The organism is Streptomyces sp. NPDC059851 (assembly GCF_042732005.1).
Taxonomy (GTDB): domain Bacteria; phylum Actinomycetota; class Actinomycetes; order Streptomycetales; family Streptomycetaceae; genus Streptomyces.
In genome coordinates, this window is record NZ_JBHWJJ010000046.1 from 1 (window position 1) to 54428 (window position 54428).

Below are 54428 nucleotides of genomic sequence, written 5' to 3' on the forward strand. Positions count from 1 at the left end.
CGCCCTCCTTACCCGGGCTTTCGCAACCCCCTGCGAACACGCCTCCGCCTGCCGGGGGGTCCCCGCCAGGCCCCCCGGTGGGCGCCACGCCCCCCGCGGGGGGCGCCCACGGTTCTTCGCGTCCGGAGCCGGACGGCTCAGGACTGGTTGCCGCCGCCGTTGAGCTGCACCCCACCGAGGAGCGGGGAGGCCTTCGTGGCGCCGTTCGCCAGGCCGAGCACCTCGCCGGGGGCGTCGTTCCGGATCTCGTTGACCCGCTGGGCGGTGCCCACGACCTTGTCGACCGTCTGGCCCTGCTCTGCCAGTCCGTTGCCAAGGGTCTGCGGAAGCGACTCGGTGACGGGCGCCAGCGAGTCGAAGGCCTGTGTCGCCCCGCCCGTCAGGCTCATGGGCGGCATCGCGGCCGCGCCGTCGGCGGCGAACGCGGGAGCGGAGGCGCCGAGGGCGGCAACGGAACCGGCGACGACAGCGGCGACCTTCGAAAGCTTCATTGTCGAAATCCTTTTCCAGCGGTGACCGTCGCACCGCTTTTGCCCTGGGTAACGATTCCGTGCCGCAGCGGAAACGCGTAGGACGGGCACGGCGACGGCCGGAGAATCCACCAAAGGATTCTCCGGCCGGTATTTTTCCGACGACGGTTTACGGCCGCGTCAGGCCGTGCGGGCCCTGCGGTACAGGACCGCGCCGCCCAGGACGAGGGCGGAGGCGAGGAGCGCCGCGACGCCGGCCTGGCCCGCGCCGGTCTCGGCGAGGACGGGTGCCGGGGCCTGCGCGTCGGCGGGTGCCGGCACGGGGACGGGAGCCGGCGCGGGGACAGGAGCCGGCGCGGGAACGGGCGCAGGGGCCGGGAGCGGCACGGGCGTGCTGCCGTGCGGTGGCGCGGGGGCCGGGACCTCTTCCACCGGTGCGGGAGCCGGAAGCGGCCGCGGCGCCTCCTCGACCGGGGCCGGAGCCGGAGCCGGGGCGGGCAGCGGCGCGGGGGCTTCGGTCACCGGCCCGGGGGGTGCCTCCTGGACCGGCGGGGCCTCGACCGGGGCGGGAGCGGGCAGCGGGCGCGGGGCCTCCTCCACCGGAGCCGGGGGCTGCGGGTGTTCGGCCGCGGGGGGTGCCGGCGGCGCGGGGTGCGACCGGGGCGGCTTCGGGGCGGGCGGCGCAGGGTGTTCGGCCGGGGCTGGCTGCGGGGCCGGTCGGCCCTGCGGATGGTCGTCGCACTCCTCCTCTGGCCCGCTGTGGCGGCCTTCGGGGCGCACGTCGTGCCGCGGGTCCTCGTGGCGCGGTGCCGCGTGCCGGGGGGCCGCGTGGCGCGGCGAGTGGCGGAGGTGTTCCTCGCCGCGGGGGCTGCCGTGCCCGGCCTCCGGGCCGGGCTGCCCCGGCAGCCCGTGCCGCGCTGCCCCGTGCTCCTGGAGGTAGCGGTCGAAGGCCTCGGCGTGCTCGGGGCTCAGGTGGCGCCCGTACGCCTGCCCGCCGTGGTGGCCCTGCGGATGGCCGTGCTGCTGGCTCTGCTGCTGGTCGTGCTGGTGCGCCGCCGGACCGCTCGGGGTGGCACAGGTGTTGCCGAACGAGGGGTTGAGCGCCGCGCCGCCGTCCACACTGTTGCCGCACACGTTCGGCGAGAGGGTGATCGGTACCGAGACGCTGTTGCCGGACAGCACACCCGGCGAGTGCGAGGCCTCGGCCACCGCCCCAGGGGACGCGACGGCCGCGCCCGTGGCGATCGACAGCAGGCTGGAGGCGGCCGCGGCCGTGAGCACTCCCTTGCCCAGTACCTGTCGGCTCAGTACCTGTCGCATGGGTCCTTCCCTGTCTACCGGCGCGGGGGCCGGTGCTGAATCGAAGGTGGCCCCGGAGTGCACCGCCGTGCACTCCGAGGCCGCCCCGAGGAGGTTCGCCGCGCGGGCGCAGAGGCTTCGTCAGGCGTTGACGCAGGTGTTGCCGAACGCCGGGTTCAGGACGCCGACGAGGACGTTGACGGTGTTGCCGCAGACGTTGACGGGGATGTTGACCGGAACCTGGACGAGGTTGCCGGAGACCACGCCGGGGGAACCCACGGCCGCGCCGTCGGCGGTCGAGTCGGCCATGGCGGGGGAAGCGGCACCGGCGGCCATCAGAGCGCCGGCGGCCAGCACCACTGCCTTCTTGTACGTCATGTGATTTCGATCCTTTCCCGCAGCGGCTTGTCCGCTGCAGAAACAACAACGAGTGGGCGGAGGAAAAGCAACCCGGCTTTCCGGGGCTTCAGGAATTCCTTCGGCGCCCGAACGGCCGGAAATTCGGTGGACATTGCCGAAGCGGTTTCCGGGCGGTCGGGGCCGTACGCGGCGAGGCCGCCGCGACCCTGGGGTGCGACGGCCTCGGTGGCGCGGGGGAGGGTCAGCTGCCGACGGAGGCGTTGCCGGACAGGATCGGGATGTTGTCCAGGATGTGCGAGAGCGGCTCGTCACCCTTGGCCTGGGTGGAGTTCTCGACGCACTGCTGGTTCATCGGGTTGGACAGGATCGGGATGTCCTGGACGCCGACGTTGACCAGGGCGAGGAGCGACTGGGCGTTGACCTTCGCGGGCAGGGCGATGCAGGGCTTGTTGAAGGAGCCCTGGATCAGCGCCATCTGCGGGCTCATGTTCCCGTACGTGGCCTGGTTGCCGTAGATCTGGGACGCGCCGTTGCCGTTGACGGTGTTGATGCCGTTGTCGTTCCCGATGGCCATCGCCTGCGGCGCCGCGGCGGCACCGATGCCCACGACCGAGGCCGCGGCCGCCGCCGTGGCCATCATCTTCTTGATCATTGTGGTCCCTTTTTTGCAGGATTGCCCGGTACTTGAGCACCCGGGTCAACGGGGCGCCGTCGGCTCGGGTTGCGTGGCTTCACCCGGATGCCGCCGTTTCGGGTGGCGCGGTTGACGCTCGGGCGTGCGGTCAGCGGTTGACGCAGACGTTGCCGAACGCCGGGTCCAGGAAACCGACGACGCTGATCGCGTTGCCGCAGACGTCGATCGGGATGGCGCCCGCGGTCGCGTCGTTCGCGGCGGCGGGACCCGCGCCGCCCATCAGAACCGCCGCGCCGGCCGCTGCGACGGTGGTGCCGCGCGCCAGCGTCTTCTTCATCTCCGTTTTTCCTTTCGGTTCGAACAGCGGTGCACCCGCATAACGACTCGCCGCCTGCGAGGGTGCGTGGTATCGCCCAAAAGGCCGTACGTGCGAGTCCGGCGTGATTCCGGGTCGGGTTTCTGACAAAGTGCACTCCTGTTTTGTCCCCCTTGATCGAATATGGAGACAGGGTCATGGGTTCCTCCCCCAGAATCCTCGGCGCGCTCGGCCTGCTGTCCTGCCTCGTACTTTCGGCCGCCGTCCCCGCAGCGGGGGCGGAGGCCCCGCCGGGCCCCAGGGAGGCGCCACGGATTCCGTTCACGCAGCGTTACCAGTCGGTGCACCACGGCGGGCTGGTGCGGGCCTCCAACTCCTCGATCGGCTGCCGCCAGGAGGTGGCCCCCGACGCCGCCCCGTGCCCCGAGGTCAAGAAGGGTGCGGCCGGGATCAACAGCGACTTCGAGATGTTCTACAGCGAGGTCGACAAGGACCCTGACACCTACAACTCCACCCGTGCCGAGCTCAAGGTCCCGCAGGGCGCGAAGGTCTCGTACGCCCGCCTGTACTGGGGCGGGAACCTGCGCGTCGGCGAGCAGAAGCCGCCCGAGGACAACGGGCGGGTGCTCGTCGCCGAGCCGGGCGGCGCGTACAAGGAGGTGCTCGCCGACACGGTGATCGGGCACCGCACCGACGAGGGCAGCGACGCGTACCAGGCCTCGGCCGACGTGACCCCGATGGTCCGCAAGGGCGGCGCCGGCATGTGGACGGTCGCCCAGCTCAACATCGCCATGGGTCAGTCCGAGGTGGGGGCGTGGGGCGGCTGGACGCTGGTCGTCGCCTACGAGCACCCGCAGGAGCCGCTGCGCCGGATCTCGCTGTGGGACGGCTTCCAGGGGCTCGGCGCGGGGGCGGGCGAGGCAGCGGGCGAGGCGATCGACATCGCCGGTCTGGACGCTCCGGCCGGGGCCGCGGGCAAGGCCGGCGTGGTGGCGTACGACGGCGACCGGGGCGCCCTCGGGGACTCACTCACCGTGGTCGCCGACTCCGGCCGTCGGACCGACGTCAGTGACGAAGAAAACCCTTTCAACGACGTCATGAATTCCACCATCACGGAATTCGGACGCCCCTCGTCCGTGCGACAGCCCGAACACTTGAACAATCTCGGATATGACGCGGACGTGTTCGACCTGAGTCCCGTCCTCTCCGGTGGTGCCCGCAGCCTGAGCTTCAGGTTCACGGGCGAAAGCCAGGGCCAATTCCTCGGCGTGCTCTTCGTGCAAACAGACGTGCGTCGCTGAACCCAGGAGACCGCTCCGCGTGCCGACACAGCCTCCCCCAGCCCAGTCCTGCCCCGTGCAGCGTCCGACCGCACCCCCTCTGACCGTCCTGCACCTCGTCCAGCCCGTCGACGGCGGGGTCGCCCGCGTCGTCGTCGACCTCGTACGCGCCCAGACCGCCGCCGGCCTGCGTGCCGTCGTCGGTTGCCCGCGCGGCGGCCGGCTCGCCGAGGAGGCCCGCGCCGCCGGCGCCGACGTGCTCGCCTGGCGGGCCGGGCGCGCCCCCGGACCCGACCTGCCGGCCGAGGTCCTCGGCGCCCGCCGGGTGATCCGCCAGGTCCGCCCCGACGTCCTGCACGCCCACAGCGCCAAGGCCGGGCTGGCCGGCCGGCTCGCGGCCCGCGGGCGGATCCCCACCGTGTTCCAGCCGCACGCCTGGTCGTTCGACGCGGTCGGCGGAGCCACCGGCGCCCTCGCCCGGCGCTGGGAGCGTTTCGGTGTCCGTTGGGCCGACCGGGTGCTCTGCGTCAGCGAGGCGGAGCGCCGGGTCGGCGAGGCGGAGGGGATCGCCGCCCGCTGGTCGGTGATCCGCAACGGGGTCGACCTGGACCACTACCGCCCCGGCGGCCCGGACCGGGCCGCGGACCGCACCGCCGCCCGGGCCGAACTCCCGCTGCCCGCCGCCTTCCTGGGCGACGGGCCGCTCGCCGTCTGCGTGGGCCGGCTCTGCCGGCAGAAGGGCCAGGACGTGCTGCTGCGCGCCTGGAGGGAGGTGCTCGGCAACCTCCCCGAGGCCCGCCTCGCCCTCGTCGGGGACGGCCCCGACACCGAGAAACTGCGCCGTTCGGCCCCGCCCGGAGTGCTCTTCGCGGGCGGTGCCGCCGACATCCGACCGTGGCTTCGGGCCGCCGATCTCGTTGTACTGCCGTCGCGGTGGGAAGGCATGGCGCTCGCCCCACTGGAAGCCATGGCCTGCGGCCGACCGGTCCTGGTCTCCGACGTCAGCGGCGCCCGGGAGAGCCTGCCACCCGGCCAGGGACGGCTCTGCCTGGTGCCGCCGGAGGACCCGACGGCACTGGCCAAGGCCTTGGGACGGCTGCTCGCCGAGCCGCGGCTGCTCGCCGAACTCGGCGACCAGGCCCAGCAGCACGCCCGGACCGAATGCGACGTGCGGCGGACCACGGACGCGGTCACCGGTCTGTACCACGAACTGCTGGGCAGGCCCCGGCCCTCGAACCAGGAGCGCATCAGCCGATGACGATGGACAGCGCACCCCCCCGGCACACCGGGCAGGGCGGCACGGGGCACGCCGGCGGCGCCGCCGCCGGCACGGCCGCCGTCCCACGGACCGTCACCGCCATCCACCCACCACGCCGGCCCGCCGCCGACCCGGCCGGGCCGCTGGTGCGGCAGCGGCGGGCGCGCCGCCGCCACGGGGCCTCCCCGCTGCTGGCCGCCGACGCGCTGGCCGTGGTGCTGACCACGGCCGCCGCGCCCGGGCTGGAACTCCCGGGTGAAGCGGCCGGACCGCTCGCCGTCCTGCTCGCCCTGCTGCACGTACAGGGCGGGCTGTACCGGCCGCGGCTGGCCCCGTCCGCCCTGCTCGAACTGCCCGCCCTGGCCGGGCGGGCCGCCGCCCTGTGGTGCGGGGCCGCCGCCGTCGTCGCCGCCGTCGAACCCCGCCAGGCCCTCGGCTGGTGGGCGCTGCTGGCCGCCGTCTGCCTGCAGACCGCCCTGACCTGCGCGGGCCGCGGGCTCGTCAACCAGCTCCGCCGCCGCTCCGTCCGCCGCCGGCCCGCCTCGGCACTCGTCGTCGGCCCCGGCGACGGAGCGGGCGCGGTCGCCGCCGCCCTGCACGGACACCCCGAGTACGGCCTGCGGCCCGTCGGGCTCGCCGACACCGGCGCCCGCGCCGACGGCGACGGCGCGATGCCCGTCCTCGCCACCCACGAGGACATCCGGCGCGCCGTCATCCAGAACTCCGTCCGGGACGCCGTCTTCACCCGGCCGCCGGAGGCGGACGAGCACACCGCCTCCCTCGTCCGCCTCTTCCACGACCACGGTTGTCGGCTCTGGCTCGCCGACCCCGCCGGAACCGCCAAGGTCACCGGCATGCGGGTCGCCCAGCCCACCGACCAGCTGTGGGGGTACGCCGTCCAGCCGCTACTGCCGCGCCCCGCCCGACAGGTGGAGCGCTGGGTGAAGCGGAGCCTCGACAGCGCCATCGCCCTGAGCGCGCTGATCGCCGCCGCGCCACTGATGGGGGCCTGCGCGCTGGCCGTACGGATCTCGGACGGGCCCGGGGTGATCTTCCGCCAGGAGCGGGTCGGCCTGTACGGGCGCCCCTTCACCCTGCTGAAGTTCCGTACCCTGCGCGCCGACGAGCACGAGTCCGCCACCCGGTGGACCGTCGCCGGCGACAACCGGATGAGCCCCGTCGGCTCCTTCCTGCGCAAGTCCTCCCTGGACGAGCTGCCGCAGCTGTGGAACGTCGTGCGCGGCGACATGAGCCTGGTCGGGCCGCGGCCCGAGCGGCCCTTCTTCGTCGCCAAGTTCAGCAGCGTGCACCCGGGCTACGAGGCCCGGCACCGGATGCCCGTCGGGATCACCGGGCTCGCCCAGATCAACGGGCTGCGCGGGGACACCTCCATCGAGGACCGGGCCCGCTTCGACAACCACTACATCGACACCTGGTCGCTGTGGCAGGACCTGTGGATCCTCGCCCGCACCGCGGCCTCCTTCTTCCGCTTCCGGCTGGGGGGCAGCTGACCATGAGCCTCGCCATGACGACGGTCGGCGGTGCCGGAGCCCGGCCCGACGTCCTGCTGCAGCTGCGGCGGCAGTGGCCGCTGCTGCCGCTCGCCGCGACCGTCCTGATGCTGCTGGTCCCCGTCCCCGCCGGTGACGCGACCGCATCCGGCAAGGTCGGCCCGGCCGACGCGGCCTCGCTGGTGCTGGTGCTGGTGTGCGCGGTGCAGGCGCTGCGAGGCCGGGTGCGGGCGCTGAGCCCGTTCGCGGTGCTGGTGCTCGGGGCGCCCGCCGTGGCGTTGGCCGTGGCGACCGCAACCGCCGGGGACCCGCTCGCGGCCCTGCCGGGGTTCGTCCGCTACCTGCAGGTGTTCGTCCTGGTTCCGGTGGCGGTGGTGCTGCTGGTGCGCGACGCCGGGGAGTTCCGGGTCGCCGCCGGCTGCTTCACGGTGCTGGCCCTGGTGCAGGGGGCCGTCGGGGTCGTGCAGTACGTGACCCACACCGGTGCCTCCTACCAGGGCGAGGACATCCGGGCCGTCGGCACCTTCGGCCCCGGCGACGTGATGGGCATGGCCACCGTCGTGGCCTACGGGCTGGTCGTGGCGACCGCCGCGGCGTTGGCCCCGGGCCTGCCGCAGCCGGTGCGCCGGGTCGCGGGCGGCACGGCGCTGTTGCTGGTGGTGCCGCTGGTGCTGTCGTTCAGCCGGGGCTCGTGGATCGCCACGGCCGGTACGGCGGTGCTCGTCATGCTGCTGGCCGGGATCCGGCGGGCGGTGCGGGTGCTGGTCGCGCTCACCGCGCTCGCGGTGGTGCTGGTGGGCGGCCTCGGGGTCGGATCCGCGATGGTCGCCGAGCGACTGACCTCGATCACGCAGATCTCCAGCGCCCCCGACCAGTCGGTGACCGACCGCTACACGATGTGGGCCGCCGCCGGCTCGATGTGGCAGGAGCGGCCCGCGGTGGGCGTCGGCCTCAAGGGGTTCCCGGCCCACCGGGACGGGCACGCCTCGCTGGGGCTGTCCTCCGGCAGCGACACCGCCGGCGCCGGACAGGGTTACGTCCGTCAGCCGCTGCTCTCCCCGCACAACATGTACCTGCTGGTCCTCAGCGAACAAGGACTGATCGGGCTGGTCGCGCTGGCGGGCGGCTGGGCGGTGCTGCTGGTCGCCGGGATCCGCCGGTACGTCGTCGCGCAGCGGGCGCAGGACCGGTACGCCGGGGCCGGTGCGGGCGGGCCGGACCCCTCGGGCCGCGCGATGCGCGACTGCGGACTGATCGCGATCGGGCTCCTGGTCTGGCAGCTCACCGACTTCCTCTACGCGGACATCGGCGGGCCGTCGACGGTCCTCACGGGAGTGATCATCGGGCTGGCGGCCTGGTGGGCCCTGCCGTCCCCGGTCGGCCCGCGCGCCGCTTCCGGTGCGGCCGGCCGGTGACCGATACGACGCCCTGGAGGCGGCCCGCAGCCGCGGCGACCGAGGTTGCCGCGGCTGCGGGCCGGCCCCCGCGCCCGCCGGAGCCCGCCCCGGCTCACGGCCAGGTCGCGGCCGCGGAGCCGCGGCCGCCCGCCTCCCCGGGTGCCGCCGGTCCCCCGGGACCCGGAGGTCCCGCCGGGGCCGGCTCCGGTCCCGGCCGCGGCGCGCCCGCACCCCTCGGTCGGTTCCTGGCCAAGGCCGCCGCCGTCACCGCCGGGCTCACCGCCGCGGGCTCGGTGCTCGGGCTGGCCCGGGACCAGACCATCGCCCACCTCTTCGGCGCCGGGCACGACAGCGACGCCTTCCTCATCTCCTGGACCGTCCCGGAGATGGCCTCGACCCTGCTGATCGAGGACGCCATGGCGCTGCTGATGGTGCCCGCGTTCAGCCACGCGCTCGCCCGCCGGGCGGCCGACCGGGCCGGGCTGAGCCGGATGGAGGCCCGGGCGCAGGACCCGGTACGGCTGCTGGTGCGGGCCACCCTGCCGCGGCTCGCGGTGTTCCTGGCCGCCGTCGCGTCCCTGCTGGTCGTCATCGCGCCGCTCGTCGTCTCCGTCCTCGCGCCCGGGCTGCCGGACCCCGGCCTCGCCGTCGAGTGCACCCGGCTCACCGCGCTGACCGTGCTGTCCTTCGGGCTCGCCGGGTACTTCAGCGCCGCCCTGCGGGCCCACCGCTCGTTCGTGCCGCCGGCCGCGATCTACGTCTCGTACAACGTCGGGATCATCGGGACGATGCTCGCCCTGCACACCGTGTGGGGGGTGCGGGCCGCGGCCGCCGGGGTCGCGGCCGGCGGGCTGCTGATGATCCTCGTCCAACTGCCCGCGTTCATCCGGAACGTGGGCTTCGGCCAGACCCGGGCCAAGGACGCGCCGCGCAGCCAGCGCGACCGGGACCGGCCCACCCTGATCGCCCTCGCCGTGATCGCCCCCGTCATCTGCTTCGCCGTGTTCCGGCAGTCGCAGGTGCTCGTCGAGCGGTTCCTCGCCGCGTCCCTGCCGCCCGGCGCCATCTCGCACCTGAACTACGCGCAGAAGGTCGCGCAGATGCCGATGGTGCTGTCCCTGATGATCTGCACCGTCACCTTCCCGGTCGTCGCCCAGGCCATGGCCGGCGGCGAACGCGAGAAGGCCCGGCGGCGCGTCGAACAGGACCTGGCGCTGGCCTGCCTCGCCGTCCTCATGGGCACGGCCCTGGTCATCGGCTACGCCCCGCAGATCATCCAGGTCCTCTTCGAGCGGGGCGCCTTCACCCACGAGGACACCCTGGCCACCGCCGCCGTCATGCGGGTGTACGGCCTCGGGCTCCTCGGCCACTGCCTCGTCGGCGCGCTCAGCCGGCCCTTCTTCGCGACCGCCCGGCCCACCTGGTTCCCGGCGCTCGCGATGGGCGCCGGACTCCTCGTCAACGTCGCCGGCGGGGCCGCCGCCGTCCGCTGGTGGGGCATCTACGGCCTCGCGGCCGCCAATGCGGCCGGTATCACCACCACCGCCGTGCTGCTGCTCCTCGGCATCGGCCGGCGGATCGTCGCGATCCAGGTCCGCCGGGTCGCCCTCAGCATCGGCCGGCTCGCCGTGGCCTCGCTCGCATCCTGCGGCACCGGCTGGATCGCCGGGCCGATGATCCCCGACCCGCTGCTCAGCGCCGCACTCGGCTGCCTGCTGGTCCCGGCCATGTTCGCGGCCACCGGCACGGCGATACGGGCGCTCGAAATCACCACCCTGTCCGCCCAGATCGCCCAGACGACCCAGAGGTTCCGCAATGCCCGCTGACACCGACACGGCACCGGCCGCCGCGATGGCTCCCGCCCGCCGGACCGCCGCCTCGCCGTGGGTCCTGATGTACCACTCGGTCACCGAGTTCACCGATCCCGCCGAGGACCCGTACGGCATCACCGTCACCCCCCGCACCCTGGAGGCCCAGCTGCAGTGGCTGCGCTCGCGCGGCCTGCGCGGGGTCTCCGTCGGCGAACTGCTGAGGGCCCGCGCCGCAGGCCGCGCCGCCGGGCTGGTCGGCCTGACCTTCGACGACGGCTACACCGACTACCTGACCGGGGCGCTGCCGCTGCTGCGCCACTACGACTGCACCTCCACCCTGTTCGTGCTGCCCGGGCGGCTCGGGGTGGACAACGTGTGGGACCCGCTGGGGCCGCGCAAACCGCTGCTCACCGCCGAGGGCGTCCGGGAGGTCGCCGCCGCCGGGCAGGAGATCGGCTCCCACGGGCTGCTCCACCAGGACCTCACCGCCGTCCCCGACGACGTGCTCCAGCAGGAGTTGCGGGGCAGCCGGGAGTTGCTGCGCGAGCTGACCGGGACCCTGCCCGAGGGGTTCTGCTACCCGTACGGGTACCTCGACGCGCGGGTCGTCGAGGCGACGCGGGCCGCCGGATACGGGTACGCGTGCGCCATCGAACCGGGGCGGCTGGCCGGCCCGCACGCCCTGCCGCGCACGCACGTCAGCCAAGCCGACGGCAGCGGGCGGCTGCGGATCAAGGAGCTGCGGCACCGGGTGCGGGAGCTGGGCCGGGCGGTGCACCGGTGAAGGCCCTGCCGCCGCTGGAGGACCTGCGGGTGCTGCACGTCATCACCGGGCTCGGCGTCGGCGGTGCCGAGCAGCAGCTGCGGCTGCTGCTGCGGCACCTGCCGATGCGCTGCGACGTGCTGACCCTGACCAACCCGGGGCCGGTCGCCGAGGGGCTGCGGGCCGACGGGGTGCGGGTGGTGCACCTGGGCATGCACGGCAACCGGGACCTGGGGGCGCTGCCCCGGCTGGCGCGGTTCATCCGGCGGGGCCGGTACGACCTCGTGCACACGCACCTGTACCGGGCCTGCGTGTACGGGCGGTTCGCGGCCCGGCTCGCGGGCGCCGGGGCGGCCGTGGCCACCGAGCACTCCCTCGGCGACGCCGAGATCGAGGGCCGGCCGCTCACCGCCGGGGTCCGGGCGCTGTACGTGGCGAGCGAGCGGCTGGGTGCGGCGACGGTGGCGGTGTCCGACACGGTCGCGGCCCGGCTGGCCGGGTGGGGCGTGCCCGCGGCCCGGGTGCACGTCGTACCGAACGGGATCGAAGCCGCCCGGTTCCGTTTCGATGCGGGGGTGCGCCGGGCCACGCGGGCCCGGACCGGGCTGCCGGAGCGGGCGTTCGTCGTCGGCGGGGTAGGCCGGCTGGTGCCGGGCAAGCGGTTCGACGCCCTGGTCCGGGCGGTGGCGGCGTTGCCGGGCGCGCACCTGCTGCTCGCCGGGGAGGGGCCCGAGCGGGCCGCGCTGCGCCGGCTGGCCGCCGAGCTCGGCGTGCAGAACCGGATCCACCTGCTGGGCGAGCGGGACCCGCTGGGAGACGGTCCGGACGGGCGGACGCCGGGGATCCCGGCGCTGCTGTCCGCCATGGACGTGTTCGTGTCCCCGTCGCGGGAGGAGGCGTTCGGGCTGGCCGTCGTGGAGGCGCTGGCGGCCGGGCTGCCGGTGCTGCACGTCACCTGCCCGGCGATCGACGACCTGCCGGCCGCGGAAGCGCCGGGCGCGCGGCGGATCGGCACCGGGGCGGAGGAGTTGGTCGCCGCCCTGCGCGGGCACATGGAGGCCGGGGTGACCCGGCTGCCGCCGCCGCCCGTGGTCCGGCGCTACGACATCGCCCGGAGCGCGGAGCAGCTGCTGGACGTCTACCGGCTGGCCCTCGCCCCCCGTACGCCGCCCGCCCGCGTCCCCCCTCCCTCGCAGGCCTCCGCCGACCCGGCCCCTGCGGTCACGCCCGCCGACCGGGCTCCCGCCCCGGCGGGCACGCCGGGCACCCCGGGCACCCCGGGCAGTGCCCGCGAACCGCGGCGGGCCCCGGGGGCCCGGGACTGAACCGCACGTCCCGGGCCCCGGACGGGCCCGGGAGGAACACCTTTCATCCAGGAAGTGAGCACCCACATGGCCGACACCGTCGAGCAGAAGACGTCCGACCACCGCCGCCGCCGGGTACGGCTGCTGCCCCTGCCCGGCTGGTGGCCGTTGCCCGCCGCCGCCGTCCTGGGGCTGGCCGCGGGCGGTGCGTACGGCGTCCTCAAGGCGCCCGAGTACGCCGCCACGAGCTATGTCGTCGCCGTCCCGGACGACACCACCGAGCCGGCCACCGCCCTCGGCTTCGCCCAGGCCTACGGTCGCATCGCCACCAGCAGCTCCACCCTCGCGTACGCCCAGCCCCGCGCCGGCCTGGACGCCCGCCGGCTGCGCACCCAGGTCCGCGCCGAGACCTCTCCCGACTCCCCGATGATCGCCATCACCGGCACCTCCAAGAGCGCCGCGGAGTCGGCCGACATCGCCAACGCGGTCGCCGACGCCCTGTCGCTGAGCGGCAATCAGGCCGCCAAGAACACCGGCGTGCAGCTGCTGCTGTTCAGCCAGGCCGTGGCGCCGGCCGACCCGGTCTCGCCGTCCGCGCCCGTCTCCGGCGCCGTCGGACTGTGCGCCGGCGGCCTGCTCGGCGGATTGTGGCTCCTCACCCGGCCCGGCCGAGGGCGGCGCGAGGAGCAGCTGCCGCGGCAGGAGCAGTCGTCACGGCAGCAGCGGTCGCGGCAGGACGAGGCCGTCGTCGATGAGTTCACGGCCACGCCCACGCTGCCGGCGCAGGGCGAGCACGTGGAATCCAAGGAGAAGGAGTCCGTGCGATGACGCAGGGCTCCACCGGGGCCCTGTCGGTGACGCTGTGCCGTGACCCCCGGCAGTTCGCCGCACTGGCCGAGCCATGGAACCGGCTGTTCCGGTCCTGTCGCACCGCCACCCCCTTCCAGAGCCACGCCTGGCTGCACTCCTGGTGGCTGTCGTACGGTCGGGACGGGCGGCTGCGGATCGTGCTCGTGCGGCGCGGAGCGGAGTTGGTCGGTGCCGCCCCGCTGATGCTCGTCCACCGGCCGCTGCCGCTGCTGGTGCCGCTCGGCGGCGGTATCACCGACCACTCCGACGTGCTGGTGGCCGACCGGTACGCCGACCGGGTCGTGCCCGCGCTGGCCCGCGGCCTGCACCGGGCTGCCCGGGGAGCCGTCGTCGACCTGCGCGAGGTGCGGCCCGGGGCGGCCGCCGAGGCGCTGTACGAGCAGTGGCCGGGCGTGCGCAGCAAGCTCGCCGACTCCACCTGCATGGAACTGCCCGCGCTGCCGTTCGACGAGCTGGTCAAGCGGATGCCGTCCTCCGGCGCCCAGCGGGTGAGGGCCAAGCTCCGCAAGACCGACGCGGCCGGCATCGAGGAGCACGAGGTCACCGAGCAGGAGGTGCCCGGTGCCGTACGGACCCTGCTGCGGCTCCACGAGAAGCAGTGGCGCGGTCGCGGGGTGACGCCCGAGCACCTCAAACCCCGCTTCGCCGAGCACCTGACCCGTGCCACCCGCCGGATGGTGCGGGTGGGCGAGGGTCGCCTGACCGAGTTCCGGCTCGACGGGAAGGTGGTGGCGGCCAACGTCACGCTGCTGTCGGGGGCGCTCAGCGGTGGGTACCTGTACGGGGCCGACCCGGACCTGCGGGCGCGGAAGGTGGACGTGGCGACGCTGCTGCTGCGCTACGAGGCCGGCCGCGCCCTCGCGGAGGGCCGCCCGGTGGTGAGCTTCCTGCGCGGCAGCGAGCCGTACAAGAACCACTGGCGGCCCGACACGGTCGTCAACCAGCGGTTCCTGATGGCCCGGACGGCGCTCGCGCCCCTGCTGCGGCTGCACGAGTCGCAGGTGACGGGGCGCGAGCGGGCGGTGGACGTCCTGCGCGAGGCGCTGCCGGCCGCCCGGGACTGGCGGGCCCGGCTCAACGAACTGCGGGTGCGATGACGGGTCTACCAGGGCCAGAAACCGGAGTCCCCGTCCCAGTCGAGGGTGATGCAGACCGACTGCTTGCCGACCAGGTTGGAGAGCCAGTCGCCGAGGTTGAGCGGCACGCACCACTGCGTGCTGTTCACGGGGGTCGGACGGGGCGGCACCGGGCTCGGGGGGACCGGGTCGGGGGCCGCGGGGCTCGGCCCGGTCGGGCTCGGGGCGGCCGGGCTCGGGGCGGCCGGGCTCGGGGCGACGGTCGGCGCCGGGCTCTCGGACGCCGGGCTCTCGGGTGCCGGGTCCACCGGCGCCTCGGGGCTGCTCTCGACCGGCGTCGGGGTCACGACGGGCGCCTCGGGGCTGCTCTCGACCGGCGTCGGGGTCACGACGGGCGCCGAGGGCGAGGGGACCAGCGGCGAGGGCTTCGGCACCGGCAGCTCGGGGGTCTGGACCGGGACCGGAACCGGGACCTGGGGCGTGGGCACGGCCGGGGTCGGCGCCACGGGCGTCGGGACGACCGGGGTCGGGATCACCGGCGACGGCACCACGGGGGTCGGTACGACCGGCGTCGGCACCACGGGCGTCGGGACCGCCGGGTCCGGCACCACGGGCGTGAGGGCCTTGCGGAACGCCTTCGCCGACAGCGGGTTCTGCTTGCACTGCCACACGCCGTGCGGGCAGTAGTCCGTGATGCTGTGGTAGAGCGGCTTCTGCTGCTCGATCCACCGGAGCATCCGCCGCACGTACTCCGGGTTGTCCCCGTTGCGGAACAGCCCCCACTCGGGGTACGAGATCGGCTTTCCGTGTGCCTTCGCGAAGTCGACGTGGTGCTGGAGCCCGTACGGCTGGGTGATGTGGTCGTCGAAGGTGCGGCCCGGACCCTGGTCGTAGGAGTCCATGCCGATGACGTCGACGACGTCGTCCCCGGGGTAGCAGCGGGTCCATCCGATGGCGTCCGTCCCGCGGTTGGGGGTGAAGTCGAAGGTGAACTCCTGCCCGGGGACGGAGCGCATCGTGGTGACGATCCGTCGCCAGTACGCCTTCCAGTTCTCCGGGTCCGGCGCGCACCGGTGCGTGTAGGTGACGCCGTTCATCTCCCACCCGAGCACGATCACCGTGTCCGGCACGCCCAGGTCGACCAGCCGCTCGGCCAGCTTCTTGAAGTGCCCGTCGAACCGGCCCTCGGCGCCCTCCCGGATCAGCCGGGCCACCTCGTGGTCCGGCACCCGGCCCTCGTTGCGTTCCTGCATGGGCACGTTGAGCACGAACAGCCGGTCCGACTTGGCCCGCCGCCATCCGGCCCAGTCCTCAAGGAAGCCCACGTTCCCCTCGATGCCGGCCCAGCGGTCACCCGGCAGATAGGTGTGGCCGACGCGGATCTCCTTGCCGCCGAGCCAGTTCGACAGCAACCGGATCCGCGCCACCCCGGACGACCCGAAGTCGAGGTAGGCGCCCATCGCGGTGTCCGACGTCCCGCGCCGCCCGTCGTGGGGGGCGAGCGCGGCACCGGTGGCGAGCAGCCCGGCGGCGACCGTACCGATGCAGGTGCTCGCCAGGCGGTGATGTGTTCTGGACATGGCATCTCCCGGGCTTCCCTGAATCGGTGTGCTTGCCAAAGACGTTAGGCATCACATCCGACGAATGGCCTGTCGTGTGACGGCCCCGTAGGCCATTCGCAGTTGCGTATCGTCCCTGCTTGGTCCGACTAGGTGAAAGACACCGTCTCCATGTACGAGTTCTCCGGCCACGTGCCCGCTGTTGTGCTCAGACTCGACCGGAATCCGTTCCACCACGGAACCCTGGGCGCCGTCAGATCCCTCGGGCGCAAGGGCGTGGAGGTCCATGCCGTCGTCGAGGCCGGGGGAGGTCCCATGCAGCGTTCGCGGTACGTGCGCGCCGTGCACGGGGGACCACCGGGCGGACTCGACCCGGAGGCGCCGGAGGCGCTCGGGGAGTGCCTCCTCGGCGTGTCGGAGCGGATCGGGCGGCCCGCGGTGCTCATCGCGATGGACGACCTGAGCGCGATCGCCGTCGCCCGGATCGCGCCGGTGCTCGCAGAACGGTTCCGGATCCCCCACCAGCCCGACGGGCTGCCCGCCAGGGTGGCCGACAAGGCCGAGCTGTCGCAGCTGTGCGCGCGCTGGGACATTCCGCATCCGGAGACCGTGATCCCCGGGAGCAGCGCCGAGGCCGCCGACGCGGCCTGGCGGCTCGGCCTGCCCGCGGTGGCCAAGTGGAGCCGGCCCTGGCTGCTGCCGACGGGCTCCGGCCTGCGCAGCACCACGCTCGTGCACACCGCCGCGGAGGCGCGCCGGCTGTACGAGCGCTCCGCGGAGGCCGGGAGCCGGCTGCTGCTGCAGCGGTTCCTGCCGGCCGGCACCGACACGGACTGGTTCTTCCACGGCGCCTTCGGCCCGGGCGGGCGTCCACTGCTCACGGGATCGGGCCGCAAGGACCTGTCCTGGCCGGTGCGGACGGGGCTGACGGCGGTGGGGCGCTGGCTGCCCGACCCGGCGGTGGAGGAAGCGGGGCTGCGGATCGCCGAACGCCTCGGCTACCAGGGGATCCTCGACCTGGACTTCCGGCGGGACGAGAACGGCTGCTTCCGCCTGGTGGACTTCAACCCGCGTCCCGGAGCCCAGTTCCGACTGTTCACCGACGCAGCCGGACTGGACGTCGTCCAGGCCATGTACCTGGACCTGACGGGGCAGCAGGTGCCCGACCAGTCCGGGGGCCCGGGCCGGGTGTTCCTCGCCGAGAACTACGCGCTGCTGGCGGCGGTGCGCGGGCGGCAGCTGCCGTTGCGGCGGTGCGGGCGGCGGCCGGGCCCGGCCGGGGAACCGGGGCCGGGGCGCGGGCCGGGGCGGAAGCACGCGCAGGAGCGCGTGACGGGCCGCGGGAAAAGGCGTCTGAAGGGGCGGGTGGAGGCGGCCTGGTTCGCGGCCGACGACCTCCTGCCGTTCCTGGCCATGGTCGCCGCCTTCCTGGTGCGGGGCGCGGACAAGGGGGTGCGCGTCCTGCGACGGATCCCGGGGCGCGGGCGGCGCACGGCGCGTGCGGTGGCGCGCGCGCCGCGTCAGCGCGCCCCCAGCCAGCCCGGCGGAGACCAGGCGCCGCCGGGGCAGCCCACCGTGCCGGCTCCGCAAGCGCCGCCCTCCGCCTCCGGCGCGTCCGGCGAGTCCCGCGCGGCCGTGGTACCCGCCGAGCCCGCAACGCCCGTCGTACCGCCCCCGCCCGCTCCGCCGGAGGCCGCCGCTCCGGACGAGCTGCTGACGCGGTGACCGCAGCGGAGGCGGGGCCGTACCCCCTGCGGGCGACAGGGGCCGGGCCGGCGTTCGAGGCGCCGGGCCCCGGCGAGCGGGACGTGGCGGCGCGCACGACTCCCGCCCGCCCCGTACCGCTCCGGCGAACAACGAGGGACCCATGAAACTGGAGGGACAGCGGTGACGCGGATGGACGACCTCGTCGTGGTCGGCGCCGGTCCGTACGGGTTGTCGATCGCCGCGCACGCGGTGGCGGCCGGGATCGGCGTACGGGTGCTGGGGCGCCCCATGGCCTCGTGGCGGGACCACATGCCCGAGGGCATGTACTTGAAGTCCGAGCCCTGGTCCTCGAACCTCTCGGCGCCCGGAGGCCGCCACACCCTCGCCGAATACTGCGCCGGCCTGGGGATCGCGGCCGAGCACGGCCACCCGCTCCCGATCGGCACCTTCAGCGCGTACGGCATGTGGTTCGCCCACCGGGCGGTGCCGGAGGTGGAGGAGGTGACCGTCACCGAGGTCACCCCCCAGGGCGACGGCTTCCGCATCCGCACCGCCGAAGGGCCCCCGCTGCTCGCCCGGACGGTGGCCCTCGCCGTCGGGGTGATGCCCTTCGCCCGCCACCCCGGACCCCTGCGCGAGCTCCCGCCGGGGTGCTACTCGCACAGCAGCTCCCACCGCGACCTGAGCCGGTTCGCGGGCCGGGAGGTCGCCGTGATCGGAGCCGGGCAGGCCGCCCTGGAAACAGCCGTCCTGCTCGCCGAGAACGACGCCCGGCCCCGCCTGGTCGCCCGGCGGGCCCGGATCGACTGGAACACCGTGCCCCCGCCCCTGGAGCGCCCCGCCCTGGAGGCTCTGCGCCGCCCGCACAGCGGCCTGGGCAGCGGCTGGCGCACCTGGGTGTGGTCCGAGCTGCCGGGGATGGTGCGCCGGCTACCCGCGGCGCGGCGGGAGCGGATCGCCGCCACCGCGCTCGGCCCCGCCGGCGCCTGGTGGCTGCGGGACCGGTTCGAGCGGACCGTCCCCGCACTGCTGGGGCACCGGCTGCACCGGGCGGTCACGGTGGGGGACCGGACCAGGCTGGGGTTGACCAGCGCGGACGGGGAACGCGTCGCCCTGGACGTCGACCACGTCATCGCCGCCACCGGGTTCCACCCGGAGCTGGCCCGGCTGGACCTGCTCGACGCCCGGCTGCGCGCCGCCCTGGACACGGTCGGGGACGGCGGCACGCCGGAGCTGAGCCACGGATTCGAGTCGTCCTGGCCGGGACTGTTCTTCGCGGGGCTGCTGACGGCTCCCTCATTCGGCCCTTCCATGCGATTCGTGCACGGTGCGGGGTTCACGGCGGGGAGACTGGTGAAAGGAGTCCGTAGGCGCCTCGGTGCCCAGCGCCGGCCGGCGGGCTCCCTCGGGACCCCGCGACCCGCCCGGGCCGGCGCGGGGCATCCGAAGACGTCCCTGCGGTGAGGTGAGAGGGGTCCGCGATGACGGCGGAGCAGCGAGCACAGGGCCGCGGCTGGGTGCGCATCCCGGCCAGCCGCGCGGAACAGCACAGCACTGCGACCGGGGCCGCCCCGTACGGTCCTCCCGCGCCCACCGCACCGGACCCGTCGACGATCTACCTCTCCCTGGTCAAGCGCTGGCGGGAGGCCGGGCGCACCCTCCCGGGGCATCCGGACGAGGAGTGGGAGCGGCTGATCTCCCAGCCGTGCTGGCCCGGCCGTTAGGTGGTGTGTCAGGTGGCATCGGCGGAGCGTGACAGACCCGGCCCAGGGGCCGGCCGGGGAGCCGGCCGGGGCCCGGAGACCGGCCCCGGTGAGCGGCTCGCCCTGAACGGCATGGGCAGCTTCGAGTGGGACCTGCGTGCCAACACGTTCGAGCTGGACGAGGCCGGGTACGCGGTCTTCGACCTCGACCCCGAGGAGTTCGACCGCACCCCCGAAGGCCTGGGGCTGCGGATCCCGACGAACGACAGCACGCGCCTGGCGGACTCCGTGCGCACCGCGATGGACGAGGGCGCCGAGACGCACGGCTCGTACTTCACGGTGCGCCGGCGCGACGGCGTCGACCAGTGGACCCACACGCAGGGCAGGATCCTGCGGGACGCCGCCGGGCGGCCCGACCGCATCGTCGGGATCGTCCGGGACGCGACGGCCGAGCTGGCCCAGGCGACGGTGCTGCGGAAGCTGGAGTCGGCGCGGGCCAAGCAGGCGACGATCGTGCAGCGGACCACCGAGGCCCTCTCGCGGGCGGTGACGGTCGACGACGTGACCGCCACCCTGACCGGGGCGGGGGCCCTGGAGCGGCTCGGCGCCGACGGGTTGGCCCTGGGACTGGTCGAGAACGGCGCCATCAAGATCATCGCGCTGAGCGGGGAGTCCCTGGAGATCCTCAGCGAGCGCAAGTTCACCCAGCTGGACGGCACCCTCCCGCTCTCCCAGGCCGTGCTCACCCGCAAGGCCCGGTTCGCCACCTCGCTCAGCGCGCTGGCGGACGAATTCCCCCTGCTCGCCGACTACCTGAACCGGATCCGGTTCGACGCGGCCGCCTACCTCCCGCTGATCGCCCAGGCCCGGGCCATCGGCGGTCTGGTGCTCTTCTACCGGCGGCGCACCGAGTTCAGCCCCGAGGAGCGCAACCTCTGCCTGGGACTCGCCGGCATCGTCGCGCAGTCCCTCCAGCGGGCGCTCCTGTTCGACCAGGAGCGGGAGTTCGCGACCGGCCTGCAGGCCTCGATGCTGCCGCGGCGGATCCCGGAGATCAGCGGCGGCGAGATCGCCGTGCGCTACCACTCCGCGTGGAGCGGCCGTGAGGTCGGCGGGGACTGGTACGACGTGATCGCGCTGCCCCGCGACCGCGTCGGCATCGTGGTGGGCGACGTCCAGGGCCACGACACCCACGCGGCGGCGATCATGGGCCAGCTGCGGATCGCCCTGCGCGCCTACGCGGGCGAGGGACACCCGCCGTCGACCGTGCTCGCCCGGGCCTCCCGCTTCCTGGCCGAGCTGGACACCGAGCGCTTCGCGACCTGCATGTACGCACAGGTGGACCTGGAGACGGGCGGCGTACGGGCGGTCCGCGCCGGCCATCTCGGCCCGCTGATCCGACACACCGACGGCCGGACGGGCTGGCCCAACGTGCGCGGCGGGCTGCCGCTCGGGCTGGCCTCCGTCTTCGAGCAGGAGGACTTCCCCGAGACCCGGCTCGACCTGGTCCCCGGGGAGACGCTGGTGCTGTGCACGGACGGTCTGGTGGAGGAGCCCGGCACCGCCATCACCCAGGGCATGGAAGCCCTCGCCCAAGTGGTCCGCAGCGGCCCGCAGGAGGCCGGGGCGCTCGCCGACCACCTCTCGGACCGGCTGTGGGAGCGCTGGGGATCCGGCGACGACGTGGCCCTGCTGGTGCTGCGCCGGGCCCCTGACCCGGGCACCCGGCGGGCCCCGCGGATCCACCAGTACATCCACCAGGCCGACCCGGAGGGCCTGTCGGAGGCCCGCTTCGCGCTGCGGCAGGCGCTGCGCGACTGGGGCATGCCGGAACTCGCCGACGACGTGGAACTGGCCGCCGGGGAACTGCTGGTCAACGCCCTGCTGCACACCGACGGCGGAGCCGTGCTGACCATGGAGGTGCTGCCGGAGCCGGTGCGGCGGATCCGGCTGTGGGTCAAGGACCGCTCCAGTGTCTGGCCGCGCCGACGGACCCCGGGCGAGGCCGCCACCACCGGGCGCGGGTTGCTGCTGGTGGACGCGCTGGCGACGCACTGGGGAGTGGAGTCCCGCGGCGACGGCAAGGCGGTGTGGTGCGAGTTCGACACCTCCGGCAGCCTCCGGGGCGCGGGGTGAGCGTGTGCTCGCTCCGAGTTGTGACGGGTGGGGTGCGGCGTGATGATGCGGTCCATGAGACGGACGTGTGTGGAACGGATCGTCCCGTGCGGCGCCGCCTGAGCGGGCGCACGGCCACCGGCCTGCTGGCCCTGCTCCTGCTGGGGGCCGGGGTGCCGACGGCCGTGGACCTGGCCGTGGACCTGGCCACGGGCCGCCGCCATGCGGACACCGGGTGCCGGACCGTGGCGTTCATGTCGATGACGGGTGTGGCACCGGCCTGCCGGTAGCGCACCGTGCCCGGGCTCCCCTGTGACGCCCCGGGCGCCCCTGGCGCCGCAGTGTCCTGACGCCGGACGTCCTCCGCCCGGTGATCCACCACCTGCCGCCGCCGGCCTGCCGGCAGCGGCTGCTGCCGGCCCGGCCGTGCCGCCTCGGCTCAGCGGTGGTCGACCACCTCGACGACCTTCTCGTCCGCCGCCACCGTGTCGAGCGACGAGGGCATGACGCCGGCAAGGTGGATCTCCTGGAGTTCCGCGGTGGCCTTCGCGGGCCCCGCGTGCACCTGCGGGGTGTAGGCGAGCGTTCCGCGGGCGTGCCACTGGTGGTCCTTGCCGTCACAGACGGCCTGGCCGCCACTGATCCCGAGGTGGACGCCGTCCTGCACGAGGGTGGCCTTCACCTGGGTCGTCCCGTCGGGTGACGGCTGCTCGCAGCGGTAGGTGCCGGAAAGGGTGATCGTGCCGTCCGCGCCGATGTGTGCTTCGGACTGTACGGAAATAGCCTGATCGAACACGGTGGCCCCGGCCGGGGCGGCGAATGCCGTGGCTGCGGCCAGGGTCGAGAGGGCGGCCAGGGTGATTCGGCTGCCGTACGTGCGCATTCTGCCTCCAGGTGGACGCGGATGTCGGAATTCCGTCGGAACGAATTGTGCTGGCAGATGGGCGGCAACTCGCTCCGCAGAGCCGTGTCGGTGTGTGCAATTCCCCGCTCGGGCGCGTGAGACTGGCCGGAAATACCCTCGTCGAAGGTCCCCGAAGGGATCGCGCATGCGCCAGTCCGTCCCCGCCCCCGTTTCCGCCCTTGCCGCCGCCGCACTCCTCCCCTTCCTGCTGTTCGGGGCCACGGCCTGCTCCGCAGCCTCCGACGGCGCCGCGCTCGCGCCCGCCGCGGTGCCCGCCGTCCCGGTGGACGACGCCGCCCCGGGCGCCGCGAGCGACCCCGCCGCGAAGGACGCCCACGTGGGCGATCCCGTCCGGGTGCACGGCCGCCAGGTCGGCCGCCACCTCCAGGCGGTGCTCAACGCGTACGTCGACCCCGCGGTCAGCGTGGAGAAGAACTTCTCGCCGCCCCCGGGGAAGCGCTGGGTGGCCGCCTCGATGTCGTTCGTCAACGTCGGCGGGGCCTCGTACGGGGCACTCGGGCGCATGTGGGCGTACGACAGTGCCGGGAAGCGCCACCCCGTCGTGCAGACCGGCGAACTCACCACCGGAAAACCGCTCGTCTTCGATTCCCTCGCCGTCGGTGAGCAGGCCGAGGGGTGGGTGGTGTTCGAAATTCCGGAGAATACGCGCATCGTTCGGCTCCAGTACCAGGATGCGAACGTCCAGTCGAATTCCGGAGAGGGATTCTGGGCGGTCTAGCCCGCCCGGGTGAGAGGCCGTGAAAGGACCGGCTCGAAGGCCACTAGGGTGCGGCGCATGACTTCAACTCAAGCCGAAATCGACCGGACCCGGCTCGGCACCCTTTCGGTGCTCGCCTGGATCGGCGACCCCGCCGAGGGCCATGACATGCCGTACCTCCTCGCCTACTCGCTGGGCGACGGCCCGCAGGGCCCGGCGGCCGCCGAGGAGGCCGCCCGGGCACTTCTGGCGGAGAACAAGCTGTCCGTCGGGGACAAGGTCGAGGACGGCCGGGACGACCCGTCGGGCTTCCCCGTGCAGATCGTCCTGGCGGACAACCAGGTCGCGCTGACCCTGCCCGGACTGAACGCCACCTGCACCGTCCCGGACGAGTGGGTCGAGGCGGCGAGCGAGAGCGGGCAGGCCTACTTCCTGTTCGCCACGCGCCCCTGGCCCGAGGCCGTCCCGGGCCGGCCGGTGGACGCCGTGACGCTCCAGGCGTTCGCGGGGGACGAGGAGGTGCTCGCGACCAGCGCCCACTGCCTCCTCGCCGTGCGGCGCCTGAAGCACTAGCCCCGCCGGCGTCGGCCGCACCGCTCGGTGCCGGCCCGGCCGGCCCCGCTTTTTTGCCCGGCCGCCGGGCCGCCGGGCCCCTGACTGCCCGGCGACCGGAGTCGTGCGACCGCGCCCGCACAGGGGCGCCGCCGCGCTACTGCGGATGCTCGAAGGCGAACCTGAGCGAGCGGACGCGGTTGTCGAAGTTCGACCCCGCCAGGTCCGGCAGCCCCACCGCCCGCAGCCCGACCGGCCGGGTCAACAACTCGCGGAACAGGGCCTTCATCTCCACCCGGGCCAGGTGCGCGCCCAGGCAGAAGTGCGGGCCGCCGCCGCCGAAGCCGAGGTGCGGGTTGGGGGAGCGGGTGATGTCGAACGCGTCGGGGTCGGGGAAGACCACCTCGTCGCGGTTGGCGGAGGCGTAGTAGAGCACGACCTTGTCACCCGGCTCGAACAGGTGTCCGTTCAGGGTGTGCTCGGCCGCCACCGTCCGGCGGAACTGGATGATCGGCGTCGAGTGCCGGATCATCTCGTCCACCGCCCCGTCCGCATGCTTCTCGAAGTCCTCCAGCAGCAGGTCCCGCTGGTCCGGGTGGTCGGTCAACAGCGACAGGCCATGGGTGATCGCATTGCGGGTGGTCTCCACGCCAGCGACCATCAGCAGCGAGAAGAACGCCCCCAACTGGCGCGCCCCGAGCGCCTGCCCGTCCACGTTCGCGCAGACCAGCGCCGAGATCAGGTCGTCGGACGGGTTCCTGCGGCGCTCCCGGCCGATGCCCGCCACCATCCGCTGCATCCGGGCCAGCGCGCGCAGGCCACGGCCCGGCATCCGCAGCCGGGCGGCCAGGCCCCGCTCGACGCCGATGTTCTCCGAGGCGTGGTTGACGCGGTCGGCGATCTCCGGCCGGTGGCGCTCCGGGATGCCCATCATGTTGCAGATGACCTCCAGCGGTAGCCGGGAGGCCACGGCCGAGACGAACTCGTCGGGCCGTTCGGCCAGGACGTCGTCCACGATCCGGGCGGCCACCGCGTGGATGTCCGCCTCGGCCGCCGCCAGCAGCCGGGGCGTGAACGCCCGCTGCACGATCTTGCGCAGCTGGGCGTGGTCGGCGCCGTCCAGGTTGACCATCGAGTCCCCGAACAGCGCCCGCACCCACCGCGCGGGCTCGGGCGTGGTCACCCCCGGCGCGCTCGCGAACACCTTCGGTAGCCGGCTCGCCTCCTGCACGTCCGCGTGTCGGACGAGGGCCCAGTGACCCCGCCCCTTGCCCTCGGGCACGAAGACCGGGGCGTCGAGCGCCCGTAGGCGGGCGAACGCCGCGAGCCGTTCCGCCGGGGGTTGCTGCCAGAACGCCGGGTCGGCGAGCTCCCCGTACCCCGCCACCGCAGGGTCGGCCTGCCCGTACCGCTGTACCGGGACTTTCATCGTTTCTTCTTCCTGTTGCCGGCGCGTTGGCCGCGGCCACTGCCGCCCGCGCTCCTCACGCACCAGAACGCTCCCGCTCCGCCAAGGTCACGCCCGCCGCGACCGTGGCCGCGGCCACGAGTCCGGCCCACAGCACGGCGTACGCACCCGTCCAGGCGCAGCCGAGGACCGCCAGCGCCGACACCGGCAGCAGCAGTTGTTGGGTCGTGCCGTGCTTGAAGTGGCGGGAGTGCAGCAGCCAGACGAAGGCGAGGTACACCGCCATCGGGACGGCGACCGCAAGGTTGGCCGCGGTCTGCGGGATGTGGGCCTTGCCGACGGAGTGCTCGACGGCCACCTCGATTCCCGCACCGATCGCGGCGGCCGAAGCGAAGATCACGAAGTGCCCGTAGCCCCAGGGAATGGCCTCGCGGTTGCTGCGCAGCCGGTCGTGCGCGGGGACGGCGAAGTAGATCCACCAGGCCGAGAACACCAGCAGCAGACCGCCGCCCGCGATCGGCAGCAGCACGTCCAGCGCCTCGTGCTCACCGATCGCAGACTGCACGGCGACGGTGCTGGCGGCGATGGTCTCACCGAGAACGATGATGGTGAACAGGCCGTAGCGTTCGGCGATGTGGTGGGGATGCCACGGTGTCCGGTAGTTGCTTTCGGCGATGACCGGCACCAGCAGCTCCGCCACGACGAGGACGAGGAACAGCCACCTCCGGCTGGCCGCGGGCGCCGCGAGCAGCGCCACCCAGCCCGCCTGGCAGACCACCAGTCCGAGCGCGTAGGTGAGCGCGCAGCGGCGGGCCCGGCCGCTCTCCCCGGCCGCGGCGCGCAGCCACTGCACGGTCAGCGCGAGGCGCATCACCACGTAGCCGATGACGGCGACGGTCCAGTCGTTGTTGTTGAAGGCCTGCGGGATCCCCGCCGAATAGACCAGTACGCCGGAGATCTGCACGAGCGTCGCGACCCGGTACGGCACGTCGTCGACGTCATAGGCGGAGGCGAACCACGTGAAGTTCATCCACGCCCACCACACGCCGAAGAACACGTAGAGGTACCCGCTGACGCCGGCGGCGACGTGGTCCTCGGCGAGCGCGTGGACCAGCTGGCGGCCGGCCTGCGCCACCGCCACGACGAAGCACAGGTCGAAGAAGAGCTCCAGTGCGGTGGCCGACCGGTGCCCCTGGTCCGGGTCGCGGGCCGTCATCGGTACGTACGTCATGCCGCCCAGCACAGCAGCCGGGAGGCCGACGGCCGGGTTCGGCGGCGGCCTCCGGGACCCGCCTTCACCTGTACGGCCCCGCGGCAAGCCCCGTCGAAGCATCCCCGAACGGGACGAACCGGCTAGCGCCGCGGGCGCGCCGCCGGGGCCGGGCGGGGCGGGGCCGGGGGAGCGGGCGGCCGTACCCTGGGGGCATGAGCACCGTCCCCGCCTCCGACCCGCAGTCCGCGAACGCCGAGCCCGCGCCCGAGGCGGCGGGCGCCGAGTCCGGGACCGGGTCCGCGGCCCCGCGCAAGCCCCGGCCGCGGCTCGTCTTCGACGACCCGCTGGACCAGCAGTCCCGGGACGACACCGACCACGGGTGGGGTGAGCGGGCTCCCGCCACCGGGAGCTCCGCCGACCTGGCCCGCTTCCTCGACGAGAAGCCGCCCCACCACCTCTGACCGACCGGCACCGGCAGCGCCGCCCGAACGGCGGCACCGCCCCCACGGCGGGCATCGCCAGGCCGGAGGGTTCCCGCCGGTCCTGCTAGTACTGCTGGTGTTGGGAACCCGGCGCCGCCCCCGGGCCGCCGTTGCCGGTGCCGTAGCCCGCCGTACGGCCGCGCTGCGCGACCAGCTCGTCCCGGATCTCCTTCAGCACCACCAGCTCGGTGACCTCGATGGTCTCCTTGACGCCCTCCCGGGCCTGGCGCCGGTCCTCCACCTTGGCGAGGTACTTCGCCATCGGCAGCACCATCAGGAAGTACACGACCGCGGCCGTGATCAGGAACGTCAGCGCCGCGTTCAGCACCGAGCCCCACAGGATGTTGACGCCGACGGGCTCCCCCTGGGCGTTGACTCCGCAGGGGCCCTTCAGGCAGGAGCTGTAGCCGTCCAGGCTCTTGGTGCCGACGGCGCCCACGATCGGGCTGATGATGCCCTTCACGACCGAGTTCACGATGTTCGTGAACGCGGCGCCGATGACCACCGCGACCGCCAGGTCGACCACGTTGCCGCGCATCAGGAAGGCCTTGAAGCCTGCCAGGACGCTCTGCTTCTTCTCGCTCACTGCTGAGCCTCTCTTCGGGTCCGTCATGAATGGAGCCAACGGTTCCGAAAGCTACGGCAGTCGGGGCCGGGGGTGTCCAGTCAGGGCCGGACCCGTGGTGACCCGCCGGTACGCGTGTCCGATTCCCGATCAACACAGCGTCACCGCCAGCTGCGCCACCGCGCCCGCCCCGACCAGATCCCGCGCCGTGTCCCGGGGCACGGACAGCACCACCAGCGCCCCGCCGCCCCCCGCGTCCTCCTCCCGACCGGGCACGGCGTCGACCCGGGCCCCCTCGGCCACGACCCGCGGTGGTCCGGCCCGCTCCGCCGCGACCACGTCCACCCGGTCACCGGGCCGCAGCAGCCGGACGGTCGCCGCGTCCGCGATCCGCACGGGCGCCGAGACCATCCGGACGGGCGGGGGCGGGGGCTCCTTCGCGGGCGGCCCGCCTCCCCTGGATGCCTGGGCCTGAGGGCCGCCCGCCACCGCGAGCGCGGCCGCCGCGACGGCCAGCGCCGCTGCGGCCGGCCGCCGCCTGCGCCGCAGTGCCCGCCGCAGCCGGCCCCCACCTCGGCCGACCCGCAGCGGCGGGAACACCGGGACCGCACGGGCCGGTGGACAGGGGGAAGGCGAAGAAAAGGAAGAAAAGGGAGAGGAAACGGGAGAGGGGAGGGGGCCAGGCGGGAGGAGGGCGACGGAGGAGGACGGGGAGGAGGAGGGGGTCGAGGAGGTCGGGGTCTGCGAGGTCCTGGACATGGGGGCACCGCCGGGCTGAGTGGTCGGGTGTCCGGACGGGCGTCCGGACACCCCACGATCCGCCGTTCCGCCCGTCCCCGCCCACGCCTGTGGACCGTCCCCAGCCTGTGGACGATCGCGTCACCCGCACGTGACTGCGGCCCCCTCAACCCCGGTGGGAACCAGCGGGGTGAGGGGGCCGCACCGTCCTGAGGGCCGCCGGGCTCCTTACGGCAGTTCGATGCCCAGGTCCCAGCCGTCGTGCGCGTGCGTGCACAGGCAGTCCCGGGACTCGGTGGCCGGCAGGTCCGCCACCGCGTCGAAGAGCACCTCGCGCAGGCGGCCGACGTTCTCGCCGAACACCCTCAGGACCTCGGTGTGGGAGACGCCCTCGCCGGTCTCCGCGCCCGCGTCCAGGTCCGTGACCAGCGCCATCGAGGTGTAGCAGAGCCCCAGTTCCCGGGCGAGCACGGCCTCCGGGTGGCCCGTCATGCCGACGACCGACCAGCCCATCGCCGCGTGCCACTGCGATTCCGCCCGGGTGGAGAAGCGGGGACCCTCGACCACGACCATGGTGCCGCCGTCGACGGGCTCCCAGCCCCGGCCGCGGGCCGCGGCCAGCGCCACCGAGCGCCCCACCGGGCAGTACGGGTCGGCGAAGGTCGTGTGCACGACGTTCGGCACGGTCCCGTCCGGCAGCGGTTCCCCGTCGAAGAAGGTCTGGGTGCGGGACTTCGTCCGGTCGACCAGCTGGTCGGGGACGAGCAGCGTCCCCGGGCCGTACTCGGCGCGCAGTCCGCCGACCGCGCACGGACCGAGCACCTGGCGCACGCCCATCGAGCGCAGTGCCCACAGGTTGGCCCGGTAGTTGATCTTGTGGGGCGGGACCTTGTGGCTCCGGCCGTGGCGGGGCAGGAAGGCGACCTGGCGCCCGGCGAGCTCGCCGAGGAAGAGGGAGTCGCTGGGGGGCCCGTACGGGGTGTCCACCTGGACCTCGGAGACGTCCTCCAGGAAGGAGTAGAAGCCCGAGCCGCCGATGACACCGATCTCTGCGTTAGCCATGCCGTCACCCTAACCGGGGCATGCACGGGGCCCCGCTGCCCGGAGGGGGCGGCGGGGCCCGGCGAGGGGGGCCGGTCAGGCGGCCGAGGTGGAGCCGCCCGCCGACGGGGCGGAGGACGCGGCCGGCGCAGAGGAAGCCGTCGAGGTGCTGCTCGACGACGATGCCGGCTTCGAGGCGGGGGTGCTGCTCGACGAGGCGCCGCGGCTGTCGTTCCGGTAGAAGCCGGAACCCTTGAAGACGATGCCGACCGCGGAGAACACCTTCTTCAGGCGTCCGTGGCAGCTCGGGCACTCGGTCAGTGCGTCATCCGTGAACTTCTGCACGGCCTCGAGGCCCTCACCGCACTCGGTGCACTGGTACTGGTAGGTCGGCACGAATTTCCTCCTGGCACTCTGACTCGATGAGTGCTAACCATGCTCCATGGTGACGCATTCCGGCGGATCAGTCCACCGTCACCGGCACGCGGTGACCCATCCCACGCTCGTCGGCCTGCGGCCCGTGCTCGTCGGCGGGCGCGGACGAGTTGATGATCCGGGTCGGGGCCTTGGGGGCCAGCTTCGACCGCAGCGCCAGCAGCGTGGCCAGCGCGAGGACCGTGCCCGCCATCGGCACGAGGAAGCCGTACGAGGACCCGTGCGCGTCGGTAAGGCGGCCGGCCGCGATGACGGCCACGGCCTGGCCGAAGGCGACGGCACCGGTCAGCCAGGTGAAGGCCTCGGTCCGGGTGTGGGCCGGGACCAGCGACTCGACCATCGTGTAGCCGGTGATCAGGGCCGGGGCGATGCACAGGCCCACGAGCAGGCCGAGGGCGCCGAGCAGGATCGCCGAGTGGGCGGTCCACAGGACGGAGGCGGCGACGGTCAGGCCGGCGTAGCCGAGCAGCAGCCGGCGGCGCGGGCCGATCTTCCACGCGATGGCTCCGCAGGCGATGCCCGCGATCATGTTGCCGGCCGCGAACACGCCGTACAGCAGGCCGTTCGCGCCCGGGTTGCCGATCTCGTTGGAGAAGGCGGCCAGCGAGACCTGCATGCCGCCGAAGACGGCGCCGATCCCGAGGAAGGCCGCGATCAGGACGCGCAGGCCGGCGTAGGACAGGGCGGAGGCGTGCTTCTCGCCGGTGGCCGCGGCGGGGTGGACCTCGGGCTGGGTGGCGCGCCGGGCGGCGAAGACCAGGCCGCCGAGCAGCGTCAGCGCGGCCTCGGCGGTCAGACCCGCGGCGGGGTGGACTCCGGTGCACAGCGCGGTGGCGAGGACGGGGCCGACGACGAAGGTGAACTCGTCGGTGACGGACTCGAAGGCGGCTGCGGTCGGCAGCAGCGGCGAGCCCTCCAGTCGGGCGGTCCAGCGGGCCCGGACCATCGGGCCGACCTGCGGGACCGAGGCGCCGGTCGGGACGGCGGAGAGGGCGAGCGCCCACAGCGGGGCGTCCAGCAGGGCCAGTGTCACCAGGGCGGCGACGGCGGCGGCGTGCGCGAGGACGACCGGGACGAGGACGGCGCTCTGGCCGTGGCGGTCGGTGAACTTGCCCATCACCGGCGCGGACAGGGCCATCGAGATGCCGGTGACGGCGGAGACGATGCCGGCGCTGGCGTAGGAGCCGGTGGTGTGCTGGACCAGCAGCAGGATGCTGATGGTCAGCATGCCGAAGGGGAGGCGGGCGGCGAATCCCGGGAGGACGAAGCCCAGGGCGCCGGGGGTGCGCAGGAGCGCGCCGTACCCGGGCCGGGCGGACGTGTCGGTCGTGACCGCGGATGTCACGGCCTGGCCTTTCCGCTGCCTGGTAGAGATCCCGGCTTGCGGAGGTGTTTCGCTGGTGAGCGGCCGCACCCGTACGCGGGAACCCCGAGAGCTGTCCTCTTGCGCAGAACCGAGTGATACCTGGGCGCCCACTGCGGTGGGGGTGCCACGGCCGCTTTGCGGTCGCGCCAGCTCTGCGTCAGGCAGAGTTGGTTCGATGTGGTGTGCCTTTATCGTACAGGCAGGGGTGGTATTACGCCCTGTGATTCCGCCGACAAGCTGTGCCTCTGCCTGCGAATAACTGGAAGTTCTGCCTCCAGAAGCCCCTGAACTGGGGTAAAGAGATGCAGATTCCATGGAAAATGGGCGTTCTTGAGCACTGCTCTAAAGGCTGAGGTCGCTGAAACCCCCGCGATGGTGGGGTCCAACCGCCGCTCGGCAGGGGAATCCGGTCAGCGTCCCGGCGTCCCGTTGCCCGTTCCCAGCCAGCCGGCCAGCTTTCCGCCCCGGGCCACCGCCCGCAGCCGCGCCTCCGCCGCGTCCCGCACCGGGTCGGTGGCCACCACCAGCAGCTCGTCCCCGCGCCGCAGCACCGTCGACGGCAGCGGTACGAAGCTCTTCCCCTCCCGGACCACCAGCGTCACCGAAGCGCCGGGCGGCAGCCGCAGCTCGCTCACCTCGACGCCGTGCATCCGGGAGGCCTCCGGGACGGCGAAGGACAGCAGGTGCCCGCGCAGCTTCTCCAGCGGGGCCGACTCGATCCCCAGGTCCGCGGCCGCCTCGTCGGCGCCGCCGAGGTTGAGCGTGCGCGCGAGCCAGGGCAGCGTCGGTCCCTGCACCAGCGTGTAGACGACGACCAGCACGAAGACGATGTTGAAGATGTGGTCGCTGCCCTCGACCCCGGTCACCATCGGGATGGTCGCCAGGATGATGGGGACGGCGCCGCGCAGGCCCGCCCACGCCATCAGGGTCTTCTCCGTCCAGGGCAGCCGGAACGGCACCAGGCTGACGAACACCGACAGCGGCCGCGCCACCATGGTCAGCACCAGCCCGATGATCACCGCGGGCCAGAAGTCCCCGGCCAGCTCGTGCGGGGTGACCAGCAGGCCGAGCAGGACGAACATGCCGATCTGGGCGATCCAGCCGAGCCCGTCCGCGAACCCGCGGGTCGCCGGCCAGTGCGGGAGCTTCGCGTTCCCGAGCACCATGGACGCGAGGTACACCGCGAGGAAGCCGGAGCCGTGCGCCATCGCGCCGGCCGCGTACGCGGTCACGGCGATGGCCATCACGGCGATCGGGTAGAGGCCCGAGGCGGGCAGGGCCACGTGCCGCAGGCCGTACGCCCCCACGAAGCCCACGGCCAGGCCGATCGCGATGCCGATCGCGAGCTCCAGCGCGATCTCGCCGATCAGGACGTACCAGGGGCTGATCGGGCCGACGGCGGAGAAGGCGACGACGAGGATGACGACGGGGGCGTCGTTGAAGCCGGACTCGGCCTCCAGCACCCCCGAGATCCGCGCGGGCAAAGGCACCCTGCGCAGGACCGAGAAGACGGCCGCGGCATCGGTCGAGGAGACGACCGCGCCGATCAGCAGCGACTGCCGCCAGTCCAGCCCGACCAGGTAGTGCGCGCCCACCGCCGTCACGCCCACGCTGATCCCCACGCCGACGAGCGACAGGGCCACCGCGGCCGGCAGCGCCGGCTCGATCTGCTTCCACTTGGTGCCCAGTCCGCCTTCGGCAAGGATCACGACCAGGGCCGCGTAACCGAAGACCTGCGTCAGCTCGGCATTGTTGAAGACGACGTTGCCTATTCCGTCCTGGCCTATCGCGATGCCTATGCCGAGGTAGATGAGCAGGCTGGGCAGGCCGCTGCGGGAGGAGATGCGCACCGCGGCGACGGCGACGAGCAGGACGAGCGAGCAGATCAGCAGGAGCTCGTTGAGCGTGTGGACGGTCAGTGGGCGGCCCTCCTCAACACGCCTGGCGGATCGTGCCCCCTGGCGGACGGATCGACGAGTGGTTCGTTACCTTACCTAATATTTGACGCTTCCTTTACGTGATAGTCACATTGTGAAACGCCGGTTCGCCCTTGTCCTGAGGACCTCGACCCCTGGCGGATCAACGGAAGCGGTCCTGCGCCTATGGTTGCTTCCAGTACTGCCAGGACCACCCTGCCCCTCTAAGGACAGCGATGCCCGCCAAAGAATCCGCCCCTTCCGTCAAGAAGAAGGGACGACGCGCCCGATTGCTCGTGCTCGTTCTGGTCCTGGCGCTCCTGTCGGGCTTCGGGTACGGAACGTACTGGAGCCTGGACACCGTCCGGGCCTCCTTCCCCCAGACCACCGGCTCCCTGAAGGTTCCCGGCCTGAAGGCGACCGTCGAGGTCAAGCGCGACGCCAACGGCATTCCCCAGCTGTACGCCGACAACGACGAGGACCTCTTCCGGGCCCAGGGCTTCGTCCACGCCCAGGACCGCTTCTGGGAGATGGACGTACGCCGCCACATGACCTCCGGTCGGCTCTCGGAGATGTTCGGCGCCGGCCAGGTCGAGACCGACGCGTTCCTGCGCACCCTCGGCTGGCGCCAGGTCGCCCAGGCGGAGTTCGATTCGAAGCTTTCGGCGGAGACCAAGAAGTACCTCCAGGCCTACGCCGACGGGGTCAACGCGTACATGAAGGGGAAGTCCGGCAAGGACCTCTCCGTCGAGCACGCCGCCCTCAAGATCAGCGACGACTACCGGCCCGAGGCGTGGACGCCGGTGGACTCGGTGGCCTGGCTCAAGGCGATGGCCTGGGACCTGCGCGGCAACATGCAGGACGAGATCGACCGCGCCCTGATGGCGAACAAGCTCACGCAGCAGCAGATCGACGAGCTCTACCCGCCGTACCCCTTCGACCGGAACAAGCCGGTCGTCGAGGGCGGCAAGATCGAGGGCGGCAAGTTCACGCCCCAGGGCACCTCCGGCTCCGACGGCGGCAAGGGCACGGGCTCCGCATCCGGCTCCGGCACCACCGGCTCCGGCACCGCGGGCACGGGCCCCGGCGCCGTGGGCGCCTCCACCGCCAACCAGGCCTCCACCGCCCCGCAGTCCGGCCTCGCGGGCAACGCCACCGCGCAGGGCGCGTCCGTGGGCCTGCGCACCTCGCTGACCTCCCTGGCCAAGACCCTGGACCAGATCCCGGCCATCCTCGGCCCCAACGGCAGCGGCATCGGCTCGAACTCGTGGGTCATCTCGGGCAAGTACACGACGACCGGCAAGCCGCTGCTCGCGAACGACCCGCACCTGTCCCCGCAGCTGCCCTCGGTCTGGTACCAGATGGGCCTGCACTGCCGCACCGTCTCGGCCCAGTGCCAGTACGACGTGGCCGGCTACACCTTCTCCGGCATGCCCGGCGTGGTCATCGGCCACAACACGGACATCGCCTGGGGCATGACCAACCTCGGCGCCGACGTCACCGACCTCTACCTGGAGCAGGTCCGGCCCGAGGGCTACGTATACGACAACAAGGTGGTCCCCTTCACGACCCGCGTGGAGGAGATCAAGGTCGCCGGCGGCGCCCCCAAGAAGATCACCATCCGCTCGACCAACAACGGCCCGCTGGTCTCCGACCGCAGCGACGAGCTCGGTACGGTCGGCAGCCGCGCCCCCGTGCCCCCCTCGGCCCCGGACCGCGGCGACGGCTACGCCGTGGCCCTGCGCTGGACCGCCCTGGACCCGGGCAAGTCGATGGACGCCGTCTTCAAGCTCAACCGGGCCAAGGACTTCGCGGGCTTCCGCGCCGCCGCCCGCGACTTCGAGGTCCCCTCGCAGAACCTGATCTACGCGGACGTCAAGGGCAACATCGGCTACCAGGCCCCGGGCCGCATCCCGCTCCGCGGCGCCGGCGACGGCCGCATGCCCGCCCCGGGCTGGGACCCGAAGTACGCCTGGAAGGGCGGCAAGGACGGCAACGCCGGCTACGTCCCGCAGGACGAGATGCCGTACGACTACAACCCGTCCCGCGGCTACATCGTCACCGCGAACCAGGCCGTCGTGGAGAACGGCACCGGCGCCGGCAAGTACCCGCACCTGCTGACCGGCGACTGGGGCTACGGCGCCCGCAGCCAGCGGATCAACGACCTCATCGAGGCGAAGATCAAGGACAGCGGCAAGGTCTCCAGCGACGACATGCGCGCCATGCAGATGGACAACAGCAGCGAGATCGCCGCACTGCTGACCCCGATCCTCGCCAAGATCGAGATGAGCGACCCGGACGTCCGCGCCGCGCAGAAGCTGCTGGACGGCTGGAACTACACCCAGGAGCCGGACTCGGCGGCGGCCGCCTACTTCAACGCGGTCTGGAGCAACATCCTCCGCCTGGCCTTCGGTGACAAGCTGCCCAAGGAGCTGCGCATCCAGGGCAGCTGCAGGAACGTCCGCGAGGAGACGAGCGGACCGGCCGACGACCTGGCCAAGACCGTCCGGGAATGCGGTGCCCGCGATGCCGACTCGGCCCAGCCCGACGGCGGCGACCGCTGGTTCGAGGTGGTCCGCCGCCTGATCAAGGACGAGAAGTCGGCCTGGTGGCAGTCGCCCGCCCTCCGCAACAAGCCGGCGACCACCACCCGTGACGAGCTCTTCGCGCGCGCCATGGTCGACGCCCGCTGGGAGCTGACCGCCAAGCTCGGCAAGGACCAGTCCACCTGGAGCTGGGGCCGCATGCACCAGCTGACGCTCAAGAACCAGACCATCGGCAAGGAGGGCCCGGAGTTCCTGCAGTTCGTGCTCAACCGCGGCCCGTGGAACCTGGGCGGCGGCGAGGCCACCGTCAACGCGACCGGCTGGAACGCGGCCGGCGGCTACGGGGTCACCTGGGTCCCGTCCATGCGGATGGTCGTGAACCTCGGCGACCTGGACAAGTCCCGGTGGATCAACCTCACCGGCGCCTCCGGGCACGCGTACCACGACAACTACACGGACCAGACCACGCTGTGGGCCAAGGGCGACCTGCTCGACTGGCCCTTCGGCAAGGAGGCCGTGGACAAGGCGACGGAGTACCGGCTCACGCTGAATCCGTGAAACGGACCACCCCCGACGGGGTGGCCACCGCCTGAACGGGGTGGTCGTGCGGTTCCTCCGGGACCCGCGCGACCACCTCTTCGTCGTAGAGGAGCACCACCAGCGCCGGATGCGCCCCGGCACGCTCCAGCCGCGCGAGCACCCGGTCGTACGAGCCCCCGCCGCGCCCGAGGCGCATCCCCCGCCCGTCGACCGCCAGCCCGGGCAGCAGGACCGTGTCCGCGCCGGTGACCGCCTCCGGCCCGAGGCGCGGGCCGTCGGGCTCCAACAGCGGCATCTTCCCGGCGTGGGCGGTCTCGGCGAGGGAGCCCGAGCCCTCGTAGACGGCCCAGTCGAGGTCGTTGTCGGGCAGCAGGACGGGCAGCAGCACCCGCTTTCCGGCGGCGCGCAGCGCGTCCAGCAGGTCGCGGGTCCCCGGTTCGCTGCCGACCGAGACGTACGCGGCCACCGTGCGGGCGCCGGCCAGCTCGGGCAGGGCCAGGGCGGAGCGGGACAGTGCGCGGGCCGAGGTGCGCAGGGAAGCGGGGGACAGGGCGCGGCGGGCGGCCAGCAGTTCGCGGCGCAGCAGCGTCTTGGCGGACGGCTGGGGCGGGTGGGCCGGGTGCGGCGGGGTCGTTACCACTGGTGACTCGCATTTCCTCTCAAAAAGGATCAAACGTTGATCTACTTACCGGTTTCCAAACGGGGGCCACGGCATCACCCACTATGGTTCTGCCCATGACTCAGTTGCACCCCGTGATCAAAAAGGCAGTCATCCCTGCCGCGGGCCTCGGCACCCGCTTCCTCCCGGCGACGAAGGCGACGCCCAAGGAAATGCTCCCGGTCGTGGACAAGCCGGCCATCCAGTACGTCGTCGAGGAGGCCGTCTCGGCCGGCCTGGACGACGTCCTCATGATCACAGGGCGTAACAAGCGGGCCCTGGAGGACCACTTCGACCGCAACTACGAGCTGGAGTCGGCGCTCGCCGCCAAGGGCGACGACGACCGCCTGAAGAAGGTCCAGGAGTCCAGCGACCTGGCCACCATGCACTACGTCCGCCAGGGCGACCCGCGCGGCCTCGGCCACGCCGTCCTGTGCGCCGAGCCGCACGTCGGCAACGAGCCCTTCGCCGTCCTCCTCGGCGACGACCTCATCGACCCCCGCGACCCGCTGCTGCGCCAGATGGCGGACGTGCACGCGCGGACGGGCGGCACCGTCATCGCCCTGATGGAGGTGGACCCGGCCAACGTCCACCTGTACGGCTGCGCCGCCGTCGAGCCCACGGACGACGACGACGTCGTCCGCATCACCGGCCTCGTCGAGAAGCCGGACCCCGAGGACGCGCCGAGCAACTACGCGGTCATCGGACGCTATGTCCTCAACCCCGCGATCTTCGACATACTGCGGGAGACCGAGCCGGGCCGCGGCGGGGAGATCCAGCTCACCGACGGCCTGCAGAAGCTGGCCGCCGACGAGACCGTGGGCGGCCCGGTGCACGGCGTGGTCTTCCGGGGCCGCCGCTACGACACCGGGGACCGCGGCGACTACCTGCGGGCCATCGTCCGCCTCGCGTGCGAGCGTGAGGACCTGGGCCCGGAGTTCCGCACCTGGCTTCGCCGTTACGTCACGGAGGAGATGTAGCACCTTGAGCAGCAGCCCTGAGGCATCACAGGCGTCGCAGGCAGCGGAGCCGGCGGAGACGGTGAAGACGGCGGAGGCGCCGCAGGACACCGGCGGCTCCTCCGAGCACCAGCGCCTGTGGTCGGTGGACGAGCACCTCGCGGACGTACTCGCCGCCGTCCGGCCGCTGGAGCCGATCGAACTCCAGCTGCTCGATGCCCAGGGCTGTCTCCTGGTCGAGGACGTCACCGTGCCCGTCGCCCTCCCGCCCTTCGACAACAGCTCGATGGACGGGTACGCGGTCCGCACGGCCGACGTCCAGGGCGCCCGCGAGGAGTTCCCCGCGGTCCTCACGGTCGTCGGGGACGTGGCGGCGGGCAGCGGCGAGCTGCCCACCGTCGGCCCCGGCCAGGCCGCCCGGATCATGACCGGGGCGCCGCTGCCCCCCGGTGCGGAGGCCGTCGTACCGGTCGAGTGGACCGACGGCGGCACGGGCGGCGGCGCGGCCGCCGGGATGGCCCCGGCCAGCGCGGCCCCCGAGGGCGCGGGCGGCGAGGTACGGGTGTACCGACCGGCGCAGTCGCGGGCGCACGTCCGCGCACGCGGCAGCGACGTCCAGGCCGGCGACCTCGCGCTCGCCGCGGGCACGGTCCTCGGCCCGTCGCAGATCGCCCTGCTGGCCGCCATCGGGCGCGCCACCGTACGGGTCCGGCCGCGTCCGCGCGTGGTCGTGCTGTCCACCGGCAGCGAGCTGGTCCAGCCGGGCGAGCCCCTGGTCGCGGGCGCCATCTACGACTCGAACAGCTTCGCGCTGGCCGCCGCCGCGCGGGACGCCGGGGCCATCGCCTACCGGGTCGGGGCCGTCGCCGACGACGCCGAGACCCTGAAGGCCGCCATCGAGGACCAGCTGGTCCGCGCCGACCTGCTGGTCACCACGGGAGGCGTCAGCGTCGGCGCGTACGACGTGGTCAAGGAGGCCCTGTCCTCGATCGGCACCGGCCCCGACGAGCCGGACGCCGGCCGGATGGACTTCCGCAAGCTGGCCATGCAGCCCGGCAAGCCGCAGGGCTTCGGCACCATCGGCCCCGACCACACCCCGCTGCTCGCCCTCCCCGGCAACCCGGTGTCCTCGTACGTCTCCTTCGAACTGTTCGTCCGGCCCGCGATCCGCGCGCTCATGGGCCTGCCGGACGTCAGCCGGCCGAGCGTCCGGGCCGCCCTGAAGACGGACGAGGCGCTCGGCTCCCCGGCCGGCCGCCGCCAGTTCCTGCGCGGCGCGTACGACGCGGACAGCGGCACCGTCAGCCCGGTCGGCGGATCCGGCTCGCACCTGATCGCCGCACTGGCCCACGCCGACGCGCTGGTGGTCGTACCGGAGGACGTCACCTCGGTGGAGCCGGGCACCGAGCTGGACGTGATCCCGCTCGGCTGAGCCGGCGACCGGCCGCGGGGCGCCCGGACCCGTTCCCCCGGCGCGCCCCCGTGTCGGCGGGTGCCGGTAGCGTGTTGCACCACACAGGCCCCCTCGGGGCCCGGGAGCGGGAGCGGTACGGACCCATGAACACGCAGAGCAGGCTGACGCACATCGACGAGGCCGGCGCGGCCCGGATGGTGGACGTCTCGGAGAAGGACGTCACGACGCGGACGGCGCGCGCCAGCGGGCGCGTGCTCGTCTCCCCGCAGGTGATCGAGCTGCTGCGCGGCGAGGGCGTACCCAAGGGCGACGCCCTCGCCACCGCGCGGATCGCCGGGATCATGGGCGCGAAGAAGACCCCCGACCTGATCCCGCTCTGCCATCCGCTGGCCGTCTCCGGGGTGAAGGTGGACCTGTCGGTCGCCGACGACGCCGTCGAGATCCTCGCCACCGTCAAGACGACCGACCGCACGGGCGTGGAGATGGAGGCGCTGACCGCCGTCGCCGTCGCCGGGCTCACCGTGATCGACATGGTCAAGGCCGTCGACAAGGGCGCCGTCATCACGGACGTCCGGGTGGAGGAGAAGACCGGCGGCAAGTCCGGCGACTGGACGCGCGGGTGACCGCCCCGCGCGGCGGCGACGCCTTCAGCCACGCCCACGCCCACGGCGGGGGCGGCGACCCGGCAGCCGGTGCGGACGTCGGCGCGGCGCCGGTCCCGCCCGCCACGGCTGGCGCCCGGCAGGCGCGCGGGCTCGTGGTGACCGCCTCCAACCGCGCCTCGGCCGGCGTGTACGCCGACAAGGGCGGACCGCTGCTCGCCGAGGGGCTGCTGGCGCTCGGCTTCACCGTGGACGGCCCGCGCGTCGTCCCGGACGGCGAGCCCGTCGAGCAGGCGCTCCGCGAGGGCGTGGCCGCCGGGTACGACGTCATCCTGACCACCGGCGGCACCGGCATCTCGCCGACCGACCGCACCCCGGACGTCACCGCGCGGGTGCTGGACTACGAGATCCCGGGCATCCCGGAGGCCATCCGGGCGGAGGGCCTGGCGAAGGTGCCGACCGCGGCCCTGTCGCGGGGGCGCGCGGGCGTGGCCGGCCGCACCCTGATCGTCAACCTGCCCGGCTCCACCGGAGGCGTCCGCGACGGCCTCGCGGTCCTGGCGCGGATCCTGCCGCACGCGGTGGACCAGATCCGGGGCGGCGACCACCCGGCACCGTCGGGGAGCCCGAGCTGAACGGACCCACCTGGCCGGTGGCGCTCACCGACGGCGACGTCACCCTCCGGCCGATAAGAATGCGGGACCAGAGCGCCTGGCGCGAGGTGAACCGGCGCAACAGGGAATGGCTCCGACCGTGGGAGGCCACGATTCCGCCGCCCGCGCCCTGGGGGCCGGTGGTCCAGCGCCCGACGTACCGGCAGATGGTCCGCCACCTGCGGGCGGAGGCGAACGCGGGGCGGATGCTGCCCTTCGTGATCGAGTACCAGGGCAGGCTGGTCGGCCAGCTGACGGTCGCCGGGATCACCTGGGGCTCCATGTGCGCGGGTCACATCGGCTATTGGGTGGACCGCGAGGTGGCGGGGCGGGGGGTGATGCCCACCGCCGTGGCGCTGGCGGTGGACCACTGCTTCGCCAGGGTCGGACTGCACCGGATCGAGGTGTGCATCCGGCCGGAGAACGGGCCCAGCCGGCGCGTGGTGGAGAAGCTGGGCTTTCGCGAGGAGGGGTTGCGGCCGCGTTACCTGCACATCGACGGCGCGTGGCGCGACCACCTGGTGTACGCGCTCACGGTGGAGGAGGTCCCCGAGGGGCTGGTGTCCCGCTGGCACCGCACACGGGACCGGGACCGAGGGCTGCCCGGGACGGGCGCGCCATAAACGGTTGGGGGCTCCGCCCCTCACGAATCCGAATATGCGTTCGAATTTCTGGGCCCGGTTTCTGATTCGTCCATATCCAGATCCGAAGAATCACAAAAAAAGTCGGTGATATCAGCCGGTTCGTGCGACACACCGGCCCAATTGGCGGATCCCCCAGGCCGTATCCCTCTACCGTGTGAGGTGTGAGCAGCAGCGGCCTCATCTACGCAGTCATTGTGGGGGCCTGGGCCGCCTACTTGGTGCCCATGTGGCTCCGGAGGCAGGACGAGCTGAACGAGGCCCGTCCGACGGAACGCTTCTCCACTGCCATCCGGCTGCTTTCCGGCCGGGCGGGAATGGAGCGCCGTTACGCCAAGGGGCTGCGTGAGCGTACCGACCAGGAGGCGGAGCCCCAGTACCTTGCGGATCCGGACGCCGCGACGGAAACGGTGAACGCCGTGGACGCCGACGCCCGGCCCGTCGGCATGCCCGCAACCAGGACGGAGCCGAGGTCGGCGATCGTGGAGCGGCAGGCCGTGGCGGAGCGACAGCGGCGCCAGCAGCGCCTCCAGGTCCTCGCCCGCCGCCGGCGCACCACCGCGCTCCTCTTCCTCGTCTTCACGCTGGGCGCCGTCGTCGCCGCGGTCGGCGGCGTCGCCTACCTGTGGGCCCCCGGCCTGCCGGCCGTCCTGCTCAGCGGGTACATCGCGTACCTGCGCGCCCAGGAACGACGGCGCTACGAGTTCACCATGGACCGTCGACGCGCGGAGGCGGCCGCCCGGCAGCTGCGCGAGAGCCGCACCGGCCGCCGCGAGGCCGTGGAGGTCCCGGGGGCGGACCCGGAGCCCGCACCGCCGGTCTCCCCGCAGGAGGCCGGACGGCGCGCCCTGGTCGAGCAGACCGACCACGCCGAGTGGGTGGACCAGCAGCGCGAGCGCGGCCCCGGCCGCGGCGACAGCTGGGAGCCGGTCCCCGTCCCCCTGCCCACCTACGTGACCGCCCCCGTCGCCCCCCGCGCCACCGGCCCGGCGGCCCCGGACGCCTGGAGCGCCTCCCGCTCCAGCGCGGCCGAGCCGACCGACCCGCGGCTGCGCGCCCAGCCCGGCCCCCCTGCCAAGCCGGACGCCGCCGCACCCCAGCAGGGTGCCCGCCCGCGCGGCCGCGACCGCGGCCGGACGCCGTTGTTCGACCAGTACGAGAGCGACGACCGCCCCCGCGCGGCCAACGAATGACCGCCGAGAGGCCGCTCCGGGGAACGGATTTTGGTGCAGCGACGCCGGGATGCTAATGTTTCACACGTCGCAAGGGCCTGTGGCGCAGTCTGGTAGCGCACCTCGTTCGCATCGAGGGGGTCTGGGGTTCAAATCCCCACAGGTCCACAAACGACAGTTCTCGGATAGCTACCGGGAATCGTCACGAGATCCCGTCCGGCCGAAAGGCCGGGCGGGATCTCGGCGTTTACGGCGGAGTTCCAGGCGGAACGACGGGCAGGTTTTCCCGTCCGTCCGTCGGAGGGGGCGGTGCAGAGGATCCCACCCGGTCGCCGGCCGGGCGGGATCCTGGAACGCGGCGGGCCGTCAGGCCAGCAGCTTGGCCATGCAGCGGCTGGAGTCGTAGTCGCGGTAGTAGCCGAACTTCTTCGTCATGGTGTAGCCGGAGGAGAGGTAGAGGGCGATGGCCTCCGGCTGCTTGTCGCCGGTCTCCAGGACCATGCGGGTGCGGCCGGCCGCACGGGCGTCGGCCTCCAGCTCCGCCAGGATCCGGCGGGCGAGGCCGAGGCCGCGGGCCCCGGGGACGACGTACATGCGCTTCAGTTCGGCGTCGCCGTCGCGGTAGCCCTCGTCGCTCTCGTCCTGGGTGCGCCAGCCGCCGGTGGCCAACGGCGTTCCCCCTGTGTCGTACGCCACGAGGTACAGGCCCTGGGGCGGGAGGAACATCGCCGGGTCGAGGAAGGTGGCGTCGCCCTCGCCGTCGTACCGCACCTGATATTCGAGCTGGACCTGGTCGTTGAGCCTGATCGCGTCCGGGTGGTCGTACGGCACGGCGCGCAGGTCTATCCCGTGAGACATCAGGACATCGTACGGAAGGGGCCGGCTATGGTGCTGGGATGCTCACCGTGACCTCCGTGAACGTGAACGGGATCCGCGCCGCCGCCAAGAAGGGCTTCTCGCCGTGGCTGGCCGGCTCCCAGGCCGACGTCGTCTGCCTGCAGGAGGTGCGGGCCGAGGAGGCGCAGATCCCGGACGAAGTACGGGAGCCCGAGGGCTGGCACACGGTCTTCGCGCCGGCCGCCGCCAAGGGGCGGGCCGGCGTCGCGGTGTACACGCGGCGGGAGCCCGAGCGGGTGCAGGTGGGCTTCGGGAGCGACGAGTTCGACGGCTCCGGGCGCTACCTGGAGGTCGACCTGCCCGGCGTGGTCGTCGCCAGCCTCTACCTGCCCTCCGGGGAGGCCGGGACCGAGAAGCAGGACGAGAAGTACCGGTTCATGGACGAGTTCCTGCCCTATCTGGCGGCCCTGAAGGAAAAGGCCGCGGCCGACGGTCGCGAGGTCGTCGTGTGCGGCGACTGGAACATCTGCCACCGGGAAGCGGACCTGAAGAACTGGCGGACCAACCGCAAGAGCGCCGGCTTCCTGCCGGAGGAGCGGGAGTGGCTCGGCAAGGTCTACTCCGAGGCCGGCTACGTGGACGTCGTACGGGAACTGCACCCCGACGCGGAGGGGCCGTACTCCTGGTGGTCCTACCGCGGGCGGGCCTTCGACAACGACTCCGGCTGGCGGATCGACCTCCAGGTCGCGACGCCGGGGCTGGCGGAGCGGGCCGTCAAGGCCTTCGTGGAGCGGGCCGAGACCCATCCGGAGCGGTGGTCCGACCACGCGCCGGTGACCGTCGTCTACGGGGCCGGTGTCTGAGGCGTCCGAGGCTGCTGAGGCCCCTCGGGGGCCACGGGGTCCCCGGGGGCCGCGGGCCGTGCCGCGGCCAGGAGGCGGTCCATGGCCATGGAGAGCTCGGCTTCGACCACGCTCTTGGCCAGCGGGCGCAGACGGGTGACCGCCTCGCCGTCCAGGTGCTCCGTGATCAGCCCGGCGAACAGGACGGCCAGGGCGTCCGCGTGCTCGCGGACCCGGCGACCGGTCTCCAGGACGGCGGCCAGCGGGACGCCCTCGCGCACCAGGGCCGAGGAGACGTCCAGCAGGCGGCGGCTGACGTGGACGATCTCGTCGCCGTCGGTGGCCAGGTAGCCGAGGTCGAGGGAGGCCGCCAGGTTCTCCGGGGTGACCTCCCCCTCGAAGTAGTCGGCCAGCGCCTCCGGGGTCAGGCGGACGGGCGTCTCCTCGGACCAGCCGATGCCGAGCAGCTCGCCGAGCTGGCCGACGTCGCGGCCGTTCTCGAAGGCGGCGGTGAGTTCGGCGATGCCGCCGAGGGTGTGGCCGCGTTCGAGGAGGGCGGTGATGGTGCGCAGCCGGGCCAGGTGGTGGTCGTCGTACCAGGCGATCCGGCCCTCGCGGCGCGGCGGCGGCAGGAGCTTGCGCTCGCGGTAGAAGCGCAGGGTGCGGACGGGGATGCCGGCCGCCTCGGCCAGCTCTTCCGTACGGTATTCGCGCACTGTCGTCCCCGCTTCCGTGTCTGCCACGGGCCGAAGCCTATGGCGTACCGGCAGTAACTTTCCGGGCGCGACCCCTACCCAGCGGTACGGAGCTGCTCTACCCTCCCGATTGTGCCAGTGATTGCTGGCAGTGTGCGCGATGGTGTGTTGTGGTGGCTGGGAGGCGGCATGGGCGGCACGGACAGGCGCGGGGGCGGGCACGAGAGCGGCGACCGCGGCCGGCGGCGCGAGCACGTCCGGGTGGCGGTGATCGGGTCCGGCTTCGGCGGGCTCGGCGCGGCCGTCCGGCTCCGCCGCGAGGGGATCACGGACTTCGTCGTACTCGAACGGGCCGACTCCGTCGGCGGGACCTGGCGGGACAACAGCTATCCGGGATGCGCCTGCGACGTGCCGTCCCACCTGTACTCGTTCTCCTTCGCGCCCAACCCCGACTGGCCGCGGACCTTCTCGGGCCAGCCCCACATCCGGGCGTACCTGGAGCACGTCGCCGACACCTTCGGACTGCGTCCGCACATCAGGCTGGACACCGAACTGCTCACGGCCCGCTGGGACGCCGACGAGCTGCGCTGGGAGCTCGAAACCTCCGCCGGCGCGCTCACCGCCGACGTCGTCGTCTCCGCGACCGGGCCGCTGTCCGACCCCAAGACGCCCGAGATCCCCGGACTCGCCGGGTTCCCCGGCGCCGTCTTCCACTCCGCGCGCTGGGACCACGGCTACGACCTGCGCGGCAAGCGGGTCGCCGTGGTCGGCACCGGCGCCTCCGCCATCCAGATCGTCCCGGCCATCGCGCCCGACGTGGAGCGGCTCACCCTCTTCCAACGCACCCCGCCGTGGGTACTGCCCCGCACCGACCGGGCCATCAGCTCCGTCGAACGCTGGCTGCACCGGCAGCTGCCGTTCACCCGGGCAGCGCGGCGCGGGCTGCTGTGGGGCATCCGGGAGCTCCAGGTCAGCGCCTTCACCAAGCGGCCGAACCAGCTCGGCCTGATCGAGTCCCTGGCCAAGGCCAACATGGCCCGCTCCATCAAGGACCCGGCGCTGCTCGCCGAGCTGACGCCCTCGTACCGGATCGGCTGCAAGCGGATCCTGCTCTCCAGCGACTACTACCCGGCGCTCGCCCGCCCCAACGTCGACCTGGTCGCCTCCGGGCTGAAGGAGGTCCGGGGCGGCGTCCTCGTCGCCGCCGACGGCACCGAGACCGAGGCCGACGCGATCGTCTTCGGTACGGGCTTCCACGTCACGGACATGCCGATCGCGGACCGGGTGGTGGGCGCGGAGGGCCGCACCCTCGCGGACCACTGGAAGGACGGGATGCAGGCGTTGCGCGGGGCGACCGCCGCAGGGTTCCCGAACTGGATGACGATCATCGGACCGAACACCGGGCTCGGGAACAGCTCGATGATCCTGATGATCGAGTCGCAGCTGAACTACATGGCCGACTACCTGCGCCAGCTCGACGTCCTCGGCGGACGGGTCGCCCTCGCGGCCCGGCCCTCAGCCGTGAACCGGTGGAACCGGCAGGTCCAGGCCCGGATGGAGCGGACCGTGTGGAACACCGGCGGCTGCACCAGCTGGTACCTGGACGCGCAGGGCCGCAACACCACCGTCTGGCCGGGCACCACGGGCGAGTTCCGCAGGCTGACGCGGACCGTGGACATGGGCGAGTACGAGGTCGTCCGCCTCCGGGAGCCCGGGCCCGGGCGGGTCCCGGTCCCGGCCGCCGCGCCCGCCGGCGAGACCGCCGCCCCGGCCGAGGGGGGCGCCGCGTGAGCCGCCTGATGCACGTCACCAGCGGGCGGTACGCGCCGCCCGCCGCCCGCCGCGAGCTGGTCGCCGTATCCGCCGACGGAGCGCGGCTGCACGTGGAGGAGCACGGCGAGCCGGACGCGCCGGCCGTCGTGCTCGCCCACGGCTGGACCTGCTCCACCGCCTTCTGGGCGGCCCAGATCCGCGACCTCTCGATCGACCACCGGGTCATCGCCTACGACCAGCGCGGTCACGGCCGCAGCCCCGCCGGTTCCGGCTACTCCACCACCGCCCTCGCCGACGACCTGGCCGCCGTGCTGCGGGCCGCCCTGGCCCCCGGCGAGCGGGCCGTCCTGGCCGGGCACTCCATGGGCGGCATGACGATCATGGCCGCCGCCGGGCGGCCCGAGCTGGCCGAGCACGCCGCCGCCGTCCTGCTGTGCAGCACCGGTAGCTCCCGGCTGGCCGACGAGGCACTCGTCGTGCCGCTGCGCCCCGGGCCCCTGCGGACCCGCCTGACCCGTGCGCTCCTGGGCTCCCGGGCGCCGCTCGGTCCGGTCACCCCGCCCGCCAAACGGGTGCTCAAGTACGCCACGATGGGCCCCGGTTCGGCGCCCGATCGGGTCGAAGCCTGCGCCCGGATCGTGCACGCCTGCCCCACCCCGGTCCGGCACGCCTGGTCGCAGGTCCTGGCCGGGCTGGACGTCGACGCGAACCTGGCCGCGCTCACCGTCCCCACCGCCGTCCTCGGCGGCACCGCCGACCGGCTGTCCCCGATCGTGCACGCCCGACGGATCGCCGCCGCGTTGCCGCACTGCGTGGGACTGACCGAGCTGACCGGGATGGGCCACATGACCCCGATCGAAGCCCCCGAGGCCGTCGCGGGCGCGGTGCGCGAGCTGACCGCCGCCCACCTCGGCACCGGTGCACCCGCGGCAGGCCCGGCCGCCACCGCCACCGAAACGGCCACCGCCACCGCCACTGACACCGGCACACCCACGAAGGAGAGGAAGCCGTGAGCGCGCACAGGAGTCTGGAAGGCCGGGTCGCCGTCGTCACCGGCGCCGCCCGCGGCGTCGGCGAGCTGCTCGCCCGCAAACTGTCCGCGCGCGGCGCGCGGATCGCCCTGGTGGGACTGGAACCGGAGGCCCTCAAGGAGGTCTGCGAGCGCCTGCCCACCGACAGCGACCACTGGCACGCCGACGTCACCGACCACGAGGCCATGGCCCGGGTGGCGCAGGAAGTCGGGCAGCGCTTCGGCAAGGTGGACGTCGTCGTCGCCAACGCGGGGGTGGCCGCGGGCGGGCCGTTCGCCGACTCCGACCCCGAGGCCTGGCGCCGGGTGGTCGAGGTCAACCTGATCGGCAGCGCCGTCACGGGCCGGGCCTTCCTCCCCGCACTCACCGAGAGCCGCGGCTACTTCCTCCAGATCGCCTCGCTCGCCGCGATCACCCCGGCGCCGATGATGTCCGCGTACTGCGCCTCCAAGTCCGGCGTCGAGGCCTTCGCCCACTGCCTGCGGGCCGAGGTCGCCCACAAGGGCGTCAAGGTCGGCGTCGGCTACCTGTCCTGGACCGACACCGACATGGTGCGCGGCGCCGACCGGGACGACGTCATGCGGGAGCTGCGGCAGCGCCTGCCGTGGCCGGCGAACCGCACCTACCCGCTGGGCCCGGCCGTGGACCGGATCGTCGCCGGGATCGAGCGGCGCTCGGCGCACGTGTACGCCCAGCGGTGGCTGCGCGGCACGCAGGGCGTACGGGGCTGGCTGCCCGGGATCATCGCGATCGGCGGGCTGCGGGACATGAAGCGGTTCGAGCCCCGGCTGGCGGGCGTCTCCAAGGGGCTCGTCGGGGCCGGTGGGGCCGCCGACGAGAGGGAGCGCACCCCCGGCACGCGCCGGGGGTGAACCGTGACGGCCCCTACCGCGGCGGCAGCTTCGGCCGCCGCAGGTCGGGGACGTCCTCGTAGCCCGGCGGCACCGCGGCCGGCTCCTGCTCCAGGAGTTCCAGCGCCAGGTGCACGGCGTCGTCGAGTTCCCCGTGGCGGCCCTCCGCCCAGTCCAGCGGGGTCCTCAGGACCTCGAAGTCCGGCTCCACGCCGTGGTTCTCCACCGACCAGCCGTACTCCGGGAACCAGGCGGCGTTCATGGGCACCGTGATGACCGTGCCGTCACCCAGGGTGTGCCGGCCGGTCATGCCGACGACGCCGCCCCAGGTGCGCTGTCCGACCACCGGGCCCAGGCCGAGCAGTTTGAAGGCCGCGGTGATCATGTCGCCGTCGGAGGAGGTCGCCTCGTCGGCCAGCGCCACGATCGGGCCGCGGGGGGCGTTGGAGGCGTAGCTCACCGGCTGGGCGTTGCGGGTGAGGTCCCAGCCCAGGATCGAGCGGGTGAGCTTCTCCACCACCAGTTCGCTGATGTGCCCGCCCGCGTTGCCGCGCACGTCCACGATCAGCGCGGGCCGGGACATCTCCATCCGGAGGTCCCGGTTGAACTGCGCCCAGCCCGAACCGCCCATGTCGGGGATGTGCAGGTAGCCGCACTTGCCGCCGCTGATCTCACGGACCACGGCGCGGCGCTTGGACACCCAGTGCTGGTAGCGCAGCGGCCGGTCGTCGATCAGCGGGACCACCGCCACGCGGCGGGCCGCGCCCTCGCCTTCCGCCGGGGCGAAGGTCAGCTCGACGGTGGTGCCGCCGGCCGCGGCCAGCAGCGGGTAGGGACCGGTGACCGGGTCGACGGGCCGCCCGTCGACGTGCGTGAGCAGGGCGCCCTCCCGGATGCCGGTGCCGGCCAGCGGGGAGCGGGCCTTGGAGTCGGAGGACTCGCCGGGCAGGATGCGCCGGACGGCCCAGCCCCCGTCGCGGGGCACGAGGTCGGCGCCGAGCAGCCCGATGGGCCGCTGGTAGTGCGGCGGGCCCTCGTTGCGGCGGGCGGGGGAGACGTACGCGTGCGAGGTGCCGAGCTCGCCGAGCACCTCGCGCAGCAGGTCCGCGAACTCGTCGGGGGACGCGACGCGTTCGACGAGCGGCCGGTACTGGCGCAGTACCCCGTCCCAGTCGATGCCGCACATCTCCGGCTCCCAGAAGTAGGCGCGGATCAGCCGTCCGGCCTCCTCGTAGGCCTGCCGCCACTCGGCCGCCGGGTCCGCCTCGTGGTGGACGCGCCGCAGGTCGAGGTAGACGGTGGAGTCGCCGTCGCCGGCCTCGGTGGCGGGGACGGCCCGCAGGTCGCCGTCGTCGTTGAGGACGAGCCGGGTGCCGTCGCCGCTGACCGCGAACCAGTCCAGTCCGGAGGCCAGTTCGGTCTTGCGGGCCTTGGTGATGTCGAAGTGCTCCAGGGTGGGCTTGCCGCTGGTGTCGGCCGGGTTGGCGAAGGTCTCGCCGAGCGCGCCCGAGATCGGCCAGCGCAGCCACACCAGTCCGCCGCCGTGCACCGGGTACAGGGCCGAGTACTTGGACGCCGTCACCGGGAACGGGGTGACGCGGCTCTCCAGGCCCTCCACCTCCACGGTCACCGAGCCGTCGCCCTCCTCGCCGGACTCCCCCTCCACCGGGTCGAGGCCGCCCGCCGCGGGCCGACCGTCGGGGGTGAACGCGAACGGCGAGGGGGTCGCCGAGGACAGCGGCACCAGGTACGGGCGGCAGCCCAGCGGGAAGGACAAGTCGCCGGTGTGCACGTCGTAGACCGGGTCGAAGCCGCGCCACGACAGGAAGGCCAGGTAGCGGCCGTCGCGGGTGAAGACCGGGTTCTCGTCCACGAAGCGGCCGCTGGTGACGTCCACGATGTGCCGCGCGCCGGGACCGAAGATGCGGGCCATCTTGATCTGCCGCAGCGCGTGCCCGACGCCCGGGTGCGACCAGGTCAGGAACGAGCCGTCCGGGGAGAACGCCAGGTCGGTGACGGGCCCGTTGATGGACCGGATGAGCTCGGTGACCTCGCCGGCCGACTCCTCCCTCGCGTCGACGAGCAGCAGCCGCCCGTCGTGGGAGGCGATCGCGAGCCGCTCCCCGGCGGGGTCGGCCACCATCTCCAGTACGCGGCCCAGCTGCCCGGAGGCCAGCCGGCGCGGTTCCCGGTCGCCGGAGGCTCGCGGCAGGTAGGCGATCTCGACGGCGTCCTCGCCCTCCGCGTCCGTCACGTACGCGACCTGTCCGCCCGTGCCGAGCATCTCGGGCTGCCGCACCCGTACGCCCGGGGTTTCGGCGATCGTCCGGGCGGGCCCGTCGCGGTGGGTGAGCCAGTACAGGCTGCCGCGGACGACGACGGCGCTGGCCCGGCCGGTGGTGTCGACGGACAGCGAGTCGACGTGGCTGCCGGCCGGCACCTGGTAGGTGCGCCGGCCCGCCCGCGGGCCGCCGAGGCGGACGTCGAGCCGGCGCGGGGCGGAGCCGGGGTCCAGCGAATCGACGAGCCAGATGTCCCCGGCGCACTGGTAGACGACGCGGGAGCCGTCGCTGGAGGCGTGCCGGGCGTAGAACTCCTCGTGGTCGGTGTGCCGGCGCAGGTCGGTGCCGTCGGGCAGGCAGGAGTACAGGTTGCCGATGCCCTCGTGGTCCGAGAGGAAGGCGATCCGGCCGGCGACGAACATCGGTGCGTCGAGGTGGCCGCCGAGGTCCTCCAGGAGCCGCTTGCCGTGCAGCCAGAGCCGTCCGGTGGCGCCGCCGCGGTAGCGCTTCCAGGAGGCGGGCTCGTGCGGGGGCTTGCCGGTCAGCAGTAGGGTGCGTCGCCCGCCGGGGCCCTCGCCGTCGTGCTCCTCCTCGTGCACGGCGATGTCCGAGACCGGGCCCCAGGGGAGCTTGCCGCCGGGGGAGCCGTCGGTGGGGAGGCGGTAGGCCCACGCGAAGTAGGAGAACGGCTGCCCGTGCGAGGACACGGCCAGGATGTCGCTGCGGCCGTCGTTGTCGGGCGGGGTCCAGCCGCAGACCCGGGTGTCGGTGGCGCCCCAGTACGTGAGCCGGCGGGCCGGGCCGCCTTCGACGGGGGCGAGGTGGATCTCCGGGTCGAGGCTGCGCCAGGTCGTGTAGGCGATGTGGCGGCCGTCCGGGGAGAAGCGGGGGTGGCCGATGCGGGTGCGGTCGACCGTGATCCGCCAGGCCCGGCCGGGGCTCTGGCCTTCGGGGACCAGCGGTGCGATCCACAGGTCGTCCTCTGCGGCGAAGCACAGCAGGTCGCCGTGGAGGTGCGGGAAGCGGAGGTACGCGAGGTCGTGGCTCACCCCACAATGCTTTCCGCGCCAGGGGGGCCCGGCAACTCGTACAGGTGATCCATGCCACGCCGAAAGCGAAACGGAACTGTTTCGTTTCGCTGGTGCCGGAGGTATCGTCGTACCCGTACGACGTGAAGTACGAAACGGTTTCGTTCGAAGGGAGGGCCGTGGTGTCCGACGAGGTCTCGTCGCGGCGCAGCCGCATCACCCCCGAACGGGAGGCCGAACTCCACGGAGCGGTCCTCGACCTCCTGCGCGAGGTCGGCTACGACGCGCTCACCATGGACGCGGTCGCCGCCCGCACCAAGTCCAGCAAGGCCACCCTCTACCGCCAGTGGGGGAGCAAGCCGGAGCTGGTCGCCCGGGCCCTGCGCTGCACGCAGCCGGTCTCCCTGGAGGAGCTCGACACCGGCAGCCTGCGCGGGGACTTCGCACTCATGGTCCAGCACTCCGACGACGCGCAGATGGCCAAGGACACCGCCCTGATCCGGGGCCTGGCCCATGCCGTCCACACGAGCCCGGAACTCCACCAGGCCCTGCGGGAGCTGCTGATCGACCCGGAGATCATCGGCCTCCGGGGGATGCTCCGACGGGCCGTCGACCGGGGTGAGATCGCCCCGGACTGTCCGGCCCTCGATTTCGTACCGCACATGCTCATCGGGGCCTTCATCGCGCTGCCCCTCATCGAGGACCGGTCCGTCGACCGGGAGTTCCTCGCCGAGTTCATCGACGCCGTGGTCTTCCCCGCCCTCGGCGTCTGAGTCACCCGCACACCGTTCCTGCTGCTCCTGACACGCCGCTCTCGTCGTCGGGCCGGCTCCCCACGCCCTGATCCGTACCGGATCCACCACGACCAGAACGGGAGACCGCCTCCGTGGCCACCTTCCTCTACCGTCTCGGCCGGGGCGCCTTCCGGCGCCGCGGCCTCGTCGCCCTCATATGGGTGGCGCTGCTGTTCGCCGCCGGTTTCGGCGCGGCGTCGGCCGGCGCGCCCACCTCCGGCTCGTTCTCCATGCCCGGCACGGAGGCCCAGAAGGCCTTCGACCTGCTCGACGAGAAGTTCCCGGGCATGGCCGCCGACGGCGCCTCCGCCCGGATCGTCATCAAGGCCCCGCAGGGTGCCAAGATCACCGACGAGGCGAACAAGGCCCAGGTCCAGAAGATCGTCTCCGGTCTCCAGGAGGGCCCGGGCAAGGCCCAGGTCGCCTCGGTCGCCGACCCCTTCCAGGTGCAGGCCGTCAGCCAGGACGCCTCCACCGCGTACGTCAGCGTGAAGTACACCGTCAGCGGCATGGAGCTGAAGGACGACACGCGCGACGCGCTCACGGAGTCCGGCGCGGCTGCCAAGGCCGCCGGGCTGACCGTCGAGATCGGCGGCGACGCCCTCATGACCGTCCCCGAGAGCGGCTCCGGCGAGGTCATCGGCATCGCGGTCGCCGCGGTCGTGCTCGTCATCACCTTCGGTTCGCTGATCGCGGCCGGACTGCCGCTGCTGACCGCGCTGATCGGCGTCGGCATCGGCGTCTCCACCGTCACCGCGCTCGCCAACGTGCTCGACCTCGGCTCCACCACCTCCACCCTCGCGATGATGATCGGCCTCGCCGTCGGCATCGACTACGCCCTCTTCATCGTCTCCCGCTACCGCGTGGAGCTCGCCGAGGGCCGCGAGCGGGACGAGGCCGCGGGCCGTGCCGTCGGCACCGCCGGCTCCGCCGTCGTCTTCGCCGGCCTGACCGTGGTCATCGCCCTCGTCGGCCTGGCCGTCGTCAACATCCCGATGCTGACCAAGATGGGCCTCGCCGCCGCCGGCACCGTGGTCATCGCCGTCCTCGTCGCCCTGACCCTGGTCCCGTCCATCCTGGCCTTCGCCGGCAAGAAGGTGCTGCCGGCGGGCAGGAGGAGCAAGCTGTTCGGCAAGGGCCGCCCGGCCGGCGCCGAGCCCAAGGCCAACGCCGGCACCCGGTGGGCCCGTTTCGTCCTGCGCCGCCCCGTGCTCGTCCTCCTCGTCGGCGTGATCGGCCTCGGCGCCATCGCTGTCCCGGCGGGCAAGCTGGAGATGGGCCTTCCCGACGACGGCGCCCAGCCGGTCTCCACCACCCAGCGCCGGGCGTACGACCTGCTCTCGGAGGGCTTCGGCCCCGGCTTCAACGGCCCGCTGCTGGTGGTCGTCGACGGCGACAAGAAGCTCGCCGACGGGACCGCGGACCGGATCAAGGGCCTGGAGGGCGTGGCCGTGGTCGTGCCGCCGACGCCCAACGAGGCCGGCGACGCCGCCGTGATCACCGTCATCCCGAAGGACCGCCCGTCCTCCTCGCAGACCGAGGCCCTCGTCCACGACATCCGCGAGGGCAGCGGGGACGACGTCCTCGTCACCGGCGCGACCGCGATGAACATCGACTTCTCGCAGAAGATGAACGACGCGCTGCTGCCCTACCTGGCGCTCGTCGTCGGCCTCGCCTTCCTGCTGCTGATGGTCGTCTTCCGCTCGATCCTGGTGCCGCTCAAGGCGGCCCTCGGCTTCCTGCTGTCGGTCGTCGCCGCCCTCGGCGCGGTCGTCGCCGTCTTCCAGTGGGGCTGGCTCGGCTCGCTCTTCGGGGTGGAGCAGACCGGCCCGATCATGAGCATGATGCCGATCTTCATGGTGGGCGTCGTCTTCGGCCTGGCCATGGACTACGAGGTCTTCCTCGTCACCCGGATGCGCGAGGCGTACGTCCACGGCGAGCGCCCGGGCCAGGCCGTCGTGACCGGTTTCCAGTACAGCGCCCGCGTGGTCGTCGCCGCCGCCGTGATCATGATCGCGGTGTTCGCCGGGTTCATCGGCGCCAGCGAGCAGATGGTGAAGATGATCGGATTCGGCCTGGCCGTCGCCGTCTTCTTCGACGCCTTCGTCGTCCGCATGGCCATCGTCCCGGCGGTGCTCGCCCTGCTCGGCCACAAGGCCTGGTGGCTGCCGCGCTGGCTGGACCGGCTGCTGCCGAACGTGGACGTGGAGGGCGAGAGCCTGCGCAAGCACCTGGAGGCCGCCGACTCCGCGGAGGGCCCGGACAAGGAGCGCTTGCTGGTCAAGGCCTGACCGCACGAAGGCCCGGCCCCGTCACCGGTCGGTCCCCCTGGGACCGGC

At 73.4% G+C, this 54428-nt stretch carries 49 protein-coding genes and 1 tRNA gene; 31 read left to right on the plus strand and 19 right to left on the minus strand.

What is annotated here, in order from left to right; translation table 11 throughout:
* Window positions 1–137: 137 nt before the first annotated feature.
* The 5 genes from ACFV7Q_RS18120 to ACFV7Q_RS18140 form a co-directional block, all read right to left on the minus strand.
* Window positions 138–491, minus strand: coding sequence for a hypothetical protein (locus ACFV7Q_RS18120; protein ID WP_385429453.1), 354 nt, complete (start codon window positions 489–491; stop codon window positions 138–140).
* A 159-nt stretch (window positions 492–650) separates the two neighbouring features.
* Window positions 651–1790 carry a chaplin gene (locus ACFV7Q_RS18125; RefSeq protein ID WP_385429455.1) on the minus strand — a complete coding sequence of 380 codons (1140 nt, stop codon included), beginning with the start codon at window positions 1788–1790 and terminating at the stop codon, window positions 651–653.
* 120 nt (window positions 1791–1910) lie between these two features.
* Window positions 1911–2147: a chaplin gene (locus ACFV7Q_RS18130; protein WP_385429457.1), complete on the minus strand. Its 237-nt coding sequence runs from the start codon at window positions 2145–2147 to the stop codon at window positions 1911–1913.
* 223 nt (window positions 2148–2370) lie between these two features.
* The gene (locus tag ACFV7Q_RS18135) at window positions 2371–2781 is read right to left on the minus strand and encodes a rodlin (RefSeq protein WP_385429459.1); all 411 of its coding nucleotides are present in this window, start codon (window positions 2779–2781) and stop codon (window positions 2371–2373) included.
* A gap of 130 nt (window positions 2782–2911) precedes the next feature.
* Window positions 2912–3100: a chaplin gene (locus ACFV7Q_RS18140; RefSeq protein ID WP_385429461.1), complete on the minus strand. Its 189-nt coding sequence runs from the start codon at window positions 3098–3100 to the stop codon at window positions 2912–2914.
* A 176-nt stretch (window positions 3101–3276) separates the two neighbouring features.
* On the opposite strand from ACFV7Q_RS18140, the gene ACFV7Q_RS18145 reads away from it, so the two are divergent.
* The 9 genes from ACFV7Q_RS18145 to ACFV7Q_RS18185 are packed head-to-tail and all read left to right on the plus strand — an operon-like array spanning window position 3277 to window position 14370.
* Window positions 3277–4380: a DUF3344 domain-containing protein gene (locus ACFV7Q_RS18145; protein WP_385429463.1), complete on the plus strand. Its 1104-nt coding sequence runs from the start codon at window positions 3277–3279 to the stop codon at window positions 4378–4380.
* Between the two features lie 55 nt (window positions 4381–4435).
* Entirely contained in the window at window positions 4436–5617 is a 1182-nt protein-coding gene (locus ACFV7Q_RS18150; RefSeq protein WP_385429465.1) for a glycosyltransferase, read from the plus strand.
* Window positions 5614–7128, plus strand: a complete 1515-nt coding sequence (locus tag ACFV7Q_RS18155; protein WP_385429467.1) for an exopolysaccharide biosynthesis polyprenyl glycosylphosphotransferase — start codon at window positions 5614–5616, stop codon at window positions 7126–7128. The genes ACFV7Q_RS18150 and ACFV7Q_RS18155 overlap by 4 nt, the downstream gene beginning before the upstream one ends.
* Before the next feature lie 2 nt (window positions 7129–7130).
* Window positions 7131–8543 carry an O-antigen ligase family protein gene (locus ACFV7Q_RS18160; protein WP_385429469.1) on the plus strand — a complete coding sequence of 471 codons (1413 nt, stop codon included), beginning with the start codon at window positions 7131–7133 and terminating at the stop codon, window positions 8541–8543.
* On the plus strand, window positions 8540–10351 hold the full coding sequence (gene murJ, locus ACFV7Q_RS18165; protein WP_385429471.1) for a murein biosynthesis integral membrane protein MurJ: 1812 nt from the start codon (window positions 8540–8542) through the stop codon (window positions 10349–10351). The genes ACFV7Q_RS18160 and murJ overlap by 4 nt, the downstream gene beginning before the upstream one ends.
* Complete coding sequence (locus ACFV7Q_RS18170) at window positions 10341–11120, plus strand: polysaccharide deacetylase family protein (RefSeq protein WP_385429473.1); 780 nt, start codon at window positions 10341–10343, stop codon at window positions 11118–11120. Before murJ ends, ACFV7Q_RS18170 begins: the two co-directional genes overlap by 11 nt.
* A 23-nt stretch (window positions 11121–11143) precedes the next feature.
* Entirely contained in the window at window positions 11144–12424 is a 1281-nt protein-coding gene (locus tag ACFV7Q_RS18175; RefSeq protein ID WP_385429531.1) for a glycosyltransferase, read from the plus strand.
* 54 nt (window positions 12425–12478) lie between these two features.
* Window positions 12479–13231 carry a lipopolysaccharide biosynthesis protein gene (locus ACFV7Q_RS18180; protein WP_385429475.1) on the plus strand — a complete coding sequence of 251 codons (753 nt, stop codon included), beginning with the start codon at window positions 12479–12481 and terminating at the stop codon, window positions 13229–13231.
* Window positions 13228–14370 carry a GNAT family N-acetyltransferase gene (locus tag ACFV7Q_RS18185; RefSeq protein ID WP_385429477.1) on the plus strand — a complete coding sequence of 381 codons (1143 nt, stop codon included), beginning with the start codon at window positions 13228–13230 and terminating at the stop codon, window positions 14368–14370. The genes ACFV7Q_RS18180 and ACFV7Q_RS18185 overlap by 4 nt, the downstream gene beginning before the upstream one ends.
* 5 nt (window positions 14371–14375) lie before the next feature.
* On the opposite strand, the gene ACFV7Q_RS18190 is transcribed toward ACFV7Q_RS18185, so the two are convergent.
* Window positions 14376–15929 carry a glycosyl hydrolase gene (locus tag ACFV7Q_RS18190; RefSeq protein ID WP_385429479.1) on the minus strand — a complete coding sequence of 518 codons (1554 nt, stop codon included), beginning with the start codon at window positions 15927–15929 and terminating at the stop codon, window positions 14376–14378.
* 132 nt (window positions 15930–16061) lie between these two features.
* Between ACFV7Q_RS18190 and ACFV7Q_RS18195 the strand changes: the two genes are divergently transcribed.
* The 5 genes from ACFV7Q_RS18195 (at window position 16062) to ACFV7Q_RS18215 (ending at window position 21723) form a co-directional block, all read left to right on the plus strand.
* Window positions 16062–17633, plus strand: coding sequence for an ATP-grasp domain-containing protein (locus ACFV7Q_RS18195; RefSeq protein ID WP_385429480.1), 1572 nt, complete (start codon window positions 16062–16064; stop codon window positions 17631–17633).
* 171 nt (window positions 17634–17804) lie between these two features.
* Window positions 17805–19079 carry an NAD(P)-binding domain-containing protein gene (locus ACFV7Q_RS18200; RefSeq protein ID WP_385429533.1) on the plus strand — a complete coding sequence of 425 codons (1275 nt, stop codon included), beginning with the start codon at window positions 17805–17807 and terminating at the stop codon, window positions 19077–19079.
* Between the two features lie 17 nt (window positions 19080–19096).
* Window positions 19097–19339 carry a hypothetical protein gene (locus ACFV7Q_RS18205; RefSeq protein WP_385429482.1) on the plus strand — a complete coding sequence of 81 codons (243 nt, stop codon included), beginning with the start codon at window positions 19097–19099 and terminating at the stop codon, window positions 19337–19339.
* 111 nt (window positions 19340–19450) lie between these two features.
* A complete protein-coding gene (locus tag ACFV7Q_RS18210; RefSeq protein ID WP_385429483.1) occupies window positions 19451–21454 on the plus strand; it encodes a SpoIIE family protein phosphatase in 2004 nt (667 codons plus the stop codon).
* Window positions 21455–21540: 86 nt separating this feature from the next.
* On the plus strand, window positions 21541–21723 hold the full coding sequence (locus ACFV7Q_RS18215) for a hypothetical protein (protein WP_385429485.1): 183 nt from the start codon (window positions 21541–21543) through the stop codon (window positions 21721–21723).
* Window positions 21724–21872: 149 nt separating this feature from the next.
* Here ACFV7Q_RS18215 and ACFV7Q_RS18220 read toward each other — a convergent pair whose 3' ends face one another.
* On the minus strand, window positions 21873–22316 hold the full coding sequence (locus ACFV7Q_RS18220; protein WP_385429487.1) for a DUF6299 family protein: 444 nt from the start codon (window positions 22314–22316) through the stop codon (window positions 21873–21875).
* 166 nt (window positions 22317–22482) lie between these two features.
* On the opposite strand from ACFV7Q_RS18220, the gene ACFV7Q_RS18225 reads away from it, so the two are divergent.
* Together ACFV7Q_RS18225 and ACFV7Q_RS18230 are read left to right on the plus strand one after the other, a co-directional pair.
* On the plus strand, window positions 22483–23076 hold the full coding sequence (locus ACFV7Q_RS18225; protein ID WP_385429489.1) for a DUF4352 domain-containing protein: 594 nt from the start codon (window positions 22483–22485) through the stop codon (window positions 23074–23076).
* Between the two features lie 57 nt (window positions 23077–23133).
* A complete protein-coding gene (locus ACFV7Q_RS18230) occupies window positions 23134–23628 on the plus strand; it encodes a DUF5949 family protein (RefSeq protein WP_385429491.1) in 495 nt (164 codons plus the stop codon).
* Window positions 23629–23764: 136 nt separating this feature from the next.
* On the opposite strand, the gene ACFV7Q_RS18235 is transcribed toward ACFV7Q_RS18230, so the two are convergent.
* Window positions 23765–25036: a cytochrome P450 gene (locus ACFV7Q_RS18235; RefSeq protein WP_385429493.1), complete on the minus strand. Its 1272-nt coding sequence runs from the start codon at window positions 25034–25036 to the stop codon at window positions 23765–23767.
* Window positions 25037–25091: 55 nt separating this feature from the next.
* Window positions 25092–26246, minus strand: coding sequence for a low temperature requirement protein A (locus tag ACFV7Q_RS18240; protein WP_385429495.1), 1155 nt, complete (start codon window positions 26244–26246; stop codon window positions 25092–25094).
* A gap of 194 nt (window positions 26247–26440) precedes the next feature.
* On the opposite strand from ACFV7Q_RS18240, the gene ACFV7Q_RS18245 reads away from it, so the two are divergent.
* The gene (locus ACFV7Q_RS18245) at window positions 26441–26689 is read left to right on the plus strand and encodes a hypothetical protein (RefSeq protein ID WP_385429497.1); all 249 of its coding nucleotides are present in this window, start codon (window positions 26441–26443) and stop codon (window positions 26687–26689) included.
* 85 nt (window positions 26690–26774) lie between these two features.
* Here ACFV7Q_RS18245 and mscL read toward each other — a convergent pair whose 3' ends face one another.
* The 6 genes from mscL to ACFV7Q_RS18275 form a co-directional block, all read right to left on the minus strand.
* Entirely contained in the window at window positions 26775–27296 is a 522-nt protein-coding gene (gene mscL, locus ACFV7Q_RS18250) for a large conductance mechanosensitive channel protein MscL (protein ID WP_385429498.1), read from the minus strand.
* Between the two features lie 129 nt (window positions 27297–27425).
* The gene (locus ACFV7Q_RS18255; RefSeq protein ID WP_385429500.1) at window positions 27426–28034 is read right to left on the minus strand and encodes a hypothetical protein; all 609 of its coding nucleotides are present in this window, start codon (window positions 28032–28034) and stop codon (window positions 27426–27428) included.
* A gap of 207 nt (window positions 28035–28241) precedes the next feature.
* Entirely contained in the window at window positions 28242–29075 is an 834-nt protein-coding gene (locus ACFV7Q_RS18260) for an S-methyl-5'-thioadenosine phosphorylase (protein WP_385429502.1), read from the minus strand.
* A gap of 75 nt (window positions 29076–29150) precedes the next feature.
* Window positions 29151–29450, minus strand: coding sequence for an FmdB family zinc ribbon protein (locus ACFV7Q_RS18265; RefSeq protein ID WP_385429503.1), 300 nt, complete (start codon window positions 29448–29450; stop codon window positions 29151–29153).
* A 67-nt stretch (window positions 29451–29517) separates the two neighbouring features.
* A complete protein-coding gene (locus ACFV7Q_RS18270) occupies window positions 29518–30834 on the minus strand; it encodes an MFS transporter (RefSeq protein WP_385429505.1) in 1317 nt (438 codons plus the stop codon).
* 431 nt (window positions 30835–31265) lie between these two features.
* The gene (locus tag ACFV7Q_RS18275; RefSeq protein WP_385429535.1) at window positions 31266–32747 is read right to left on the minus strand and encodes a potassium/proton antiporter; all 1482 of its coding nucleotides are present in this window, start codon (window positions 32745–32747) and stop codon (window positions 31266–31268) included.
* Between the two features lie 260 nt (window positions 32748–33007).
* Between ACFV7Q_RS18275 and ACFV7Q_RS18280 the strand changes: the two genes are divergently transcribed.
* Complete coding sequence (locus ACFV7Q_RS18280; protein ID WP_385429506.1) at window positions 33008–35875, plus strand: penicillin acylase family protein; 2868 nt, start codon at window positions 33008–33010, stop codon at window positions 35873–35875.
* On the opposite strand, the gene ACFV7Q_RS18285 is transcribed toward ACFV7Q_RS18280, so the two are convergent.
* Window positions 35859–36497 (minus strand): 5-formyltetrahydrofolate cyclo-ligase, encoded by a 639-nt coding sequence (locus tag ACFV7Q_RS18285; RefSeq protein ID WP_385429507.1) that lies wholly within the window; start codon window positions 36495–36497, stop codon window positions 35859–35861. The two genes, ACFV7Q_RS18280 and ACFV7Q_RS18285, sit on opposite strands and share 17 nt — an antisense overlap.
* Before the next feature lie 95 nt (window positions 36498–36592).
* Between ACFV7Q_RS18285 and galU the strand changes: the two genes are divergently transcribed.
* From galU to ACFV7Q_RS18320, 7 genes are all read left to right on the plus strand, one after another.
* Window positions 36593–37495 (plus strand): UTP--glucose-1-phosphate uridylyltransferase GalU, encoded by a 903-nt coding sequence (gene galU, locus ACFV7Q_RS18290; protein ID WP_385429508.1) that lies wholly within the window; start codon window positions 36593–36595, stop codon window positions 37493–37495.
* 61 nt (window positions 37496–37556) lie between these two features.
* The gene (glp, locus tag ACFV7Q_RS18295; protein ID WP_385429537.1) at window positions 37557–38906 is read left to right on the plus strand and encodes a gephyrin-like molybdotransferase Glp; all 1350 of its coding nucleotides are present in this window, start codon (window positions 37557–37559) and stop codon (window positions 38904–38906) included.
* Between the two features lie 125 nt (window positions 38907–39031).
* On the plus strand, window positions 39032–39511 hold the full coding sequence (moaC, locus tag ACFV7Q_RS18300) for a cyclic pyranopterin monophosphate synthase MoaC (RefSeq protein ID WP_385429510.1): 480 nt from the start codon (window positions 39032–39034) through the stop codon (window positions 39509–39511).
* 134 nt (window positions 39512–39645) lie between these two features.
* Window positions 39646–40125: a molybdenum cofactor biosynthesis protein B gene (locus ACFV7Q_RS18305; protein WP_385429539.1), complete on the plus strand. Its 480-nt coding sequence runs from the start codon at window positions 39646–39648 to the stop codon at window positions 40123–40125.
* A 17-nt stretch (window positions 40126–40142) separates the two neighbouring features.
* Window positions 40143–40766, plus strand: a complete 624-nt coding sequence (locus tag ACFV7Q_RS18310) for a GNAT family N-acetyltransferase (protein WP_385429512.1) — start codon at window positions 40143–40145, stop codon at window positions 40764–40766.
* A 182-nt stretch (window positions 40767–40948) separates the two neighbouring features.
* Window positions 40949–41977 (plus strand): hypothetical protein, encoded by a 1029-nt coding sequence (locus ACFV7Q_RS18315; RefSeq protein ID WP_385429514.1) that lies wholly within the window; start codon window positions 40949–40951, stop codon window positions 41975–41977.
* A 73-nt stretch (window positions 41978–42050) separates the two neighbouring features.
* Window positions 42051–42124, plus strand: a tRNA-Ala gene (locus ACFV7Q_RS18320).
* 198 nt (window positions 42125–42322) lie between these two features.
* Here the strand turns inward: ACFV7Q_RS18320 and ACFV7Q_RS18325 are convergent.
* On the minus strand, window positions 42323–42814 hold the full coding sequence (locus ACFV7Q_RS18325) for a GNAT family N-acetyltransferase (protein WP_385429516.1): 492 nt from the start codon (window positions 42812–42814) through the stop codon (window positions 42323–42325).
* A gap of 38 nt (window positions 42815–42852) precedes the next feature.
* Here ACFV7Q_RS18325 and ACFV7Q_RS18330 point away from each other — a divergent pair, with 38 nt between their 5' ends.
* Entirely contained in the window at window positions 42853–43656 is an 804-nt protein-coding gene (locus tag ACFV7Q_RS18330) for an exodeoxyribonuclease III (protein WP_385429518.1), read from the plus strand.
* Here ACFV7Q_RS18330 and ACFV7Q_RS18335 read toward each other — a convergent pair.
* Entirely contained in the window at window positions 43638–44378 is a 741-nt protein-coding gene (locus tag ACFV7Q_RS18335; RefSeq protein WP_385429520.1) for a MerR family transcriptional regulator, read from the minus strand. The genes ACFV7Q_RS18330 and ACFV7Q_RS18335 overlap by 19 nt on opposite strands.
* A gap of 141 nt (window positions 44379–44519) precedes the next feature.
* Here ACFV7Q_RS18335 and ACFV7Q_RS18340 point away from each other — a divergent pair, with 141 nt between their 5' ends.
* The 3 genes from ACFV7Q_RS18340 to ACFV7Q_RS18350 are packed head-to-tail and all read left to right on the plus strand — an operon-like array spanning window position 44520 to window position 48006.
* Complete coding sequence (locus ACFV7Q_RS18340) at window positions 44520–46121, plus strand: flavin-containing monooxygenase (protein ID WP_385429521.1); 1602 nt, start codon at window positions 44520–44522, stop codon at window positions 46119–46121.
* Entirely contained in the window at window positions 46118–47116 is a 999-nt protein-coding gene (locus ACFV7Q_RS18345; protein WP_385429523.1) for an alpha/beta fold hydrolase, read from the plus strand. The genes ACFV7Q_RS18340 and ACFV7Q_RS18345 overlap by 4 nt, the downstream gene beginning before the upstream one ends.
* Entirely contained in the window at window positions 47113–48006 is an 894-nt protein-coding gene (locus tag ACFV7Q_RS18350; protein WP_385429525.1) for an SDR family oxidoreductase, read from the plus strand. The genes ACFV7Q_RS18345 and ACFV7Q_RS18350 overlap by 4 nt, the downstream gene beginning before the upstream one ends.
* Before the next feature lie 13 nt (window positions 48007–48019).
* Here ACFV7Q_RS18350 and ACFV7Q_RS18355 read toward each other — a convergent pair whose 3' ends face one another.
* On the minus strand, window positions 48020–51316 hold the full coding sequence (locus ACFV7Q_RS18355; protein ID WP_385429527.1) for a S41 family peptidase: 3297 nt from the start codon (window positions 51314–51316) through the stop codon (window positions 48020–48022).
* Window positions 51317–51477: 161 nt separating this feature from the next.
* Here ACFV7Q_RS18355 and ACFV7Q_RS18360 point away from each other — a divergent pair, with 161 nt between their 5' ends.
* Window positions 51478–52068 (plus strand): TetR/AcrR family transcriptional regulator, encoded by a 591-nt coding sequence (locus ACFV7Q_RS18360; protein ID WP_385429541.1) that lies wholly within the window; start codon window positions 51478–51480, stop codon window positions 52066–52068.
* A 113-nt stretch (window positions 52069–52181) separates the two neighbouring features.
* Window positions 52182–54380: an MMPL family transporter gene (locus tag ACFV7Q_RS18365; protein ID WP_385429529.1), complete on the plus strand. Its 2199-nt coding sequence runs from the start codon at window positions 52182–52184 to the stop codon at window positions 54378–54380.
* Window positions 54381–54428: the final 48 nt, after the last annotated feature.

Coding starts and splice junctions, on each gene's coding strand:
- ACFV7Q_RS18120 (WP_385429453.1), bottom strand. CDS start 491: ATGAAGCTTTCGAAGGTCGCCGCTGTCGTCGCCGGTTCCGTTGCCGCC.
- ACFV7Q_RS18125 (WP_385429455.1), bottom strand. CDS start 1,790: ATGCGACAGGTACTGAGCCGACAGGTACTGGGCAAGGGAGTGCTCACG.
- ACFV7Q_RS18130 (WP_385429457.1), bottom strand. CDS start 2,147: ATGACGTACAAGAAGGCAGTGGTGCTGGCCGCCGGCGCTCTGATGGCC.
- ACFV7Q_RS18135 (WP_385429459.1), bottom strand. CDS start 2,781: ATGATCAAGAAGATGATGGCCACGGCGGCGGCCGCGGCCTCGGTCGTG.
- ACFV7Q_RS18140 (WP_385429461.1), bottom strand. CDS start 3,100: ATGAAGAAGACGCTGGCGCGCGGCACCACCGTCGCAGCGGCCGGCGCG.
- ACFV7Q_RS18145 (WP_385429463.1), top strand. CDS start 3,277: ATGGGTTCCTCCCCCAGAATCCTCGGCGCGCTCGGCCTGCTGTCCTGC.
- ACFV7Q_RS18155 (WP_385429467.1), top strand. CDS start 5,614: ATGACGATGGACAGCGCACCCCCCCGGCACACCGGGCAGGGCGGCACG.
- ACFV7Q_RS18160 (WP_385429469.1), top strand. CDS start 7,131: ATGAGCCTCGCCATGACGACGGTCGGCGGTGCCGGAGCCCGGCCCGAC.
- ACFV7Q_RS18170 (WP_385429473.1), top strand. CDS start 10,341: ATGCCCGCTGACACCGACACGGCACCGGCCGCCGCGATGGCTCCCGCC.
- ACFV7Q_RS18185 (WP_385429477.1), top strand. CDS start 13,228: ATGACGCAGGGCTCCACCGGGGCCCTGTCGGTGACGCTGTGCCGTGAC.
- ACFV7Q_RS18190 (WP_385429479.1), bottom strand. CDS start 15,929: ATGTCCAGAACACATCACCGCCTGGCGAGCACCTGCATCGGTACGGTC.
- ACFV7Q_RS18200 (WP_385429533.1), top strand. CDS start 17,805: ATGGACGACCTCGTCGTGGTCGGCGCCGGTCCGTACGGGTTGTCGATC.
- ACFV7Q_RS18205 (WP_385429482.1), top strand. CDS start 19,097: ATGACGGCGGAGCAGCGAGCACAGGGCCGCGGCTGGGTGCGCATCCCG.
- ACFV7Q_RS18210 (WP_385429483.1), top strand. CDS start 19,451: ATGGGCAGCTTCGAGTGGGACCTGCGTGCCAACACGTTCGAGCTGGAC.
- ACFV7Q_RS18220 (WP_385429487.1), bottom strand. CDS start 22,316: ATGCGCACGTACGGCAGCCGAATCACCCTGGCCGCCCTCTCGACCCTG.
- ACFV7Q_RS18225 (WP_385429489.1), top strand. CDS start 22,483: ATGCGCCAGTCCGTCCCCGCCCCCGTTTCCGCCCTTGCCGCCGCCGCA.
- ACFV7Q_RS18230 (WP_385429491.1), top strand. CDS start 23,134: ATGACTTCAACTCAAGCCGAAATCGACCGGACCCGGCTCGGCACCCTT.
- ACFV7Q_RS18235 (WP_385429493.1), bottom strand. CDS start 25,036: ATGAAAGTCCCGGTACAGCGGTACGGGCAGGCCGACCCTGCGGTGGCG.
- ACFV7Q_RS18240 (WP_385429495.1), bottom strand. CDS start 26,246: ATGACGTACGTACCGATGACGGCCCGCGACCCGGACCAGGGGCACCGG.
- ACFV7Q_RS18245 (WP_385429497.1), top strand. CDS start 26,441: ATGAGCACCGTCCCCGCCTCCGACCCGCAGTCCGCGAACGCCGAGCCC.
- ACFV7Q_RS18255 (WP_385429500.1), bottom strand. CDS start 28,034: ATGTCCAGGACCTCGCAGACCCCGACCTCCTCGACCCCCTCCTCCTCC.
- ACFV7Q_RS18260 (WP_385429502.1), bottom strand. CDS start 29,075: ATGGCTAACGCAGAGATCGGTGTCATCGGCGGCTCGGGCTTCTACTCC.
- ACFV7Q_RS18280 (WP_385429506.1), top strand. CDS start 33,008: ATGCCCGCCAAAGAATCCGCCCCTTCCGTCAAGAAGAAGGGACGACGC.
- galU (WP_385429508.1), top strand. CDS start 36,593: ATGACTCAGTTGCACCCCGTGATCAAAAAGGCAGTCATCCCTGCCGCG.
- moaC (WP_385429510.1), top strand. CDS start 39,032: ATGAACACGCAGAGCAGGCTGACGCACATCGACGAGGCCGGCGCGGCC.
- ACFV7Q_RS18325 (WP_385429516.1), bottom strand. CDS start 42,814: ATGTCTCACGGGATAGACCTGCGCGCCGTGCCGTACGACCACCCGGAC.
- ACFV7Q_RS18330 (WP_385429518.1), top strand. CDS start 42,853: ATGCTCACCGTGACCTCCGTGAACGTGAACGGGATCCGCGCCGCCGCC.
- ACFV7Q_RS18340 (WP_385429521.1), top strand. CDS start 44,520: ATGGGCGGCACGGACAGGCGCGGGGGCGGGCACGAGAGCGGCGACCGC.